The organism is Comamonas faecalis, from assembly GCF_039538025.1.
Taxonomy (GTDB): domain Bacteria; phylum Pseudomonadota; class Gammaproteobacteria; order Burkholderiales; family Burkholderiaceae_C; genus Comamonas_C; species Comamonas_C faecalis.
In genome coordinates, this window is record NZ_BAABBP010000011.1 from 1 (window position 1) to 56,750 (window position 56,750).

General features: G+C 69.0%; 44 protein-coding genes, 8 tRNA genes and 1 riboswitch (1 of these 53 running past the window's edge). Of the genes, 35 read left to right on the plus strand and 17 right to left on the minus strand.

Going from position 1 to position 56,750, the window contains the following annotated elements; genetic code table 11:
- The 8 genes from ABD767_RS07790 to queC form a co-directional block, all read left to right on the plus strand.
- The coding region (locus ABD767_RS07790) for a dihydrolipoamide acetyltransferase family protein (protein ID WP_344869113.1) at nt 1-828 on the plus strand (828 nt) is incomplete at its 5' end.
- Nucleotides 828-2,231: a dihydrolipoyl dehydrogenase gene (gene lpdA / locus ABD767_RS07795; protein ID WP_103044661.1), complete on the plus strand. Its 1,404-nt coding sequence runs from the start codon at nt 828-830 to the stop codon at nt 2,229-2,231. The genes ABD767_RS07790 and lpdA, both read left to right, overlap by 1 nt.
- A gap of 93 nt (nt 2,232-2,324) precedes the next feature.
- Nucleotides 2,325-3,302 carry a tripartite tricarboxylate transporter substrate-binding protein gene (locus tag ABD767_RS07800; protein WP_103044660.1) on the plus strand — a complete coding sequence of 326 codons (978 nt, stop codon included), beginning with the start codon at nt 2,325-2,327 and terminating at the stop codon, nt 3,300-3,302.
- Nucleotides 3,303-3,365: 63 nt separating this feature from the next.
- Complete coding sequence (locus tag ABD767_RS07805) at nt 3,366-4,538, plus strand: acyl-CoA dehydrogenase family protein (protein WP_103044659.1); 1,173 nt, start codon at nt 3,366-3,368, stop codon at nt 4,536-4,538.
- Between the two features lie 160 nt (nt 4,539-4,698).
- On the plus strand, nt 4,699-6,267 hold the full coding sequence (locus ABD767_RS07810) for an AMP-binding protein (RefSeq protein WP_103044658.1): 1,569 nt from the start codon (nt 4,699-4,701) through the stop codon (nt 6,265-6,267).
- A 2-nt stretch (nt 6,268-6,269) separates the two neighbouring features.
- Entirely contained in the window at nt 6,270-7,256 is a 987-nt protein-coding gene (locus ABD767_RS07815; RefSeq protein ID WP_103044657.1) for a tripartite tricarboxylate transporter substrate-binding protein, read from the plus strand.
- A 272-nt stretch (nt 7,257-7,528) separates the two neighbouring features.
- A complete protein-coding gene (locus tag ABD767_RS07820) occupies nt 7,529-8,194 on the plus strand; it encodes a 7-cyano-7-deazaguanine/7-aminomethyl-7-deazaguanine transporter (RefSeq protein ID WP_103044656.1) in 666 nt (221 codons plus the stop codon).
- Nucleotides 8,191-8,898 (plus strand): 7-cyano-7-deazaguanine synthase QueC, encoded by a 708-nt coding sequence (gene queC / locus ABD767_RS07825; RefSeq protein WP_103044655.1) that lies wholly within the window; start codon nt 8,191-8,193, stop codon nt 8,896-8,898. The genes ABD767_RS07820 and queC overlap by 4 nt, the downstream gene beginning before the upstream one ends.
- A gap of 63 nt (nt 8,899-8,961) precedes the next feature.
- Here queC and argG read toward each other — a convergent pair whose 3' ends face one another.
- From argG to ABD767_RS07840, 3 genes are all read right to left on the minus strand, one after another.
- Nucleotides 8,962-10,305 (minus strand): argininosuccinate synthase, encoded by a 1,344-nt coding sequence (gene argG / locus ABD767_RS07830; RefSeq protein ID WP_103044654.1) that lies wholly within the window; start codon nt 10,303-10,305, stop codon nt 8,962-8,964.
- Nucleotides 10,306-10,655: 350 nt separating this feature from the next.
- A complete protein-coding gene (locus tag ABD767_RS07835; protein ID WP_103046389.1) occupies nt 10,656-11,339 on the minus strand; it encodes a glycine zipper 2TM domain-containing protein in 684 nt (227 codons plus the stop codon).
- A 133-nt stretch (nt 11,340-11,472) separates the two neighbouring features.
- Nucleotides 11,473-11,841: an ArsC family reductase gene (locus ABD767_RS07840; RefSeq protein WP_344869121.1), complete on the minus strand. Its 369-nt coding sequence runs from the start codon at nt 11,839-11,841 to the stop codon at nt 11,473-11,475.
- Between the two features lie 47 nt (nt 11,842-11,888).
- Between ABD767_RS07840 and folC the strand changes: the two genes are divergently transcribed.
- The 12 genes from folC to ABD767_RS07900 all read left to right on the plus strand — a co-directional run bounded on the left by folC (nt 11,889) and on the right by ABD767_RS07900 (nt 19,807).
- Complete coding sequence (folC, locus tag ABD767_RS07845; protein ID WP_146031519.1) at nt 11,889-13,370, plus strand: bifunctional tetrahydrofolate synthase/dihydrofolate synthase; 1,482 nt, start codon at nt 11,889-11,891, stop codon at nt 13,368-13,370.
- A 141-nt stretch (nt 13,371-13,511) separates the two neighbouring features.
- Complete coding sequence (locus ABD767_RS07850) at nt 13,512-14,345, plus strand: SPOR domain-containing protein (protein ID WP_103046391.1); 834 nt, start codon at nt 13,512-13,514, stop codon at nt 14,343-14,345.
- Between the two features lie 19 nt (nt 14,346-14,364).
- Nucleotides 14,365-14,868, plus strand: a complete 504-nt coding sequence (locus ABD767_RS07855) for a CvpA family protein (RefSeq protein WP_103046392.1) — start codon at nt 14,365-14,367, stop codon at nt 14,866-14,868.
- Between the two features lie 72 nt (nt 14,869-14,940).
- Nucleotides 14,941-16,452 (plus strand): amidophosphoribosyltransferase, encoded by a 1,512-nt coding sequence (gene purF / locus ABD767_RS07860; RefSeq protein WP_103046393.1) that lies wholly within the window; start codon nt 14,941-14,943, stop codon nt 16,450-16,452.
- A 63-nt stretch (nt 16,453-16,515) separates the two neighbouring features.
- Nucleotides 16,516-17,727 carry an O-succinylhomoserine sulfhydrylase gene (locus ABD767_RS07865; protein ID WP_103046394.1) on the plus strand — a complete coding sequence of 404 codons (1,212 nt, stop codon included), beginning with the start codon at nt 16,516-16,518 and terminating at the stop codon, nt 17,725-17,727.
- Nucleotides 17,728-17,738: 11 nt separating this feature from the next.
- The gene (gene gltX, locus ABD767_RS07870; protein ID WP_103046395.1) at nt 17,739-19,139 is read left to right on the plus strand and encodes a glutamate--tRNA ligase; all 1,401 of its coding nucleotides are present in this window, start codon (nt 17,739-17,741) and stop codon (nt 19,137-19,139) included.
- Between the two features lie 57 nt (nt 19,140-19,196).
- Nucleotides 19,197-19,272: transfer RNA gene (locus tag ABD767_RS07875), tRNA-Ala, on the plus strand.
- An 18-nt stretch (nt 19,273-19,290) separates the two neighbouring features.
- Nucleotides 19,291-19,366 (plus strand) — tRNA-Glu (locus ABD767_RS07880).
- 47 nt (nt 19,367-19,413) lie between these two features.
- Nucleotides 19,414-19,490, plus strand: a tRNA-Asp gene (locus tag ABD767_RS07885).
- A gap of 16 nt (nt 19,491-19,506) precedes the next feature.
- Nucleotides 19,507-19,582: transfer RNA gene (locus ABD767_RS07890), tRNA-Ala, on the plus strand.
- A 25-nt stretch (nt 19,583-19,607) separates the two neighbouring features.
- Nucleotides 19,608-19,683, plus strand: a tRNA-Glu gene (locus tag ABD767_RS07895).
- A gap of 47 nt (nt 19,684-19,730) precedes the next feature.
- A tRNA-Asp gene (locus tag ABD767_RS07900) sits at nt 19,731-19,807 on the plus strand.
- A 125-nt stretch (nt 19,808-19,932) separates the two neighbouring features.
- On the opposite strand, the gene ABD767_RS07905 is transcribed toward ABD767_RS07900, so the two are convergent.
- The 3 genes from ABD767_RS07905 to hemH all read right to left on the minus strand — a co-directional run bounded on the left by ABD767_RS07905 (nt 19,933) and on the right by hemH (nt 24,243).
- On the minus strand, nt 19,933-20,691 hold the full coding sequence (locus ABD767_RS07905) for an SDR family NAD(P)-dependent oxidoreductase (protein WP_103045236.1): 759 nt from the start codon (nt 20,689-20,691) through the stop codon (nt 19,933-19,935).
- A gap of 97 nt (nt 20,692-20,788) precedes the next feature.
- Nucleotides 20,789-23,224 (minus strand): AAA family ATPase, encoded by a 2,436-nt coding sequence (locus tag ABD767_RS07910; protein ID WP_103045237.1) that lies wholly within the window; start codon nt 23,222-23,224, stop codon nt 20,789-20,791.
- A complete protein-coding gene (gene hemH / locus ABD767_RS07915; RefSeq protein ID WP_103045238.1) occupies nt 23,221-24,243 on the minus strand; it encodes a ferrochelatase in 1,023 nt (340 codons plus the stop codon). Before hemH ends, ABD767_RS07910 begins: the two co-directional genes overlap by 4 nt.
- A gap of 79 nt (nt 24,244-24,322) precedes the next feature.
- Here hemH and ABD767_RS07920 point away from each other — a divergent pair, with 79 nt between their 5' ends.
- Nucleotides 24,323-25,060: an HAD-IA family hydrolase gene (locus ABD767_RS07920; RefSeq protein ID WP_103045239.1), complete on the plus strand. Its 738-nt coding sequence runs from the start codon at nt 24,323-24,325 to the stop codon at nt 25,058-25,060.
- 23 nt (nt 25,061-25,083) lie between these two features.
- On the opposite strand, the gene ABD767_RS07925 is transcribed toward ABD767_RS07920, so the two are convergent.
- Both ABD767_RS07925 and ABD767_RS07930 read right to left on the minus strand, forming a co-directional pair.
- Entirely contained in the window at nt 25,084-25,890 is an 807-nt protein-coding gene (locus ABD767_RS07925; RefSeq protein WP_103045240.1) for an alpha/beta fold hydrolase, read from the minus strand.
- Between the two features lies 1 nt (nt 25,891).
- On the minus strand, nt 25,892-27,193 hold the full coding sequence (locus tag ABD767_RS07930) for an O-acetylhomoserine aminocarboxypropyltransferase (protein WP_103045241.1): 1,302 nt from the start codon (nt 27,191-27,193) through the stop codon (nt 25,892-25,894).
- A gap of 125 nt (nt 27,194-27,318) precedes the next feature.
- On the opposite strand from ABD767_RS07930, the gene ABD767_RS07935 reads away from it, so the two are divergent.
- Both ABD767_RS07935 and aroC read left to right on the plus strand, forming a co-directional pair.
- Nucleotides 27,319-27,780: a CBS domain-containing protein gene (locus tag ABD767_RS07935; protein ID WP_103045242.1), complete on the plus strand. Its 462-nt coding sequence runs from the start codon at nt 27,319-27,321 to the stop codon at nt 27,778-27,780.
- 76 nt (nt 27,781-27,856) lie between these two features.
- The gene (gene aroC / locus ABD767_RS07940; protein WP_103045243.1) at nt 27,857-28,957 is read left to right on the plus strand and encodes a chorismate synthase; all 1,101 of its coding nucleotides are present in this window, start codon (nt 27,857-27,859) and stop codon (nt 28,955-28,957) included.
- Between the two features lie 59 nt (nt 28,958-29,016).
- Here the strand turns inward: aroC and nrdR are convergent, their stop codons facing one another.
- The 3 genes from nrdR to ABD767_RS07955 all read right to left on the minus strand — a co-directional run bounded on the left by nrdR (nt 29,017) and on the right by ABD767_RS07955 (nt 31,816).
- Nucleotides 29,017-29,469, minus strand: a complete 453-nt coding sequence (gene nrdR / locus ABD767_RS07945) for a transcriptional regulator NrdR (RefSeq protein WP_103045244.1) — start codon at nt 29,467-29,469, stop codon at nt 29,017-29,019.
- 13 nt (nt 29,470-29,482) lie between these two features.
- Nucleotides 29,483-30,727, minus strand: a complete 1,245-nt coding sequence (gene glyA / locus ABD767_RS07950) for a serine hydroxymethyltransferase (RefSeq protein WP_103045245.1) — start codon at nt 30,725-30,727, stop codon at nt 29,483-29,485.
- Nucleotides 30,728-30,760: 33 nt separating this feature from the next.
- Nucleotides 30,761-30,908: riboswitch (ZMP/ZTP riboswitch) on the minus strand.
- A 68-nt stretch (nt 30,909-30,976) separates the two neighbouring features.
- The gene (locus ABD767_RS07955) at nt 30,977-31,816 is read right to left on the minus strand and encodes a transglycosylase SLT domain-containing protein (RefSeq protein WP_103045246.1); all 840 of its coding nucleotides are present in this window, start codon (nt 31,814-31,816) and stop codon (nt 30,977-30,979) included.
- A 704-nt stretch (nt 31,817-32,520) separates the two neighbouring features.
- Between ABD767_RS07955 and ABD767_RS07960 the strand changes: the two genes are divergently transcribed.
- Nucleotides 32,521-36,300 carry a DUF748 domain-containing protein gene (locus ABD767_RS07960; RefSeq protein WP_486303635.1) on the plus strand — a complete coding sequence of 1,260 codons (3,780 nt, stop codon included), beginning with the start codon at nt 32,521-32,523 and terminating at the stop codon, nt 36,298-36,300.
- 189 nt (nt 36,301-36,489) lie between these two features.
- Entirely contained in the window at nt 36,490-39,138 is a 2,649-nt protein-coding gene (locus ABD767_RS07965; RefSeq protein ID WP_103045252.1) for a DUF349 domain-containing protein, read from the plus strand.
- Nucleotides 39,139-39,287: 149 nt separating this feature from the next.
- Here ABD767_RS07965 and ABD767_RS07970 read toward each other — a convergent pair.
- Both ABD767_RS07970 and ABD767_RS07975 read right to left on the minus strand, forming a co-directional pair.
- Nucleotides 39,288-39,372 (minus strand) — tRNA-Leu (locus tag ABD767_RS07970).
- Between the two features lie 154 nt (nt 39,373-39,526).
- A tRNA-Leu gene (locus ABD767_RS07975) sits at nt 39,527-39,611 on the minus strand.
- A 19-nt stretch (nt 39,612-39,630) separates the two neighbouring features.
- On the opposite strand from ABD767_RS07975, the gene rnr reads away from it, so the two are divergent.
- The 5 genes from rnr to ABD767_RS08000 are packed head-to-tail and all read left to right on the plus strand — an operon-like array spanning nt 39,631 to nt 45,104.
- Nucleotides 39,631-41,883, plus strand: a complete 2,253-nt coding sequence (gene rnr, locus ABD767_RS07980) for a ribonuclease R (RefSeq protein ID WP_103045248.1) — start codon at nt 39,631-39,633, stop codon at nt 41,881-41,883.
- A complete protein-coding gene (locus tag ABD767_RS07985; RefSeq protein WP_103045249.1) occupies nt 41,880-42,626 on the plus strand; it encodes an SDR family NAD(P)-dependent oxidoreductase in 747 nt (248 codons plus the stop codon). Before rnr ends, ABD767_RS07985 begins: the two co-directional genes overlap by 4 nt.
- A gap of 3 nt (nt 42,627-42,629) precedes the next feature.
- On the plus strand, nt 42,630-43,415 hold the full coding sequence (locus tag ABD767_RS07990; protein ID WP_425549906.1) for a c-type cytochrome: 786 nt from the start codon (nt 42,630-42,632) through the stop codon (nt 43,413-43,415).
- Complete coding sequence (locus ABD767_RS07995; RefSeq protein WP_103045250.1) at nt 43,412-44,695, plus strand: c-type cytochrome; 1,284 nt, start codon at nt 43,412-43,414, stop codon at nt 44,693-44,695. The genes ABD767_RS07990 and ABD767_RS07995 overlap by 4 nt, the downstream gene beginning before the upstream one ends.
- 16 nt (nt 44,696-44,711) lie before the next feature.
- Complete coding sequence (locus tag ABD767_RS08000) at nt 44,712-45,104, plus strand: thioredoxin domain-containing protein (protein WP_103045254.1); 393 nt, start codon at nt 44,712-44,714, stop codon at nt 45,102-45,104.
- Between the two features lie 26 nt (nt 45,105-45,130).
- Here the strand turns inward: ABD767_RS08000 and ABD767_RS08005 are convergent, their stop codons facing one another.
- Nucleotides 45,131-46,822, minus strand: coding sequence for a thiamine pyrophosphate-dependent enzyme (locus ABD767_RS08005; RefSeq protein WP_103045251.1), 1,692 nt, complete (start codon nt 46,820-46,822; stop codon nt 45,131-45,133).
- Nucleotides 46,823-46,974: 152 nt separating this feature from the next.
- Between ABD767_RS08005 and ylqF the strand changes: the two genes are divergently transcribed.
- Entirely contained in the window at nt 46,975-47,922 is a 948-nt protein-coding gene (gene ylqF / locus ABD767_RS08010; RefSeq protein ID WP_344869139.1) for a ribosome biogenesis GTPase YlqF, read from the plus strand.
- 53 nt (nt 47,923-47,975) lie between these two features.
- Entirely contained in the window at nt 47,976-50,369 is a 2,394-nt protein-coding gene (locus tag ABD767_RS08015; RefSeq protein ID WP_103046312.1) for an HAD-IC family P-type ATPase, read from the plus strand.
- On the opposite strand, the gene ABD767_RS08020 is transcribed toward ABD767_RS08015, so the two are convergent.
- A complete protein-coding gene (locus ABD767_RS08020; RefSeq protein WP_103046313.1) occupies nt 50,364-51,170 on the minus strand; it encodes a pseudouridine synthase in 807 nt (268 codons plus the stop codon). The two genes, ABD767_RS08015 and ABD767_RS08020, sit on opposite strands and share 6 nt — an antisense overlap.
- Nucleotides 51,171-51,237: 67 nt before the next feature.
- Between ABD767_RS08020 and ABD767_RS08025 the strand changes: the two genes are divergently transcribed.
- Nucleotides 51,238-52,167 (plus strand): DHHA1 domain-containing protein, encoded by a 930-nt coding sequence (locus ABD767_RS08025; protein WP_103046314.1) that lies wholly within the window; start codon nt 51,238-51,240, stop codon nt 52,165-52,167.
- A gap of 49 nt (nt 52,168-52,216) precedes the next feature.
- A complete protein-coding gene (locus tag ABD767_RS08030; protein ID WP_103046315.1) occupies nt 52,217-53,212 on the plus strand; it encodes a diaminopimelate dehydrogenase in 996 nt (331 codons plus the stop codon).
- A gap of 124 nt (nt 53,213-53,336) precedes the next feature.
- Here the strand turns inward: ABD767_RS08030 and ABD767_RS08035 are convergent, their stop codons facing one another.
- Complete coding sequence (locus tag ABD767_RS08035) at nt 53,337-53,771, minus strand: thermonuclease family protein (RefSeq protein WP_103046316.1); 435 nt, start codon at nt 53,769-53,771, stop codon at nt 53,337-53,339.
- 5 nt (nt 53,772-53,776) lie between these two features.
- The gene (gene mdeB, locus ABD767_RS08040; RefSeq protein ID WP_103046317.1) at nt 53,777-56,407 is read right to left on the minus strand and encodes an alpha-ketoglutarate dehydrogenase; all 2,631 of its coding nucleotides are present in this window, start codon (nt 56,405-56,407) and stop codon (nt 53,777-53,779) included.
- A gap of 237 nt (nt 56,408-56,644) precedes the next feature.
- On the opposite strand from mdeB, the gene ABD767_RS08045 reads away from it, so the two are divergent.
- A protein-coding gene (locus ABD767_RS08045; protein WP_344869146.1) for an extracellular solute-binding protein crosses the window boundary here: on the plus strand, nt 56,645-56,750 show its start. 848 nt of this gene lie beyond the right edge of the window; 106 of the gene's 954 nt are visible here — the first part of the coding sequence; it begins with the start codon at nt 56,645-56,647; its stop codon lies off the right edge, out of view.

The window sequence follows — 56,750 nt, forward strand, 5'->3', positions numbered from 1 at the left end:
CTGGCGGCCGGGCAGGGCGTGGACCTGGCCGCGGTCGCGGGTTCCGGCCCGCGCGGCCGCATCCGCGCCAGGGACGTGCTCGCCAAGGCGCAGGCCGGGCCGGGGCCCGCGCCGGCTGCGGTGGCGCCGGCGAGTGCCGCGCAGGGCACGCTGCGCGCGCCGACCCCGCTGGAACAGACCGTGGCGCAGCGCCTGACGGCGGCCAAGCAGCAGGTGCCGCACTTCTACCTGTCGGTGGAGGCCGAGATGAGCGCCGTGCTGGCCTTGCGCGCCCAGATCAATGCCGCGCAGTCGCACCGCAGGCTGACCCTGAACCACTTCGTGCTGGCAGCCGTGGGCCAGGCGCTGCAGGCCATGCCGGAAGTCAACCGCGTGTGGACGGACGAGGGCATCCTGAGCCTGGCGCATTCCGACGTGGGCATGGCCGTGGACACCGGCAAGGGCCTGCTGGTGCCCGTGCTGCGCGACGTTGGCCGGCAGTCGCTGGGCGGCATTGCGCAGCAGGCGGGCGAGCTGATCGCCCGCGCCCAGGCCGGCCGCCTGAGCGCCGCCGAGATGCAGGGCGGGGCGATCACCGTCTCCAACGCCGGCATGCACGACGTGACCTACATGGCCTCCATCATCAACCCGGGCCAGTCGATGATCCTGGGCGTCGGCAGCATCCGCGAGGTGTTCCGCCCCGGCGCGAACGGCCAGCCCGAGATCCGCCGCGAGATGGGCATGGTGCTGTCCGCCGACCACCGCGTGCTCGATGGCGTCACCGGTCTGAGGTTCCTCAAGCAGGTGGTGCAGGCCCTGTCGCAACCCATGGGACTGCTGGTGACGTGATGGCTGCGCAGACACAGGACTTCGACGTTGTCGTCATCGGCGGCGGCCCCGGCGGCTACGTGGCCGCGCTGCGTGCCGCGCAATTGGGCCTGCGCACCGCGCTGGTGGAGCGCGAGAGCCTGGGCGGCATCTGCCTGAACTGGGGCTGCATTCCCACCAAGGCGCTGCTGCATGCCGCCGACACCCTGCGCCGGATCCGCCACGCCGGGGCCCTGGGCATCACCGTGTCCGCGCCCGAGGTGGACTTCGGCAAGCTGGTGGCGCGCTCGCGCCAGGTCTCGCAGCGGCTCAACCGTGGCGTGGCCCACCTGCTCGGGAAAGCCGGCGTCGGCGTGTTCATGGGCACGGCCAGCATCCCGGCCGCGGGGCAGGTGCGGGTCGCCGGCGCCCAGGGCCGGCCGCAGCTGCTGCGGGCGGCCCGCACCATCGTCGCCACCGGCGCGCGGGCGCGCGAGCTGCCCATGCTGCCGTTCGACGGCGACCGCGTGTGGAGCTACCGCGACGCGCTGTCCGCGCGGTCGCTGCCCCGCTCGCTGGCGGTGGTGGGGGCCGGGGCCATCGGCATGGAGTTCGCCAGCTTCTATGCCGCGCTGGGCACCGAGGTGACCGTGGTCGAGGCCGCGCCGCGCGTGCTGCCGGCCAGCGACGAGGAGGTGAGCGCCTTTGTGCAGCAGGCCATGGCCAGGGACGGTGTGCGCTTCCTGGTCGGCGCCCGTTTGCAGCAGGGGCAGGTGCGGGCGGACGGCGTGCACCTGACGGTGGAGCAGGGCGGGGCGGCGCAGCAGCTGCAGGCCGAGCGCGTGCTGGTGGCGGTGGGCCTGGCCGGCAATGTCGATGGCCTGGGGCTGGAGCGGACACGCGTCGCCGTGGAGCAAGGCCTGATCCGGGTTGCAGACTGGGGCGCGACGGCCGAGCCCGGCATCCATGCCATCGGCGACGTCACCGGCGCCCCCATGCTGGCGCACAAGGCGAGCCATGAGGCCATCGCCTGCGTGGAGCACATCGCCGGCCTGCGCCAGGGGGCGCAGCACCGCGCACCCATCCCGGCCTGCGTGTACGGCCATCCGCAAAGCGCCGGCGTGGGCCTGACCGAGGCGCAGGCGCGCCAGCGCGGCGGGGAGGTGCGCGTGGGCAGGTTCCCGCTGGAGGGCAACGGCAAGGCCATCGCCATCGACGAGGCCGCCGGCTTCGTCAAGACCGTGTTCGATGCCGCCACCGGAGAACTGCTGGGCGCCCACCTGGTGGGCCCGGAGGCGACCGAGCTGGTGCACGGCTACACGCTGGCGGCGACGCTGGAAACCACGGAAGCCGAACTGATGGAGACCGTGTTCCCGCATCCCACCTTGAGCGAGGCCATGCACGAAGCCGTGCTGGCGGCTTACGGAAGGGCCTTGCACATCTGAGTCTGAGCAGGGACGGAGTTTTTTTCAGGGAAAGCGCACGACTAGAGGTGCCATCGCACCCGGTGCCGCATCACATCGAAGCAGGAGACAAGCATGAGCACTTTTTTCAGCAAGAGCATGGGCGTGGTGGCCGCCGCCGTCGCGCTGTGGGCCGCACCGGCGCACGCCCAGGATATTCCCGCGTCCAAGCAGATGCGCATCATCGTGCCGTACTCGGCCGGCGGCACGTCCGACATCCTGGGGCGCAAGCTGGCCCAGCAGCTCGGTGAACGCCTGGGGCGCCAGGTGATCGTGGACAACAAGGCCGGCGCCGGCGGCGCCATCGGCACCGAGGCCACGGTGCGCGCGGATGCCGACGGCAGTACCCTGTTGCTGCACAGCGGCGCCATCGCCACCGAACCGGCCATCAAGGCCAGGCTGCCCTACGACGTCACGCGCGACCTGGCGGCCGTGACCACCGTGGTGCGCGGCCCGTTCGCGCTGCTGGTGAGCAACGACCTGCCCGTGAAGAACGTGGGCGAGCTGGTGGCCTATGCCAAGGCCAACCCCGGCAAGGTGAACTTCGGGACGCCGGGCATGGGGACGTCGGTCCATTTCGCCTCCGAGTACTTCAAGGCGGCCGCCAAGGCGCCGCTCACCCATGTGCCCTACAAGGGCGCGAGCGCCGCGCTGACGGCCCTGATGGGCAACGAGGTGCAGATGGTCATCGACCCGCTGTCCACCGCCAGGAAGTATGCCGAGGCCGGAAAGATGAAGGCCCTGGCCCTGACCACGGCCCGGCGCTCCGACCTGTGGCCCGGCATGCCGACCGTGGCCGAGGCGGGGGTGCCGGGCTTCGACGCCGCCGTCTGGTACGGCCTGTACGTGCCGGCCAAGACCCCGGCCGCCACGGTGGAGCGCCTGAACAAAGAGGTGGTCGCTATCCTGGAATCGCCCGAGATGCGCAAGTGGCTGAGCAGCGAGGGGCTGGAGCCCGTCGGCGACACCCCCGCCCAGTCCCAGCAGTTCCTGGTGCAGGACATCGCGCACTGGAAGGCGCTGGCCAAGAGCGCCGGCATCCAGCCCGAGTAAATCCCGCCCGGCGCGATCGCCGCGCCAGCGCCCGGGCACCTACCGAAGAGAGAGACAAGCACCATGGACTTCCGACTCAACGATGAACAGCGCATGATGATCGAGACCGCCCGCCAGATCGGCGAGCGCTTCGGCTTGGAATACTGGCGCAGGCACGACGCCGACAAGGCCTTCCCCAAGACGTACTGGAAGGCCGTGTGCGAGGCCGGCCTGGCCGGCGTCGCCCTGCCCGAGGAGCATGGCGGCAGCGGCCTGGGCATGATGGAGATGACGCTGATCGTCGAAGCCCTGTCGGCCACCGGCGGCGGCTCCACCGTGGGCCAGTTGTTCATGATCAACCCGATCTTCGGCGGCGTGTCGATCTCGCGCTTCGGCAACGAGAAAATGAAGCGGGAGCTGCTGCCCAGGATCATCAGCGGCGAGATGAACTTCTGCATGGCGCTGACCGAGCCCGACGCCGGCACCAACACGCTGGAGATCAAGACCTTCGCCAGCGCCGACGGGGACGGCTGGCGCCTGAACGGCCGCAAGATCTGGATCACCGGCGTGGAGTCGGCCGACAAGATGCTCGTGATTGCCCGCACCAAGAAGCTGCAGGACGCCGAGTCCCGCACCGACGGCCTGAGCATGTTCATGATCGACGTGCGGCGCGCAGGCCTGACCCACACCCCCATCGACAAGCTGGGCACCTGCACGCTGGATTCGAGCAGCGTGTTCTTCGACGACGTGCGCGTGGAGCCCGACGAGCTCATCGGCACCTTGCACAAGGGCTGGCGCGAACTGCTCGACGTGCTCAACACCGAGCGCATGGTGACCACGGCGGGCCTGGTCGGAACGGGCGAACTGGCCATCAAGCTGGCCGTGGACTATGCCAACGACCGCAAGGTGTTCGGCGAGCGCCCCATCAGCGCCTACCAGGGCCTGCAGTTTCCGCTGGCGCAGTGCCATGTGGAGGTGCAGTCCGCGCGCCTGCTGAACTACAAGGCCGCGACCAACTTCGACATGGGCCTGCCCTACAGCAACGAGGCGAACGCGGCCAAGCTGATCGCCGCCCAGGCCGTGGCCCGCGCCACCGAGCGCGCCATGCAGACCATGGGCGGCATGGGCTATGCCAAGGAGTTCCATGTGGAGCGCCTGTGGCGCGACTGCCGCCTGTTCCGCTTCGCGCCGGTTTCCGAAGAGATGCTGCTGAACTACGTGGCCAACCACGAGCTGAAGATGCCCAGGGGCTACTGAAATGAAACACCCCCTGAGCCGCTTCGCGTCTTCCCCCTGGAAGGGGGACGCCGCCCGTGCGGCGGGGCGGCCCTTGCACGGCGGCCCTGGCTTGGGGTGCGCCAGTTTCATGCGATGCGGGTAGCGCGCAACGCTATGGATAACTGAGAAGGAAATTCCCATGGTTTCAGTGACTTCCAGCGTCGCCTGGTGGGCGCGCACGCAGCCCGAACGCCTGGCCCTCGTGTATGGGGGGCAGCGCCTGACGTACGCGCACCTGCAGCAGCGGGTGGCGCATGCCGCCGCGATGCTGCAGGCGCAAGGCGTGGCGGCTGGCGACGTGGTCGCCTTGCTGATGAAGAACAGCGCCGCGTTCCTGGAACTGTCGCTGGCCGTCGCCCATGTGGGGGCCGTGCTGCTGCCTGTGAACTACCGGCTGGGGGCGGAGGAGGTCGGCTACATCGCCGGCCATGCGGGCGTGAAGCTGCTGTTCGTGGACGAAGAGCTGCAGGCGAGCGTGCCGGCCGGCCTGGCCGCGGTGCCGGTGGACGCCGCCGCGCAGGGCGACAGCCGCCTGCTGTACCCGCAGGCCGTGCCGCAGGCGAGCGCGCCCCACGCCGCGACCCCCGGCACGCTGTACCGCCTGATGTACACCAGCGGCACGACCGACCGCCCCAAGGGGGTGATGCATACCTACGGCAACATGGCCTGGAAGTGCCTGGACCACATCACGGCGCTCGGCATCGGCCGCGACGACAGGCTGCTGGTGGTCGGGCCGCTGTACCACGTGGGCGCCTACGACCTGCCGGGCGTGGCCCTGTGGCTGGCCGGCGGCGCGCTGGTGCTGGAGCGCGATTTCGATGCCGAGCGGGCGTTGGCCCTGATCGAGCGCGAGCAGGTCACGGGGGCCTGGATGGCTCCGGTCATGCTCAACCGCTGCCTGTCCAGCCCGGCGCGCTCGGCACATGCGCTCGACAGCCTGAAGTGGGTCATCGGCGGCGGTGAGCGCACGCCGGAGGAGCGCATCCGCGAGTTCTCCGGCGTTTTCCGCCGGGCCCGCTACATCGACGCCTACGGCCTGACCGAATCGTGCTCGGGCGACACCCTGATGGAGGCCGGGCGCGAGCTCGAAAAGATCGGCTCCACCGGGCGCGCCCTGGCCCATGTCCAGCTGGCCATCATGGACGATGCCGGGCAGCAGCTGCCGCCGGGCAGCGAAGGCGAGATCTGCCTGCGCGGCCCCAAGGTGACGCGTGGCTATTGGCGCGACGAGGCCAAGACCCGGGCGAGCTTTTTTGGCGACTGGTTCCGTACCGGCGACGTCGGGTACCTGGACGCGGAAGGCTTTCTGTATCTCACCGACCGCAAGAAGGACATGATCATCAGCGGCGGCGAGAACATCGCCTCGTCCGAGGTCGAGCGCGTGCTGCACCAGCTGCCGCAGGTGGCCGAGGCCGCTGTGATCGGCGTGCCCGACGCGCGCTGGGGCGAGCGTGTCGCGGCCGTGGTGGTGCTCCGCCCCGGCACAGGCCTGACGCTGGACGAACTGCGCGCGCACTGCGCCGGCCGGCTGGGCGGATTCAAAACGCCTAAGCAGCTGGAGCTGCGCGAGGCGTTGCCGCGCAACCCGTCGGGCAAGGTGCTCAAGCGCGTGCTGCGCGACGAGCTGGCGCGCCAGCCGGGTGCCACGGCCAGTTCTGCGCCCGCAGGCCTGGCGGGCGGAATTTCCAATGAAGACGTGAGGAGATAACCATGGGTCATCGTGCGTTGCGCGGCCGTCGCGCTGGCATTTCTCTTTTCGCGGGCGCGGCCATGGCAGCGCTGCTGTGCGGCGCCGCGTGGGCCGGCGAGTGGCCGGCCAAGCCGGTCAAGGTGCTGGTGCCGTATGCGGCCGGTGGCCCCGTGGATACCGTCACGCGCATGCTGATGGAGATCACCGCCAAGTCGCTGGGCCAGGCGGTTGTCGTCGAGAACAAGCCTGGCGCCAATACCACGGTGTCCACCGCCGCGCTGGCGCGTTCCGCGCCCGACGGCTACACCTTCGGCGTGGTGCCGGCCGCGTACACCACCAACCAGGTGCTGGCCAAGAACCTGCCCTACAAGGCCACCGACCTGGCGGCCGTGAGCCATATGGTGAACATTCCCCTGTTCCTGTTCGCCAGCCCTGCCACGCCGGCGAACAGCGTGGCGGAGTTCGTGGCCTGGGCACGCGGCAAGCAGCCCAGCTACGCCTCCACCGGGCCCGGGTCCACGGGCCATTTGCTGGGGGCCATGTTTTCCCTGTCCGCCGACCTCAAGGCCGTGCATGTCGGCTATACCGGCAGCGCCAAGGCCATGCCCGACCTGATGGCCGGCTTGGTGGACTACTTCTTCGATCCCGCCAGCGGCGGCATGCCTCACGTCAAGGCTGGCAAGCTCAAGGTGCTGGCCGTCAGCCTGCCCCGGCGCTGCGACTGCGCCCCGGACGTGCCGACCATGGCCGAATCCGGCTTCCCGGACATCGTGCAGAGCTCCTGGATCGGCCTGATGGCGCCGGCGGGGACGCCCAGGGAGGTGGTGGAGCGCATGTCCGCCGAGGTCGCCAAGGCGGTGCGCAGCCCGGAGCTGCATGCGCGCCTGCAGGGCATGGGCTTTGGCCCCGTGGGCAGCACGCCCGCGCAATTCCAGGCGCTCATCGAAAGCGACATCTCGGTGTACGGCGCGATTTCGCGCAAGGCCCACATCACGCTCGAAAATTGAGCCTGCGCGGGCGCCGTCCAGAGGCGCATGGCAAACGCGCCTACAATCGCGCCCCGGCAATACCGCCAACATGGGTTCCCTCGCCCCCATCGAGGAACCTCTGCAACACCTGTAGCGCCGCACGCATCTGCGGACTCGGGCGGTCTGCTTCGTTGCAAGTCCTCGCGGTGGCTCCGGCCACCGCTGCGGCCTGCGCCTCGCATCCCATCCCGATCCGCAGCGCGTGCTTTCCGCTCCAGGCATTGCAGAGGTTCCATTCAAAAAGGACTGCCATGACATCGCTTCAGGCACCGCCGTCGCGCGTGCCCCTTTACCTCTCCCTGCTGGTGGCGCTTCACATCGCCATCGTCATCGCCAGCAACTACCTGGTGCAGCTGCCCATCACCCTGCTGGGCTTTCACAGCACCTGGGGGGCGTTCAGCTTCCCGTTCATCTTCCTGGCCACCGACCTCACGGTGCGGCTGATCGGCAAGGCGCCGGCGCGCCGCGTCATCACCCGCGCCATGCTGCCGGCGCTGCTGGCGTCGTATGTGGTGGGCGTGCTGTTCCATGAGGGGCGCTTCAACGGCTGGGATGCCCTGGGCGAATTCAACACCTTCGTGTTCCGCATCGCCTTCGCCAGCTTCGCGGCCTACGTGCTCGGGCAGCTGCTGGACATCCAGGTGTTCGACCGCATCCGCCAGCAAAGCCGCGCGTGGTGGCTGGCGCCCGCGGCGGCCTCGGTGTTCGGGCAGGCGCTGGACACGGCGGCGTTCTTCTCCATCGCCTTCTGGCGCAGCCCCAACGCCTTCATGGCCGCGCACTGGGTGGAGATCGCCTGGGTGGACTACGTCATCAAGCTGGCCGTGAGCCTGCTGCTGTTCGTTCCCGCCTACGGCGTGGCGCTGGCGGCCATCGTGCGCGCCATGCGCACGCCGCCCGCGCCTGCGGCCGCATGAGCCGGCGCGCCCTGGTGCTGCTGTCCGGCGGCCAGGATTCGGCCACCTGCCTGGCCTGGGCGCTGGCGCGCTATCCGTACGTGGAGACGCTCGGCTTCGACTACGGCCAGCGCCACCGCGTGGAGCTGGACTGCCGCGCGCGGCTGCGCGAGGGGATGCGGGCCATGCCGTGGCCGGGACAGCTCGGCGACGACCATCTGCTGAACGTCGACGTGCTGGCGCAGCTGGGCGGCAGCGCCATGACCGAGGACGTGGCCATCGCCCTGCAGGCCGACGGCCTGCCCAACACTTTCGTGCCGGGGCGCAACCTGCTGTTCTTCACGCTGGCCGCGGCGCTGGCCTACCGGCGCGGGCTGGACGTGCTGGTGGGCGGCATGTCGCAGACCGACTACTCGGGCTATCCCGACTGCCGCGACAACACGCTCAAGGCCCTGCAGGTGGCGCTGAGCCTGGGGATCGACCGGCCGCTGACGCTGGAGACGCCGCTCATGTGGCTCGACAAGGCCGCCACCTGGGCGCTGGCCCACGAACTGGGCGGCAGCGCATTGGTCGAGCTGGTCCGGCGCGATTCCCACACCTGCTACCTGGGCCAGCGCGAGCGCCTGCACCCCTGGGGCTACGGCTGCGGCGCATGCCCGGCGTGCGAATTGCGCGCCAGGGGATGGGCGCAGTGGACGGAAAAAAACCGCCCTGCTTGCGCATAGGGCGGTTATATTTTTGATAGCTGCCAACGCTTGACTGGCAAGCGCTGGAGGCCGATTTGATGCTTACTTCTTGGCGCTGCCGTCTTCGAGCTGCGCCAGCGCCGCATTGCCGCCCAGCGACAGCAGGCCGGCACGCGCGTACACGCCCAGCTTGTCGCGCGTGTCCGACAGATCCAGGTTGCGCATGGTCAGCTGGCCGATGCGATCAAGTGGCGAGAACGGCGCGTCCTCCACCTTCTCCATCGACAGGCGCTCGGGCGCATAGGTCAGGTTGGGGCTTTCGGTGTTGAGCAGCGAGTAGTCGTTGCCGCGGCGCAGCTCCAGCGTCACGGTGCCGGTCACGGCGCGCGCCACCCAGCGCTGGGCGCTCTCGCGCAGCATGATGGCCTGCGGGTCGAACCAGCGGCCCTGGTACAGCAGGCGCCCGAGCTTCAGGCCGTTGATGCGGTACTGCTCGATCGTGTCCTCGTTGTGGATGCCGGTCACCAGGCGCTCGTAGGCAATGTGCAGCAGCGCCATGCCCGGTGCCTCGTAGATGCCGCGGCTCTTGGCTTCGATGATGCGGTTCTCGATCTGGTCGCTCATGCCCAGGCCGTGGCGGCCGCCGATGCGGTTGGCTTCGAGGAACAGCGCCACCGGATCGTCGAAATGCTGGCCGTTGAGCGCCACCGGCTGGCCTTCCTCGAAGGTCACCGAGACTTCCTCGGCCTTGACCTGCACCTCGGGCTTCCAGAACGCCACGCCCATGATGGGGTTGACGATGTGCATGCCGCTGCTCAGGTATTCCAGATCCTTGGCCTCGTGCGTCGCGCCCAGCATGTTGCTGTCGGTGCTGTAGGCCTTCTCGGCGCTCATCTTGTAGCCAAAGCCTTCGCGGGTCATGAAGGCCGACATCTCGGCGCGCCCGCCCAGCTCGTCGATGAACAACTGGTCCAGCCAGGGCTTGTAGATCTTGAGCTGCGGGTTGGTGAGCAGGCCGTAGCGGTAGAAGCGCTCGATGTCGTTGCCCTTGAAGGTCGAGCCGTCGCCCCAGATGTGCACGTCGTCCTCCTTCATCGCCGCCACCAGCATGGTGCCGGTCACGGCGCGGCCCAGTGGCGTGGTGTTGAAGTAGGCGATGCCGCCGGTGCTGACGTGGAACGCCCCGGCCTGGATGGCGGCGATGCCCTCGTGCGCCAGCTGGGTGCGGCAATCGACCAGGCGGGCTTTTTCGGCGCCGTATTCCATGGCCTTGCGCGGGATGGCGTCGTAGTCGTCCTCGTCGGGCTGGCCCAGGTTGGCCGTGTAGGCGTAGGGGAGAGCGCCCTTGTTCTTCATCCAGCGCAGCGCGGCGCTGGTGTCGAGGCCGCCGGAGAAGGCGATGCCCACTTTCTGGCCGACGGGAAGGGTTTGGAGAATGGTTGCCATGGCTGATCCGGAAAGCGAAGGAATGGGGCGGTTTGCCCAGGTGCGCGGCACGCTGCGGGCAAACCGCCGATTCTAGTGGCCTGCCCGCCGGCCTTGCGCGGACGGTGAGAGCAGCGCAGCTGCCCGGTGCTCGCCGCAGTCTGCCCGGATGCAGCGGGGCGGCAGGCAGCGGACGCTCGGCTAGTACGGCAACCTGGGAGTAGAGGAACACAATGAAAGCGATGGATTCGCGCCCAGGGCAAGGCGCAAACCGCAGCGATAGCCGTAGCTATCGCGAGGATTTGCAACGCCGCCATGGGTGCGAAGACGCGCTTTCATGTTTCGATATTTCCGGGTTGCTGTACTAGGCTTCAATAACCCCAGCGGGAATGGCGCGGCGGCTGGTAGGGGCGGCCGTGGGCGTCGCGGTACTCGATCACCGCGCCCACGGCCGGCTGGACGTAGACGGGCGGCGCATAGCCCTGCGGCGCATAGCCCTGCGGTTCGTAGCCAGCCTGGGGCGCGGTTCCGTAGTAGCCACTGTCGTAGCCGGTGGGCGGCGACTGCGGCGCCGTGTTGGCCAGCGGCTGCACCGACAGGGCAACCCACTGGCCGGGGTCTTGCGCCATGCGCGTGGTGTAGCGCCGGCCGGCGTATTCGTAGGTCACGTCGTAGCCCAGCGGCTGGGTCTCCAAGGTGGTTTGCGTGGTGCAGCGCTGCACGTTTTGATAACCCGGCTGGCCGCCTTCGACGTTGTTGCCCAGCATGGCGCCGCCAATGACGCCCACGGCTGTCGCCAGTGCTCGCCCACCGCCGCCGCCAATGGCGTTGCCCGCGGCCCCGCCGGCAATCGCGCCCAGCACCGCGCCGGCGCCGGTGGTCGGGCGTGCGCTGCTGTACAGCGTCTCGTCGTTGCAGACCTGGCGCGGCACCGCCACCTGCTGCGACACCGGCGTTACCGACAGCACGCGGCCCATCTCTGGGCCTTGGGTTTGCGCCTGGGCGGCCAGCGCGGCAGTGGCCAGCGCGGTCGCGGTGATGAAGCTTGTGCGCATGGTGAATACTCCTTGACACGGGTTGGAATCAGCCCGGCGCCAAAAGTTTAGGCAGTGCGCGTTTTACGGGCGTTGCACCGGGCGTAAAGCTGTGCAAAGAGCGGGCGGCGCGCTTCGGGTGGTGTTGACCCGGTCAGCTGTCCTGGCCGATGCGCTGCGCCCAGTCCTGCGCGTCGAAGCCGACGGTCACCGCGTCTCCCCAGTCCACCACCGGGCGCTTGATGACCGAGGGCTGGGCGCGCATCACTGCGGCGGCGCTGGCGCCGTCGTGCACGCCGGCCTGCGTGGCTGCGTCCAGGCGCCGCCAGGTGGTACCGCGGCGGTTGAGCAGCGGCTCCCAGCCGACGCTGTCCAGCCAGTGCGCCAGCGCCTCTTCGGGCAGGCCGAGCTTCTTGAAATCGTGGAAGGTGTAGGACACGCCGTACTGCGCCAGCCAGGCGCGGGTCTTTTTGACGGTGTCGCAGTTGGTGATTCCGTAAACGGTGGGGGTGGGGGCATTCATGGGCGCGATCATCGCCCATGCGCTGCTGCGCGACAATCGCGCCCGTCATGCAAACCCCTGCCCCCCATCTTCCCCATACTCTGCAGCAGTGGCTGGACTACTGCGAGCAGCTTCATCCCAAGACCATAGCGATGGGTCTGGAGCGCGTGGCCGAGGTCGCGCGCCGCCTCGACCTGCGCTTCGACTGCCCGGTCATCACGGTAGCCGGCACCAACGGCAAGGGTTCGACCTGCGCGATGATCGAGGCGGTGGCACAGGAGTCGGGCTACCGCACCGGCGTGTATTCGTCGCCGCACATCGTGCATTTCGAGGAGCGCTGCCGCATTCGCGGCGAGCCGGTGGCGGCCGATGCGCTGCTGGAGCATTTCGCCGCGGTCGAGCAGGCGCGCACCGCGGGCGGCGGCGCGGTTGAGCTCACTTATTTCGAGTTCACCACGCTGGCCATCCTGCGCCTGATGAGCCGCGCCGGCCTGGATCTGGCGGTGCTGGAGGTGGGCCTGGGCGGGAGGCTGGACGCGACCAACGTGATCGATGCCGACTGCGCGGTGATCACCAGCGTGGACGTGGACCACGTGGAGTTTCTCGGTAGCGACCGCGAGGCGATTGGCCGCGAGAAGGCCGGCATCATGCGCCCTGGCCGGCCGGTCGTGGTCAGCGACCCGGTGCCGCCCGACAGCGTGATGGCGCATGCGCATGAAATCGGCGCCGAGCTGTGGCGCTTTGGCAGCGACTTCAATTATTCCGGCGACCAGCAGCAATGGGCCTGGGCCGGGCGCGGGCGGCGCTACGCAGGCCTGGCCTACCCGTCGCTGCGCGGCGCCAACCAACTGATCAACGCCTCGGGCGCGCTGGCGGCGTTGAATGCGCTGCGCGACCGCGTGCCTATCACCGCGCAAGCGGTGCGCGTGGGGCTGTCGCATGTGGAGCTGCCCGGGCGCTTCCAGGTGATTGCGGGCCAGCCCACGCTGATCCTGGACGTGGCGCACAACCCGCACGCGGTCTCGGCGCTGGCGGCCAACCTGGATGCGATGGGCAGCTACTTCCAGGCCACGCACGCGGTCGTCGGCGCGATGGCAGACAAGGACTTGCCGCAGATGCTGGCGCGCATCGCGCCGCAGATCGACTGCTGGTATTTCGCCGACCTGCCGACGCCGCGCGCCGCGTCGGCGCAGGATCTCAAGCAGGTGCTGCATGCGCTGCAGACCGGGCAGCACGGCAAGGATCTGCTGGACGCGGCCCTGCCGCGCCGGCGGGTACAGAAAACCACCGCCCAGCCGGGGCAGGGCAGCGCCCACCTGGTGGTGAGCCGCACGCGCGGCGGCGTGGCGGCCAGCCATGGGGCGGCGCCCGAGGACGTCGAGGAGGAAGTGCCCGTCAGCCTGCACGCCAGCCCCGAGGAGGCGCTGACCGCCGCGCTCGAAGCGGCCAGGCCGGCTGATAGAATCGTGGTTTTTGGTTCGTTCTATACGGTTGGCGGCGTGTTGGAAAATGGTCTGCCGCGCCTGAAGGCCAAGCATCTTGCCGTGTAGAACATCGTCGGATCCGGGCGTTGCTGGCAACCATACCTCCTGAGGCGCAGGCCTTGACCGCCCCCCGCCAGGGCGGTGCGGCGTCCGGCGCCATGGCAGCCACGCCCCCCACCCCTCCCAGACGCTGAGCCCCGGATCCCCATGGCATTCTTTCCCTTGCGTTGGAACAAAAAGGACGCGCCCGAGGGCGGCGGCAAGCCCGCGCGCCGCGGCCGCGGCGCCGCGGCCCAGGCAGAGACCATCGAGGAGATGCGCCGCCGCGCCCGCCACCGCCTGGTGGGCGCCGTGGTGCTGGTGCTCGCTGGCGTCATCGGCTTTCCGCTGCTGTTCGACTCCCAGCCCCGGCCGGTGGAGGTTGACGTTCAGCTGGACATTCCAGACCGAAACAAGGTTGAGCCCTTGCCACAGGCGGCGGCACCCGCCCAGGTTCACGAGGCGCCGGCCACGGGCCTGGATGCGGGCGAGGAACTGGTGGACGCAGCCCATCCCGCGCCTGCGGTGACGGCGGCGCCGCCCGAGGCGCCGGATCACGCCGAGCAGGCCGCGGCGACCACCAAGACCCGGGTGCCGGCCGAGGCGCCTCTCCAGGCGCCGGTGGCCAAGGCGCATGAGGCGGCAGCAGACGCCGCGCCGCAGCCCAAGGCCGCCGCCAAGCCGGCGCCAACCGACGCCGAGCGCGCCCGCGCGCTGCTCGAAGGCCGCGCGCCGACGGCCGTGGCCAAGGCGGCGCCTGCGGCCAGCGCCGGCCAGCGCTTCATCGTGCAGGTGGGGGCTTTTGCCGATGCCGACAAGGCGCGCGAGGTGCGCCTGCGCCTGGAGCGCGCCGGAGTCAAGACCTATGCCCAGGTGGTGGACACCAGCGCCGGCAAGCGCACCCGCGTGCGCCTGGGGCCGTTCGACAGTCGCGCCGAGGCGGAAAAAGCGGCCGAGCGCGTCAAGGGCATGGGACTGGCGGGGTCGGTGCTGACCCTGTGAACAAACGACGGTGTGGAATATGGCGGCGCTGGACTGGATCTTGATCGTCGTGCTGGCCGCCTCCATGCTGCTGGGCGCCTGGCGCGGGCTGGTCTATGAGCTGCTGTCGCTGGCCGGCTGGGTGCTGGCCTTCGTGGCCGCGCAGTGGTGGGGCGCCGGCGTGGGCGACTGGCTGGCGCTGGGCCAGGGGCCGTGGCGGCTGGCCGCAGGCTATGTGCTGGTGTTCGTCGCGGTGGTGTTTGCCTGCGGCCTGCTCGCCTGGCTGGTCAAGAAGCTGATCGATGCGGTAGGCATGCGCCCGGCCGACCGCGCATTGGGCGCATTGTTTGGCACGGCGCGCGGCGTGCTGGTGCTGCTGGTGCTGGCGCTGGTGGTGGGCTGGAGCCCGCTGCGCGACGCGCCATGGTGGCGCGAGTCGGCCGGGGCGGCCTTGCTGCAGGCGTCGCTGGCGCAGCTGGCGCCGCTGCTGCCCGGCGGTGTGCAGGAGCTGCCTGTCGCATTGCCGCGGGGCACGCAGGGGTAATGGATGGTGGGCGGCGCAGCGGCGCATCCCTGGCAAATCGGCATCAAAGCCTGTTGAGAGAGAAAGCAATTTATGTGTGGAGTCGTCGGCACGGTCGGTCAGACACCGGTCAACCAACTGATTTACGACGCGCTGCTGCTGTTGCAGCACCGCGGCCAGGATGCGGCGGGCATCGTCACCCAGGATGGGCGCAAGTTCTTCATGCACAAGGCCAAGGGCATGGTGCGCGACGTGTTTCGCACGCGCAACATGCGCGCGCTGCCGGGCAGCATTGGCCTGGGGCAGGTGCGCTACCCGACGGCGGGAAGCGTCTCCAGCGAGGAGGAGGCCCAGCCCTTCTACGTCAACGCGCCGTTCGGCATCGTCATGGTGCACAACGGCAACCTGACCAATGTGCGCCAGCTGCGCCGCGAGCTGTTTGATACCGACCACCGCCACACCAACACCGAGAGCGACTCCGAGGTGCTGCTCAACGTGCTGGCGCACGAGATTGCGCGCGCCAGCAGCGGCGCGCCGCTGCAGGACGAGGACGTGTTCCAGGCGGTGCGCGAGGTGCACCGGCGCGTCAAGGGCTCGTATGCGGTGGTGGCGTTGATCTCCGGTTTTGGCCTGCTGGCGTTTCGCGATCCGTTCGGCATTCGTCCGCTGTGCATGGGGCGCGCCGACGACGGTGCCTTCATGGTGGCCAGCGAGTCGGTGGCGCTGGAGGGCACGATGTTCCACCTGGAGCGCGACGTCGCGCCGGGCGAGGCGGTCATCGTGCGTACCGACGGCAGCCTGCGCGCTGCGCAGTGCGCCGAGCACGGCACGCTGCATCCGTGCATGTTCGAGTACGTCTACCTGGCGCGCCCGGACTCGGTGATGGACGGCATCTCCGTCTACCAGGCGCGGCTGAACATGGGCGAGACGCTGGCCAAGCGCGTGGTCTCCACGGTGCCGCCCAACCAGATCGACGCCATCATTCCCGTGCCCGAGTCGAGCCGCCCCAGCGCCATGCAGCTGGCCCAGCGCCTGGGCATTCCCTACCGCGAGGGCTTCGTCAAGAACCGCTACGTGGGCCGCACCTTCATCATGCCGGGCCAGGCCACGCGCAAGAAGTCGGTGCGCCAGAAGCTCAACGCGATTGCCAGCGAATTCAAGGGCCGGCGCGTGCTGCTGGTCGACGACTCCATCGTGCGCGGCACCACCTCCAAGGAGATCGTGCAGATGGCGCGCGATGCCGGCGCCGCCAAGGTCTACCTGGCGTCGGCCGCGCCGCCGGTGCGCCACCCCAACGTCTACGGCATCGACATGCCCACGCGCGAGGAGCTGGTGGCGCATGGGCGCACGGTCGAGGAGATCCGCCAGTGGATCGGTGTCGATGCGCTGATTTACCAGGACCTGGAGGCGATGAAGCAGACCGTGGGAGCCATCAACGCGCAGATCGACGGCTTCGAGGCATCGTGCTTCGACGGCAAGTACGTCACCGGCGACATCTCCGACGAGTCGGTCGCGGCGCTCAACACCGGGCGCGACCGCGGCGATGGCGAGGAGGGCGATGAGGACACCTCGCGCCTGTCGCTGCCCAATGCGCAAGAGGGCTGAACCTGCGTCGCATGCCAAGTCGTCAGGCCGTTTGATTTGACTGTTTGAAACCAAGGAACCATCGTGAGTGAATCCACCTTGCCCGCCGGGCTGCACCCCGACACGCTGGCCGTGCGCCAGGCGGTCGAGCGCAGCCAATGGGGTGAGCACAGCGAGGCGCTGTACCTGACCAGCAGCTTTGTGCAGGACGACTGCGCCAGCGCCGCGCGCCGTTTTGCAATGGAAGAGCCCGGCTACACCTATACGCGCACCGCCAACCCGACGGTCAACAGCTTCGAGCAGCGGCTGGCGGCGATGGAGGGCACCGAATGCGCGGTGGCCACGTCCACCGGCATGGCGGCCATTCTGCTGGTGGCGCTCACGGCGCTCAAGGCTGGCGACCACGTGATCGCGTCGCAGTCGATGTTCGGCTCGACCATGAAGCTGCTGGGCACCGAGATGGCGCGCTTTGGCGTCGAGACCACTTTTGTGTCGCAGACCGACGCGGCCGCCTGGCAGGCTGCGGTGCGCCCGAACACGCGCATGCTGTTTGCCGAGACGCCGACCAACCCGCTGACCGACCTGTGCGACATCCAGGCGCTGGCTGACATTGCGCACAACCAGGGCGCGCTGCTGGCGGTGGACAACAGCTTTGCCTCGCCCGTGCTGCAGCGCCCCGCCGAGTTTGGCGCCGACCTGATCGTGCACTCGGGCACCAAGCTGCTGGACGGCCAGGGCCGCGTGATGGCCGGCGCGGTCTGCGGCACGGTGGCGCTGGTCGACAAGGTCATGGGCACTTTCCTGCGCAGCGGCGGGCTCAACCTCTCGCCGTTCAATGCCTGGGTGGTGCTCAAGGGGCTGGAGACGCTGGCGCTGCGCGTCAAGGCCGAAAGCGCGGCGGCGCTGGCGCTGGCCGGCTGGCTGGAGGGGCACCCCAAGGTGGCACGCGTCCATTACCCGGGGCTGGCGAGCCACCCGCAGCACGAACTGGCCATGCGCCAGCAAAGCGGCATGGGCGGCACGGTGCTGGCATTCGACGTCGCGGGCGCCACGCCCGAGCAGCTGCGCGCCAACGCCTTTCATGTGGTCGACAGCACGCGGCTGTGCTCCATCACCGCCAACCTGGGCGACGTCAAGACCACCATCACCCACCCGGCCAGCACCTCGCACGGGCGGCTGTCCGAGGAGCAGCGCCAGGCGGCCGGCATCGGCCAGGGACTGATCCGCGTCAGCGTCGGCCTGGAGCACCTGCAGGACGTCAAGAACGACCTGCTGCGCGGCCTGGACAGCCTTTGAGCCCCATCGACATGAACCAGAAAATACGCACCCGTTTCGCTCCGTCGCCCACCGGCTTCATCCACCTGGGCAACATCCGCTCGGCGCTCTATCCCTGGGCCTTTGCCCGCGCCCAGGGCGGCGACTTCATCCTGCGCATCGAGGACACGGATCTCGAACGCTCCACGCAGGCGTCGGTCGACGTGATCCTGGAGGGCATGGACTGGCTGCAGCTGGACATCGACGAAGGCCCGTTCTACCAAATGCAGCGCATGGATCGCTACCGCGCTGTGCTGGAGCAGCTCAAGGATGGCGGCCATGTCTACCCCTGCTACATGAGCGTGGCAGAGCTCGACGCGCTGCGCGAGCGCCAGATGGCCAACAAGGAAAAACCGCGCTACGACGGCACCTGGCGCCCCGAGCCGGGCAAGGTGCTGCCGCCTGTGCCCGAAGGCGTGCAGCCCGTGCTGCGCTTCAAGACGCCCAAGGACGGCGTCGTCGCATGGGACGACAAATGCAAGGGCCGCATCGAGTTCCAGAACAGCGAGCTGGACGACTTGGTGATCGCCCGCCCCGACGGCACGCCCACCTACAACTTCTGCGTCTGCGTGGACGACATGGACATGCGCATCACCCACGTGATCCGCGGCGACGATCATGTCAACAACACGCCGCGCCAGATCCACATCTTCGAGGCGCTGGGCGCGCAGGTGCCGGTGTTTGCCCACCTGCCCACGGTGCTCAACGAGCAGGGCGAGAAGATGAGCAAGCGAAACGGCGCCAAGGCCGTGACCCAGTACCGCGACGAAGGCTATCTGCCCGACGCCATGGTCAACTACCTGGCGCGCCTGGGCTGGAGCCATGGTGACGACGAGATCTTCTCGCGCGCGCAGTTCCTCGAATGGTTCAACCTCGATCACCTGGGCAGGAGCGCCGGCCAGTTCGACGAGGCCAAGCTGCGCTGGGTCAACGCCCAGCACCTCAAGGCGCTGGACGACGCCGAGCTGGCGCGCCAGGTTGCTCCGTTCGCCCTGAAGGCGGGCGTTGCCGCCGCTCAGCTCGACGATCGCCTGCCGCGCATCTGCGCGCTGTTCAAGGATCGCTGCGACACGCTGGCCGACCTGGCCGCCTGGGTGCGTGTTTTCTACGTCGACGCGATCGAGCGCAATGCCGAGGATTACTCAAAGCATGTGACCGATGCGGCCCAGCCTTTGGTTGACGCCTTTGCCGCGGCGCTGCAAAACGTGGACTGGAACAGGGAGGCGATTGCTGCAGCGATCAAGGACGTTCTGAAGGCGCAAGGCGCCAAGATGCCGCAGCTGGCCATGCCGGTGCGCGTGCTGACCGTGGGCACGGCGCATACGCCGTCGGTCGATGCGGTACTGGAATTGCTGGGCCGCGAAAAAATTCTTGCACGTTTGAAAAACCGCTGAAAAGCTGTCTATAATTCAAGGCTCAGCAGATGATGGCCGAAAGGCTTGAATCATAGTGGGGGTATAGCTCAGCTGGGAGAGCGCTTGCATGGCATGCAAGAGGTCATCGGTTCGATCCCGTTTACCTCCACCACACTGAAGTCCAGGTTTTGACCCTATCGTCTAGAGGCCTAGGACACCACCCTTTCACGGTGGGTACCGGGGTTCGAATCCCCGTAGGGTCGCCAAGTTTTATTGCACTTGGGCTTGCAAGAGCCGTGAGCAATACCAACGCGGAGTGGTAGTTCAGTTGGTTAGAATACCGGCCTGTCACGCCGGGGGTCGCGGGTTCGAGTCCCGTCCACTCCGCCATTGGATTCGAGGTTTTGGGGGTATAGCTCAGCTGGGAGAGCGCTTGCATGGCATGCAAGAGGTCATCGGTTCGATCCCGTTTACCTCCACCAAAACACATGTTTTCGTCCAGGTTTTGACCCTATCGTCTAGAGGCCTAGGACACCACCCTTTCACGGTGGGTACCGGGGTTCGAATCCCCGTAGGGTCGCCAAGTTTTATTGCACTTGGGCTCGCAAGAGCCGTGAGCAATACCAACGCGGAGTGGTAGTTCAGTTGGTTAGAATACCGGCCTGTCACGCCGGGGGTCGCGGGTTCGAGCCCCGTCCACTCCGCCAATATTTTCAAGAGGCCAGATCACGTGATCTGGCCTCTTTTTTATTTGAATTGCCGTGTGCGCACCACGCAAAAACGCCTGCCAGCGAAGCGCGGGCAGGCGGCGGATCGGGTCGCGGGTGCGTTCTTACCTTGGCGCCAGGCGGATCGCGCCATCCAGGCGGATTACCTCGCCGTTGAGCATGTCGTTCTCGAAGATGTGGCGCACCAGCTTGGCGTAGTCCTGCGGCGTTCCCAGGCGGCTGGGGAAGGGCACGCCCGCGGCCAGCGCGTCCTGCACCTCTTGCGGCATGCCGAACAGCATGGGCGTGCCGAAGATGCCGGGCGCGATCGTCATGTTGCGGATGCCGCTCCTGGCCAGGTCGCGTGCGATCGGCAGCGTCATGCCGACGATGCCGCCCTTGGATGCGGAATACGCGGCCTGGCCGATCTGGCCGTCGTAGGCCGCGACGCTCGCGGTCGAGATCAGCACGCCGCGCTCGCCGGTGGCCTCGGGTTCGTTCTTGCCCATCGCCTCGGCGGCCAGGCGAATCATGTTGAAAGAGCCGACCAGGTTCACCGTGATGGTCTTGCTGAAGGTGGCCAGCGCGTGGGGGCCGTTCTTGCCAACGGTCTTCTCGGCCGGGGCGATGCCGGCGCAGTTGACCAGGCCCATCAGCTTGCCCAGCGACACCGCCTTGGCGACGACGGCCTGGCCGTCGGTCTCGCTGGCGACGTCGCACTTGACGAACACGCCGCCGATTTCCCTGGCGACCGCCTCGCCCTTGTCGACCTGCATGTCGGCAATCACCACCGTGGCGCCGGCTGCGGCCAGCATGCGCGCCGTGCCCTCGCCCAGGCCGGATGCGCCGCCGGTGACGATGAATACCTTGCCCTGAATGTCCATGAAGAGTCTCCTTGTAGGTAGGACGTTGACGTAAACGTCAATTATCGATGAGAAAGAACCGGAGCGAGGAGGGCGGGAACGTTGCTGCCTGTCGCATTCAGCGCAGCGGCCTGCGCCGCCCCAGCGCCATGGCCTGGCAGGCGCGGCGGTAGGCGAGCAGCGTGCGCTCGGCGCGCGCCAGCACGCTGTCGGGCGCGGCCGGCGTGTCGCCCAGCCCGGCCTCGCAGCCGGTCAGCAGGGCAATGCCTTCGCCGACATGGTGTGCGCAGTGGATGTGGAACTGGCCGTCGCGCACTGCCTGCACGACCGCGCGGCTGAGCATCAGGTGGCGCTGGTTGCGCGCCGGGATCAGCACACCCTGCGTGCCGGTGAAGCCGGTCTGCCGGCAGACGCGAAACCATCCTTCGATTTTCTCGTTCAGCCCGCCGACGGGCAGCACCTCGCCGTGCTGGTTGAGCGCGCCGGTCACCGCAATGTCCTGGCGCAGCGGCAGGCCCGACAGCGAGGACAGCAGCGCGTACAGTTCGGCACACGACGCCGAGTCGCCCTCGATGCCGCTGTACTCCTGCTCGAAGACGATGGACGCGCCCAGCGCCAGCGGCGCCAGGTGGCCGAACAGCGCGGCCAGGTAGCTGTGCAGGATGAGCACGCCCTTGTCGTGGATGGGGCCGGACATCTCGACCTCGCGCTCGATGTTCATCAGCCCCTGTTGGCCGGCATAGGTGCGCGCGGTGATGCGTATCGGGAAGCCGAAGCGGTAGTCGCCCAGGTCGATCTGCGTGAGCGCGTTGAGCTGGCCGACCTGGCTGCCCTGCAGAGAGATCAGCAGCTCGCCGTCGGCAATCGCCTGGTGCATTTCCTCCTCGGGCGCGTTGTGGCGCATGCGCCGCGCCAGCAGTGCGGTGTCCACGTCGGCCGCGTCGGTCAACGCCGCGCCGCGCTGGCGCGCCTGCTGCGCGCTCTCGAGCATCAGCGCCTCCATGTGGGCGAACAGCGCGCTCTGGCGCTGCTGGTCGTCGGCCTCGCGGTGCGAGAACTCCAGCAGCCGCGCCATGGCTGCGGCCGTGCAGTGCGGCAGGCCGCGCTGCGCGCAGCTGTGGGCGATGAAGATGGCGCTGCTGTGGTAGGCGTCGTCGGTGGCGGCAAAGCGCTCGGCAAAGTCGACCTTGACGCGAAAGCGCCGCGCCAGGTCGCTGTCGCCGGCATGCAGCAGGTAGTACTCGGCGGACGAGCCGACGAGCACGATCTTGACCTGCACCTGCACGCCCTCGGGCTGCAGCGCGACGGCCGCGCCCGTGCCGTGGGCCGACGCGTCCTCAATGGTCACCAGCGAGCAGCGCAGAAAGCGGCGCATGCGCTCCCACAGCGGCTCGTCGCCCAGCAGATCGCGCAGGTACAGCAGCAGATAGCCGCCATGCGCCTGCAGCAGGCTGCCGGCGCGGATGCACGAAAAATCTGCGTAAGGCGCGTCGCTGCCCCCGTGGTGTTCGATGCTGCCGAACAGGCTGCGCAGCTGCGGGTTGTCCTCGACGACGACGGGCGCGCCCTGCAGCGCGGCGTTGTCCACGACCAGGTTGACCTGGCACTGGTCGAGCAGGTTCTGCAGGTCGGCGCGGCGGTCTTCCTCGGCAGATTCGTCGGCGCCCGACGCCTCGGCGGACAGGAACAGATCGAGGTTGTCGAGCACCTCGCGCTGCACCTGGTCGAGCCAGTGGTTGAGCTTGACCGTATCCTTGATCTGCTTGCGCAGCGCCTGGCGCGTGTCGTCCAGCGCGTGATCCACCAGCGGCTTGATGCTTTGGCGCTGCAGCGTCTGCAATGCCTCGTCGCGCGTGCGTTCCAGCGGGCGCACCTGTTCGAGAAAGCGCACGATCTCGGCGCGCAGTTCCTGCTCGGCCAACTCGATGGCCATGCGCTCGCCGTGGCTGAGCTGCTGCGCCGCCGCCTCGTCAATCGGCTGGCCGTCCTCGCCCAGCAGCGTGAAGACCATCTGGCCGCTGTCGCGCGTCAGGCGAAAGCGGCGCGCGCGCGCAAAGTCGTTGAGCTGCGAGAACGCGCGCGCCTCGGCGCTCTGGTAGGTTTTCTCGATGTGCTCGGCCTCGGACTTGACGTCGGCGGCCGTGAGGCGTTTGGGGATTTCCGCCTCCAGCGCCTTGGCCCATTGCTGCATGCCCTGGCGCAGCGTGCGCCCCTGGCCCGCGGGCAGGCGCAGCGCACGCGGGCGCTCGGGCGCGTCGAAGTCGTGCAGATAGCACAGGTCGGGCGGCACCGCTCGCGTGGCGGCTGCCTCGTGCATGGCGCGCCGCATCAGCGAGGCGCGGCCGCTGCCCACCTCGCCGAGCACGAACAGGTTGTAGTCGGGCTGGTCCATCACCAGGCCGAAGCGCGCCGCGTCGAAGGCGCGTTGCTGGCCTATCCACGGCAGGCTCTCGCGCACCAGCTCGCCGGTGTGCGCAAAGTCCAGCTGCGCCGGGTCGATGGTGCGGCGCAGTTGTCCGGCCGTCAGTTGCGGGCAGGGGGATGGGGTGTTCATGCAGTCGATTCTGGCGCGTGCGCCATACCCCAGCCCGCCAGGTGGCCGTCGGCGATGCGGGCCAGCGCGGCGATCCAGGCCGGACTGTCGTTCAGGCAGGGGATGTAGCGGAAGTCCTGGCCGCCGGCTTGCACGAAGGCCTGGCGCACCTCCATGTCGATCTCTTCGAGCGTCTCCAGGCAGTCGCTGGCAAAGCCCGGGCAGATCACGTCCACGCTGGTCAGGCCCTCGCGCCCCAGTGCTTCGAGGGAGGGCTGGGTGTAGGGCTGCAGCCAGCGGGCGCGGCCAAAGCGCGACTGGAAGGTCAGCATCCAGCGCTCGGGCGGCAACTGCAGCGCCTGGGCGAGCAGCTGCGCCGTGGTGCGGCACTGCTCGGCGTAGGGGTCGCCGCGCTGCACGTTGCGCTCGGGAATGCCGTGAAAGCTCATCACCAGCCGCTGCGCCGGCCCGCCACGCGCCTGCCAGTGCGCACGCACGCTGGCGGCCAGTGCGGCAATGTAGGCGGGGTGGTCGTGGTAGTCGTTGACCAGGCGCAGCTCCGGGAAGTGGCGCGCGCCGCGCAGCCAGCCGAATACCGCGTCGAACATGCTGGCCGTCGTCGTTGCCGAGTACTGCGGGTACAGCGGCAGCACCAGCGCGCGGCGCACGCCGGCGTTCTGCAGCGTCTGCAGCTGCGCGCCAACGGCCGGCTGGCCGTAGCGCATCGCGGGCAGCACGCGTGTGGGCCGGCCGGCCGACGCCAGCGCGTCCTGCAGCGCCGCTGCCTGGCGCTGCGTATAGACAGCCAGCGGAGAGCCGTCGGGCGTCCAGATGCTGGCGTACTTGGCGGCCGACTGGCGCGGGCGCGTGCGCAGGATGACGCCGTGCAGCAGCGGCAGCCACAGCAGGCGCGGCAGGTCGACGACGCGCGCGTCGCCCAGGAATTGCGCCAGGTAGCGGCGCAGCGCGGGCGCGGTGGCAGCGTCCGGTGTGCCCAGGTTGCACAAAAGAACGGCGCTGTGGGTGGGGTCGTGGGGCATGGGGCGATTGTGGCAAAGGCAGGCAGCGGCATGGGCTTCGCGCGCGGTCTTTTCGCGACGACTGCTACATTGGCGCCCCATGGACGCAGCAGTCAACAATCTTCGGGGTGCCGCGCAAGGCCTGGATCTGTCGCGTGTGCAGGCCATCAGCCTGGACCTGGACGACACGCTGTGGCCGGTATGGCCCACGATAGAGCGCGCAGAGCAGGCACTGGCCGGCTGGCTTGCGCAGCACGCCCCGGCGACGGCGCGGCTGGTGGGCGATGCGCAGGCGCTGCGAGCCATTCGTGTGCGCATGCAGACGCTGCGCCCCGATCTGAAGCTGGATTTGAGCGCGCTGCGGCGCGAGTCGATTCGCATGGCACTCACCCAGGCGGGCGACGACCCGGCGCTGGCCGAGCCGGCGTTCGAGCATTTCTTCGACCACCGCCAGCGTGTCGACCTGTTCGACGGCGTGCACGAGACGCTGCAGTTCTTGTCGCAGCGCTACACGGTGGTGGCGCTGAGCAACGGCAATGCAGACGTGCAGCGCGTCGGCATCGGCCAGTATTTCAGTGCGAGCCTGAGCGCACCGAGTCTGGGCGTGGCCAAGCCCGATGCGCGGATGTTCGAGATGGCCGCCGATGCCGCGGGCGTGGCGCCGCAGGCGCTTTTGCACGTGGGCGACGACGCGGCACTGGACGTGCGCGGCGCGCGCCGCGCCGGGCTGCAGGCGGTCTGGTTCAATCCGCTGCGCGAGGGCTGGCCTTACCCCGCCGAGCCCGGGCCGCAGGCCGAGGTGACGAGCCTGGCTGCCTTGCGCCGGCTGTGGGGCTGATGGGCTGATGCTCCGCCCACCGCCTAGACCAGAAAATCGCGCAGCGCCTGCAGCGTCGCGTCGGGCGCCTCGCTCATCTGGTTGTGGCCCACGTCCAGTTGCGTAATCCGCACTTTTTTGCCGGCCTGGCGCGCAGCTCCGATCAGTCCCTGCGCGGCGCGCGGCGGCGTCATCACGTCCTTGCTGCCCAGCACGAACAGCACCGGGCAGGTGATGGCGGCAATGGCCGCCTCGCCGTTGGCATATTGGTCGCAGGCGACGAAGCCGCGGTGAAATACGTTGACCTGTGCATTGCTGCGCAGCACGCGTCGGCCCAGCGCCATGCCGGCGCCATAGACCCAGACGCCGGTGCCGCCCGGTGGCGCCAGCGTGCTGCGCGAGAAGGTGTTGACCATCTTCAGCGCCTGCTCGGGCTGATTCAGCGCCGCGTCGATCAGCGCGGGCGAGACCTTCATCGGAAACGCGGTGCCGACCAGCGCCAGGTGGGTGGAGCGCTCGCCCAGTTGGGCAGCGGCCTCCAGCGCGATCAGCGATCCCCAGCTGTGGCCCACCAGCGCGGCGCGCGGCGCACCGACCGCGTCCAGCAGCGCGGCGACGAAGTCGGCCGCCTGCTCGACGCTGGCCGGTGCATCGCCCGCGCTTCTGCCGTGGCCCGGCAGGTCGACGGCCAGCACGTTCCAGCCGTGGTGGGCCAGCCAGCGGCTCTGCCACAGCCATACGCTGTGGTCGTTGAGTACGCCGTGAACCATCACGGCCGTGGGACGGGCGGGGTCGAAGGCCTTACCGCCGGTGTAGCAGTAGGTGCGTGCACCCAGGACGTTGCAATACATGTCAGGCACCTGCCTTTTCTGCGGCCTTCAGGGCGCGCTTGAGGTCGTCGATCAGGTCGTTGGCGTCTTCCAGTCCGATGGACAGGCGGATCGTTCCCTGGGTGATGCCGCCCGCCAGCAGCGCCTCGTCGCTCATGCGAAAGTGGGTGGTGCTGGCCGGATGGATGACCAGCGAGCGGCAGTCGCCGACGTTGGCCAGGTGGCTGAACAGCTGCAGCGTCTCGACGAACTTCTTGCCCTGGGCGCGGCTGCCCTTGAGGTCGAAGCTGAACACCGAGCCCGCGCCGCGCGGCAGCAGCTTTTGCGCCAGTGCATGGCTGGAGTGGTCGGGCAGCATGGGATGGCCCACGCGCGCGACGAAGGGATGGGCGGCGAGGAACTGCACCACGCGCTCGGTGTTGTGCACGTGCTGGGCCATGCGCAGCGGCAGCGTCTCCATGCCTTGCAGGATCAGCCAGGCGCTGTGCGGGCTCAAGCAGGCACCGAAGTCGCGCAGGCCCTCGCGGCGCGCGCGCAGCAAGAAGGCGCCGACGGCGCTTTCCTCGGCAAACACCATGTCGTGAAAGCCGTCGTAGGGCGCGGTGAGTTCGGGAAAGCGCCCCGAGGCCTCCCAATCGAAGCTGCCGCCGTCGACCAGCACGCCGCCCATCACGGTGCCGTGGCCCGAGAGGAATTTGGTCGCTGCGTGGTAGACCATGTCGGCGCCATGCGCCAGTGGCTTGATCAGCCAGGGCGTGGTCAGCGTGGAGTCGACCAGCAGCGGCACGCCCGCGTCGTGGGCGATTTGCGCAATCGTCGGAATGTCCAGCACTTCCAGGCCCGGGTTGCCTACCGTCTCGCCCAGCAGCAGCCGGGTGTTGGGGCGGATGGCCGTGCGCCAGCCGTCGATGTTGCCGGGCTTAACGAACGTGGTCTCGATGCCGAAGCGGCGCAGCGTGTAGTTGAGCAGGTTTTGCGAGCCGCCGTACAGTGCGGTGCTTGCGACGATGTGGCTGCCCGCGCCCATCAGCGTGACGATGGCCAGGTGCAGCGCCGCCATGCCACTGGCCGTGGCGATGGCGCCGGCGCCGTCTTCAAGCGCCGCCACGCGCTGCTCGAACACCGCGTTGGTCGGGTTGGACAGGCGCGAATACACGTGGCCCGGGCGCTCCATGTTGAACAGGGCGGCGGCGTGGTCGCTGGATTCGAAGACGAAGGACGTCGTCAAATGGATGGGCGTGGCGCGCGCGCCGGTGGCAGGGTCGGGCCGGGCACCGGCGTGGACGGCCAGCGTGTCGAAGCCGGGATCGGAGTAACCGGGCATGGGGGAGTCTCCAGGGTTGTCAAAGGCCGGGCGATTGTGGGCTATATTTTCCGGTGGGCCGGCGTCTGCTGGCATCGCCCAAGTGACTGCGGCTGCATTTCCCGCCCCCAATCCCGAGAGAGACCATGAAAGTCAGCGACATCCTGCGCCTCAAAGGCAACACCCTGTACACGATTGCGCCCGACGAGCCGCTGGCGCGCGCCGTCGAGACCATGGCCGACAAGGACATCGGCTCGCTCGTCGTGATGGAGTTTGGCGACCTGGTCGGCATGCTGACGTTTCGCGAGATCAACCAGGTGCTGGCGCGCGACGGCGGCAGCATCGGCACGCGCCTGGTGCGCAGCGCGATGGACGACGCGCCCATCACCTGCACGCTGCAGACCGACATGGACGAGGTGCGCCGCATGATGCTGGGCTGCCACGCGCGCTACATGCCGGTGATGGACCAGCGCATGCTGATGGGCGTGGTGAGTTTTTACGACGTGGCCAAGGCGGTCGTCGACAGCCAGAACTTCGAGAACAAGCTGCTCAAGGCCTATATCCGCGACTGGCCCGAGGACGACCATGCCGCGCCCGAGGCATCCTGACGTCAGGCGCGGCTTGCGTGCCGCATGCCGCATCTGGTTGCGGCCCATCTCCTTATTGAATTGAAAGACCCTGCGCATGAGCGGCTCCACCCTCGGCACCCTGTTTCGAGTGACCAACTTTGGTGAATCGCATGGCCCGGCGATCGGCTGCGTGATCGACGGCTGCCCGCCGGGCATGGCTTTGAATGAGGCGGACATCCAGCGCGAACTCGATCGCCGTCGCCCCGGCACCAGCCGCCACGTGACGCAGAGGAACGAGCCCGATGCGGTGGAAATCCTCTCGGGCGTGTACGAAGGCCGCACGACGGGCACGCCGATTGCGCTTTTGATCCGCAACCAGGACCAGCGCAGCAAAGACTACGGCGACATTCTGCGCACCTTCCGTCCCGGCCATGCGGACTACGCTTACTGGCACAAATACGGCCTGCGCGACCCGCGCGGGGGAGGGCGCTCGTCAGCACGCCTGACCGCACCGACGGTGGCCGCGGGCGCGGTGGCGCGCAAATGGCTGAAGGAGTGTTTCGGCGTGCAGCTGCGCGCCTGCATGACGCAGCTGGGGACGGTGGAGATTCCGTTCGAGAGCTGGGAGCATGTGCCGAACAACCCGTTTTTTGCCCCCATCGCCGACGTGCGGCACCTGGAAGACTATATGGACGCGCTGCGCAAGGCGCACGACAGTTGCGGCGCGCGCCTGCGCGTGCAGGCCAGCGGCGTGCCCGTGGGCCTGGGCGAGCCCTTGTACGACCGGCTGGACGCTGACATCGCGCACGCGATGATGGGGCTGAACGCGGTCAAGGGCGTGGAGATCGGCGCCGGCTTCGCCAGCGTCGCGCAGCGCGGCAGCGAGCATGGCGACGCGTTGACGCCGGCGGGCTTTGCCAGCAACCATGCCGGCGGTGTGCTGGGCGGCATCAGCACCGGGCAGGACATCGAGGTGAGCCTGGCGATCAAGCCCACCAGTTCCATCCTGACGCCGCGCCCGTCGATCGACATCGACGGCCAGCCGGTCGAGGTGGTGACCAAGGGCCGCCACGATCCTTGCGTCGGCATCCGAGCTGCGCCGATTGCCGAGGCGCTGCTGGCGCTGGTGGTGATGGACCATGCGCTGCGCCACCGCGCCCAGTGCGCCGACGTGGCGCATGCGGTGCCGCCGATTGCGGGTGCGCGCCAAGTGTGAATGAAGTGGGTGGGCAAGGCGGCGCTGCCGGGCGCCTGCCTGCCGAGAGGCGGCGATTACTACTCGTCGAACTCTTCGTCGACCAGCGCCTTGAACTCGTCGATGCGCTCGAAGTTGCGATAGACGCTAGCAAAGCGCACATAGGCCACCTTGTCGAGCTGGTAGAGCGCGCGCATCGCCATCTCGCCGATGTGGCTTGCCGGCACCTCGCGCTGGCCCAATTGCAGCAGTTGTTCCTCGATGCGGGCGATCGCGTCTTCGAGTTGCTCGGCCGTCACCGGGCGCTTGCGCACCGCGGTGCGCAGTGCGCGCTGGATTTTGCTCCGGTCGTATTCGACGCGCCGACCATCCTTTTTGACGACAGCCGGAAAGGCCAGCTCGGCGCGCTCATAGGTCGTGAAGCGCTTGTCACAGGCGCTGCAGCGGCGCCTGCGGCGGATGAAGCGACCGTCCTCGGATTCACGCGTCTCGGCCACTTGGGTGTCCGGATGGCCGCAGAACGGGCACTTCATCGCTGGCGCTTCTTCAGCGGTAGACCGGGAAGCGGCTGGTCAGCGCCTGCACCTTGGCGCGCACCGCGGCAAGGTTGGCCTCGTCGTGCGGGTTGTCCAGCACGTCGGCCATCAGGTTGGCGGTGATGCGCGTTTCCTCTTCCTTGAAGCCGCGCGTGGTGATCGCCGGCGTGCCCACGCGCACGCCGCTGGTCACCATGGGCTTTTGCGGGTCGTTGGGGATCGCGTTCTTGTTGATGGTGATGTGGGCCTTGCCCAGCGCCGCCTCGGCTTCCTTGCCGGTGATGCCCTTGGCGCGCAGGTCGACCAGCATCACGTGGCTCTCGGTGCGGCCGCTGACGATGCGCAGGCCCCGCTCGATCAATGTCTCGGCGAACACCTTGGCGTTCTTGGCCACTTGCTGCTGGTATTGCTTGAAGGCGGGCGCACTTGCCTCCTTGAAGGCGACGGCCTTGGCGGCGATGACGTGCTCCAGCGGGCCGCCTTGCAGGCCGGGGAAGATGGCGCTGTTGATCGCCTTCTCGTGCTCCGCCTTCATCAGGATGATGCCGCCGCGTGGGCCACGCAGGCTCTTGTGCGTCGTCGACGTGACCACGTCGGCAAATGGCACCGGATTGGGGTACTCGCCCGCGACCACCAGGCCGGCGTAGTGGGCGATGTCCACCCAGAAGATGGCACCGATGTCCTTGGCCACGCGCGCCATGCGCTCGAAGTCGATGGCGAGGGCGTAGGCCGAGGCGCCGCCGATGATCAGCTTGGGCTTGTGTTCGCGCGCCTTGGCTTCGAAGGCGTTGTAGTCGATCTCTTCCTTCTCGTTGAGGCCATAGGAGACGACGTTGAACCACTTGCCCGACATGTTCAGCGCCATGCCGTGCGTCAGGTGGCCGCCCTCGGCCAGGCTCATGCCCAGGATGGTGTCGCCGGGCTTCAAGAAGGCCATCAGCACCGCCTGGTTGGCCTGCGAGCCGGAGTTGGGCTGCACGTTGGCCGCCTCAGCGCCAAAGAGCTGCTTGATGCGGTCGATCGCCAACTGCTCGATCACGTCCACGTTCTCGCAGCCGCCGTAATAGCGTTTGCCGGGATAGCCCTCGGCGTATTTGTTGGTCAGCTGCGAGCCCTGCGCGGCCATGACGGCGGGCGAGGCGTAGTTCTCGCTGGCGATCAGTTCAATGTGCTCTTCCTGGCGCAGGTTCTCGGCCTGGATGGCAGCCCACACCTCGGGATCGGTTTGTTCGACAAGAATATTGCGTTGGTACATGGCAGTCAGATGAACATGTGCCCCTTGACAGTCAAGGGCTGCCCAGGCGAACGACGGAGCGCGCCCGGAGGATTCTGCGGGTGCGGTACGCTTCCCAGTGGTTGGCAGCCTTGCTGCTGGATTTCCACGTCAGCACAGCGCCTGGGAGACGCCGCGCCTATCGCCAGTCGCGTACCGCGCGAGTGTAGCTGATTGATAGATGCCGGGACGACTGCCGGTACAGCACGTCGCTACGGGCAGGTGCGTGCTTCAGAACTGCCCCAGCATGGCCACTTTTTCGCCCAGGCTGCCGGCGGCCGGTTGTGCCGGTGTGGTGCGTGCCTTGGTGGACAGCATGCCGGCCGGCGGCGTCGCGTGGGCAGGGATGAAGCGCGAGGGGTTGGCGATCACCTGGCGCAGCCGCTCATGCTCGGCCAGTACCTTGTTGGCGTAGCCGCCATCGTCAGGCAGATTGGCTGCGCCGACGTAGTAGCGCAGCCCGCCTTCGATCGAGCCGGCGTTGGCGATGCAGTCTTGCAACACCTTGGCACCAACGCGCAGATTGGCCACGGGGTCGAATGCGGCAAAGCGGCCGCCGAAATCCTTGTACTTGTCGTTGTGTACCTTGGTCATGACCTGCATCAGGCCTTGGGCGCCGACGGGACTTTGGGCGAAGGGGTTGAAGCGCGACTCGATTGCCATCACCGCCAGGATCAGCGTGGGATCCAGGCGCGTGCGCTGGCCGATGTCGTAGGCCTCGGACACCAGCACGGCCAGCGGTTCTGCGGCGACGCGGTATTTCTTGCTCAGCCAATAGGTCACTGCTGCCTGTTCGCGGGGCAGGTCTCTGGGATTGGTGGCTGTGGCGCGCTCGCTGGCGTCCGGGTCGAAGGCAAAGCCGACGACCGCGGTCTGGCGCGCCTGCAGCCAGCCCATCAGCTGCTCCTCGCCGGTCTGGCGCAGATCCGGGCGTACGGTCAGGGTGACACAAACAAAAAACACGCCCAGGCCCAGCAGGGCGAAGCCGCTGTGGGTTACTTCCATGAAACCGCTGACCACGTCGGCCGCAAAAGTGCGCAGACCAGCAAAAAGCGATGCTGTCTTGTGCATCAAATTTCCTTGTGTTGGGCAGGTTTGCTGCATTCGCGTACATCGGGTGCGCTAAGTGCAAACCTGCAAGCATCGACCGACAGGCCGTATGCGAGAGCCATCAGGGACGAGGTGTGCCAGGTTGGGGGTGTGGCAGACACAAATCCAAAAAACCGGGATGGCGGCGGATCAGAGGCAAAAAGGCTTTAGTGCCTTGAGTGGATGATCCTAGAATTCTAGGAGGCGTAATATATCAAGTCAATACTATTAATCGTTTGAATAATATCTTTTTATTATAATGAGGTAGGCGTTCAGTCTACGAATCAGCTGCCCTGAAATCTTGTTGAAGTCGCCAATGAAGCGCGGTTCAGCCATAGAAAGAACTTGCTGGCGAGTCGTCACACATCTTGCTATCGTGAATGCGCCTGAGTGATTCAGGCATCTGCCCAGAAGGCACAGGTCATCCGAAGCACCGCATGTCGCGGATTCATGCATCGATGGCGGCGCTTTCGAGGCCACCCCTGAAGGCAATAACTTGCCTTCTGCGCGATGGACAGCAAGCTCCATGCGGCGCAATCGATGGCAAAAGGCCGTTGTGCCTGCCGTCAAGCCCGGTACGCAGCGCTCGCTGCGTACCGGGCTTTCCTTTTTCAGTTGTTCACAGGTTGTGGTAGCGGATTTCTGGTGCAATGGCGCTTGTGTGTCTTGATGCCTGAAAGATTGCCGTGTCCCCCTTAAGTGCCGTTGTTCGAAACCAACCCTGGGTGCGGCGGCTCCTGTGGGCCTTGACCGCGCTGTTGTTGCTGTGGGGCGTGGCTTGGCTGGCAGTGCCGCCGCTGGTGCGCTCGCAACTGCAGCGCCACGCCAGCGAAGCGCTGGGGCGGCAGGTGACGGTGGACAAGGTCGAGTTCTCTCCCTGGTCGCTGGAGTTGACCCTGCATGGGCTGCGCATTGCTACTCAGGATGGCGCAGGCACGCAGCTGGAGATCGCGCGCATCTATGCTGACGCGGAGCTGCAGTCGCTGTGGCGCCTGGGGCCGGTCGTCGACGCAATCGCGGTCGATCGGCCGGTGTTGCACCTCGCACAGACGGCGCCCGGGGTGCTCGATATTGACGACGTGTTGCAGCGTCTGGCGGCATCGCCCGCGCCCGAGCCGCCCTCCAAACCCCTGCGCTTTGCGCTGTACAACTTGCAGTTGCAAGGCGGGCTGGTTGATTTTGACGACCAGGTCGTGGGCAGCAAGCAGGTGCTGAACGATCTGCAGCTACGCCTGCCCTTCATCAGCAACCTGAAGGCGGATCGCGAGGTCAAGGTCACGCCGCATCTGGCGTTCCAGCTCAACGGCAGCCCGTTCGAGACCACGGCGCAAAGCACGCCGTTCACGGACGACCGCAAGACATCGGTGCATTTGCAGATTCGCCAATTCAACCTGGCCGATCTTGCTGGCTACATCCCGGCTTCCGCGCCCGCGCGCCTGAAGGCGGCGCTGCTTGACGCCGACCTCGACCTGGACTTCATCCAGGAAGACGACCCGGTGGTGCGCCTGACCGGTCGCGTGGGCTTGGAGGGCGTAAAGACCACCGACGTGCAAGGCCGACCGCAGCTGGAGATCGACCGCCTTGGGCTGGAGCTGGCCGACGTGCAGCCGCTGCGCCGCCGGGTGGATCTGGCCGCGCTGGAGCTGTCGGGCGTGCGCGGCCAGCTGCAGCGCGCGGGTGATGGAAGCCTGTCGCTGCCGACGGGGCAGGGCAGCGGCGCGGCGGATTCGCCCGGGCCGGCGGCCCAGGCGGATTTGCCGGATGCGAAGGCCGACCCAGCCGCCGATGCCTCGGCGGACTGGCAGCTGCACCTGCGCGACCTGCGCTTGCGCGACGGCGGCCTCACTTGGATCGACGCCAGCCTGCCCGGCGGGTCGGCGCAATGGCAGCTCTCGCAATGGCAGCTCGATGCCTCGGATTTGCGCTGGCCGCTGCAGGCACAGCCCACGCAGCTGCGCACCAGTGCTGCAATAGCCGGGGGCGGCGTCGATGCGGATCGCGCGGCGCAATTGGCGCTGCAGGGCCAGGTGGGTGCCAGCCAGTCGCAGGCGGCGCTGTCGCTGCAGAACCTGCGCATTGAGATGGCGGCACCCTACCTGGCGCAGTGGCTGGAGCCTCGGGCCACGGGCGTGGTCGATGCCGATGTCGGCGTTGCGTTCGATCGCGGCGCGCTGGCGGTGCAGGTGGCGCGCCTGTCGGTGTCCGACATGCAGCTGGATTGCCCTGGCGGGGGCGCTTGCGCGGGCAGGGCCGCTGCAACGGGCAAGCCGACCAAAGCCGGCAAAAGCACGCCTGATCGCCCCGTGCAATGGCAGCAGTTGCTGGTCGAGGGCGCGCGCATCCTGCCGCTGGCGCGCAGCGCCCAGGTGCAGCGCGTGACGCTGGCGCGGCCGCAGCTGCAGATCGCGCGTTCCGCCGCGGGCCGCTGGATGGCCGAGGACTGGGTCAAGCCGCAGCCCAAGGCAGCGCCGCAGCCATCAGCGGCAGGCAAGCGGGCTGATGCGGCACCGCCATGGAGGGTGCAGGTGCAGTCGGTGCAGCTGCGGCAGGGAGCGGCGCAATTGCGCGATGCCAGCATGGGCCAGCCGGTGCAACTGCAGCTGGCCGCAATCGACCTGCAGGCCCAGGGCGTGGACTGGAACGGCAGCGCACTGGCGCCGGTCAAGCTGCAACTCAAGACCCAGGTGGAGGCCGGTCGGCGGCTCAAGCCGGGGCAGTTGCAGGTCGACGGCCAGCTGTCCATGGCGCCACAGCTGGATGCGCGTATGCGCATTGCCGCTACGCGCCTGCCGCTGCAGCTGCTGCAGCCCTATGTGGCCGAGGCGGTGAATGTGGACGTGCGGCGCGCCGACGCCAGCCTGCACGCAACGCTGCACTACGCGCAGCAGCGCGATGCGGCGCGCGTGGCGCTGCAGGGCGACGCGGCGCTCGATGCGGTGCAGGTGCAGGTGGCAGATGACGCCGCGGGCGACGCGCCGCAGTCGGCGGGCCAGGCCCGCGTGGGTGCGCGCGGCGAGGATTTGCTGCGTTGGAAGACGTTGGCCCTGCAGGGCGTGGATCTGAAGCTGCAGCCGGGCAGGCCCCTGTCGCTGGACGTGCGCCAGACGACGCTCAGCGACTTCTTTGCCCGCATCATCGTGCACGAGGACGGGCGCATCAATCTGCAGGACATCCCCAAGGCGCAGGAGGGCGCAGAGGGCGGCGCGGCAGCTGCGCAGCCTGCGGCTGCGGACGCCGGGCCCGCGCCCATGCTGCGTTTCGGCCCCGTGGCGCTCAATCGCGGAGAGGTGCATTTTTCCGACCACTTCATCCGTCCCAACTACTCGGCCAACCTGAGCGAGCTGCAGGGCCAGCTCAGTGCGTTCTCGTCGCAGCCCGCGCAGGACGGCAGCGTGCAGATGGCGCAGCTGCAACTGCAGGGGTTGGCGCAGGGTAGCGCGTCGCTGCGCATCGAAGGCCAGCTCAACCCCTTGACGACGCCGCTGGCGCTGGACATTCAGGGGCATATGCGCGACCTGGATTTGCCGCCGCTATCGCCCTACAGCATCAAATATGCGGGCCACGGCATAGAGCGTGGCAAGCTCAGCATGGATGTGGCCTACAAGATTGAGCCCGACGGGCAGTTGACCGCGAGCAACAAGCTGGTGCTCAACCAGCTCAGCTTCGGCGACCCGGTCGAAGGCGCGCCGGCCAGCCTGCCCGTGCGGCTGGCCACCGCCTTGCTGGCCGACCGCAACGGCGTGATCGACGTGGATCTGCCGATCAGCGGATCGCTCAACGACCCCGAGTTCCGCCTGGGTGCGGTCATCCTCAAGGTCATTGGCAACCTGATCATGAAGGCCGTGACCGCGCCGTTCTCCCTGCTGACTGGCCTGCTGGGCAGCAGCGGCGACGAGCAGGGCGTGATTCATTTCACACCCGGCAGCGCGCAACTGGATGCTGCCGCGCACCAGCAGCTGGACAAGGTGGCGCAGGCACTCGTCGAGCGCCCTGCCGTCAAGGCCACGATCACCGGATGGTCAGACTCGCAAGCCGAGGCCGACGGCTACCGTCAGGCAAGGCTGCAGTCCATGCTGCTGGCGTACAAGCGCCGCCAGGCGCAGCGCGCCGGGCAGGATCCCGATGCGGTCACCACAGTCACCGCCGAGGAATACCCCGAGTTGCTGCACCAGGTCTACAAGCGCACCGACGGCATCGGCAAGCAGCGCAACCTGATCGGCATGATCAAGGACGTTCCCGAAGAGCAGATGCAGGCGTTGCTGCTGCAAAGCATCGCAGTGTCCGAGGACGCGATGCGCCAGCTCGCGCTGGAGCGCGCCGAGGCGGTGCGCGACTACCTGGCCGCGCAGAAGGTGCCGGCGCAGCAGCTGTTCATCGGCGCGGCCAAATCCCATGACGCACAGGCGGACAAGGCACAGGGCGAGGGCTGGAAGCCCCAGGCCGATCTGGCGCTGTCGGCTCGCTGAGCGGGCCGCACCGGCGCCGTTTCGGGTGCGTGCGATGGCCCGCGCAAGCGCGCCGTTATCGGCGGCCATGCAATTCCGAGCCAAAATAGAAGGTTCCAGCCGCACGCTGGCCCCTGCATGGCGCACATCGGCGCCGCGACCGTGCGCAGTTTTCTCTCCATCATGTTTTCTTTTCTGTCACGCAACACCATGTCCGAAGCACCCGAAGCGACGCCTGCCCAGGCGGCACAGACCAAGACAGCCGAGCCGCATCCGCTCGATGCCCTGACCGGTGGTGCCTTCTCGGCAGCCACTTCGGGCGAGCGCGCTGCGCGCATCCGTGAATGGCTGACCAGCGACCCCGCGGCCGACAAGCTGCAGGAAGTGTTCAAGGAGCTGAGCGCCCGCGACAAGGGCGCGGCGCGCGCGGTGCGCGAGCGCCTGGACGAAATCCGCCGCGCGCATGCACAAGAGGCCATTGCCGCCGACTGGGCCGCCAAGGCGCAGGCGCTGCTGGCGCAGCCCAAGATCAACATTGCCGACGCGCTGGCCTGGCAGCGCGACGCGGCGAAGGCCGGCGCGCCGCTGTCGCGCGAGCCGCTGTCGCAGCTCAAGGGCGAGCTGGCCGACCGGGTCAAGGCCATCGAGGATTTGCAGCACCGCGTGCAGGTGCAGCGCGAGGCCGCCGTTTTGCTGGCCCAGCGCATCGAAGTGCTGTCGACCAAGCCCTTCGGCGACGCCCAGGCAGCGCTTGAGGCGCTGCAGGCCGACGTCGCCCACTGGCACGAGCAGGCCGGTGAATTGACCGCCGACGGCGCGTGGGGCAGCGTCGAAGTGCGCTTTGCCACGCAGTTGGAGTCGTCGCAAAAGCAGCTGCAACTGGTTTGGGAGGCGTTTTCGGCCGCACTGGCGCAAACCGCCGCGGCGTTTGCCGATCCCGCCGCCACGCTGCCGACGGTGCCCGTCTGGGCCGACGAGCTGCGCGCGGCGCGCGGCCAGCCCACCGAGGCGCAGCAGCAGGCGGCCAAGGCGGAGCCTGCGCCCAAGGTCGACCCACAGCTGCGCGAGAAGGCGCGCCAGGTCGTCGGCAAGGCGCTGGAGCGCCTGCAGAAAGAGACCACCCAGGGCCACGGCAAGGCCAGCAGCCAGGCGGCCGCGGCGCTGCGCACCGCGTTGAAATTCCACGGCCGCTTCATCGACGGCGCGTTCGAGCACGAGGTGCAGGCCGCGCTGGTGGCTGCCGGCGAGCTGGAGGGCTGGCAGCGCTGGAGCGCTGACCAGATCCGCGAAGAGCTGGTCGGGCGTGCCAAGGCATTGCTGCAGCGCCCGGCCGGGCAGGAGCTGGGCGGGCGCAAGATGCAGGAAACCCTGCGTGAGCTGCGCGAGCAGTGGAAGCAGGCCGACCAGGGCGCGCCCGCCAACCACGGGCTGTGGAAGCAGTTTGACGAGGCCTGCAACGAGGCGCACAAGGTGGTCGAGGCCTGGCTTGAGAAAGTGCGCAGCGAGGCGGTCGAGCACCGTGCCCAGCGCCAGGCGCTGATCGACGAGGTGAATGCCTGGGCGCAGGCCCAGGCGGCGTCGACCGACTGGAAGGCGCAGCAGCGCAGCCTGCGCCAGTTTGGCGACCGCTGGCGCAATGGCGGCCATGTCAGCGAGAAAGTTTTTGCCGAGCTGCAGCCGCTGTGGAAGCAGGCGCTGGACGCCGCGTCCGCCCCCTTGCTGGCGGCGCAAAAAGACAGTCTGCAGCGGCGCCACGCAATGATCGACGAGGCACAGGCGCTGTCCGAAGGCGCGCTGCGCATCGACGCGGTCAAGGCCTTGCAGCAGCGCTGGCAGGCCGAGGCGCAGGCGGTGGCGCTGGATCGCCGCCAGGAGCAAAAGCTCTGGGATGCGTTTCGCAAGCCCATCGACGAGGCCTTCAACCGCAAGAGCGCCGAGCGCGAGCGCTCGCAGGCAGCCATGGGCGCGCACGACCGCGCGGTGCTGCAGGCATCCAAGGCGCTCGACGCGGCCAACGCCAGCGGCGACGCGCAGCAAATCCGTCAGGCCATGGCCGCGCTGGAGCAAGTCATGCGTGAGCCGGCAGCGGCCGACGACCTGACTGCGGATGCCGGCAAGGCACCGGCTGGCGCGCCGCAGGCGGGTGCGACCGATGCCGATGCACCCGTTTCGGATCAGGCTCAGGGAGCCGAGCCAGCGGCCAGGCCGGCCGCGCCCGCGCGCCCGGTCGTGGCGGTGCGTGGTGATGACCGCCCGGGTGCAAACCAGTCGGCTGCGAGCCAGCCCGCGGGGCGCGCCGGGAGGTCGGGGCAGCGCGGCGATTCCCGCGATGGGCGCCGTGACCGCAAAGAGGGTGGACGCTGGGGTGAGCGCGACGACCGTGCGCCGCGCGCGCCCAGGGGCCCGCGCCTGGGCGATGCGGCGTTTCGCGCGCAGCGCGACGCGCTCGACCAGGCCCAGGGTGCCCTGCGCAAGCTGGCGGCCCAGGCGCATGGCGAGGCGCTCACGCAGCTGCTTGCTGCCTGGCAGCAGCGCAACGCCGACCTGCTGCCCAGCGCCCAGGAGCTGGGTCCGCGGGTGACGGGCGCGACACGCAACCAATGGGGTCAGGCGCTATCCGGCGCTGCTGCGGGCGTCGCCGGCGAGGCACTGCTGCGCCTGGAGATGGCGGCCGAGGCGCCGACGCCGGCCGAGCACCTGGCGGCGCGCCGGGCGCTGCAGCTGCAGCTGCTGACGCGGCGCAACGACCCGTCGCCGCGCGAGACCTGGAGCCAGGACGCTGCGCGCGTGCTGGCCAGCGCCAGCGATGAGGACAGCGCGCGGCGCCTGCGCAACGCGCTCAAGACGCTGCTGCGCTGATGGCGTGCAGTGCGCCGGCGGCTGCCCGTTGTACGGCGGGCTGCAGCCGGCGCTGTTGCCTGCAGTGCAGTGCCCGGCATCGCGACCTGTGGCACGGGTTTCATGCCAATAAAAAAGCCGCTGTGCACTGCACAGCGGCTTGATCATTTTGGTGCCCAGGAGAGGACTCGAACCTCCACGGAGTTACCCGCTAGTACCTGAAACTAGTGCGTCTACCAATTCCGCCACCTGGGCATTTCAGGAATTTTCAAATTATATGTGGACTTTTAGGCTGCTTCGGAAAGATCGATGTTTTTTCTTTCGTCGCTGCCGTGCGTTCCTTCATCGAAAAGGCCGCTGGCATTTCAGCGGCCTTTTGTTCAAAACCCTTGTGGGTTCTCGTTAAACTTGGTGCCCAGGAGAGGACTCGAACCTCCACGGAGTTACCCGCTAGTACCTGAAACTAGTGCGTCTACCAATTCCGCCACCTGGGCATTTCAGGAAAGAATCAGATTGTATAGCAAAAAAAAATACGTTCAGGCCACTGCCGCGCAAATTTCCAATGAGGAGATCGAGGGCAGTGTCCAGGGACACCGCGACGGCCATGGCTTCGTGATCCGCGACGACGCCGGCCCCGACATCTACCTGGCACCCAACGAAATGCGCGCCGTCCTGCACAAGGACAGGGTGCGCGTGCGCATCGTGCGCCATGACCGGCGTGGGCGCCCCGAAGGGCGGGTGCTGGAGATCGTCGAGCGCCCGCCGCAGCCCATCATCGGGCGGCTGCTGCAGGAAGGCGGCGTCTGGCTGGTGGCGCCCGAAGACCGGCGCTATGGGCAGGACGTGCTCATCGCACCCGGCGCGACGCTGGATGCGGCGCAGGGCCAGGTCGTCGTCGTGCAGCTGACCGAGCCGCCGGCGCTGTTCGGCCAGCCGGTGGGGCGCGTCACCGAGGTGCTCGGCGACGTGGACGATCCGGGTATGGAGATCGAGATCGCGGTGCGCAAATACGGCGTGCCGCATGTGTTCAGCGACGAATGCCTGGCGCAGGCGCGTGCGCTGCCCGAGAAGGTGCGCGCCGCCGACAAGCGCCGCCGCGTCGACCTGAGCGACATCGCGTTCGTGACGATCGACGGTGAGGACGCGCGCGACTTCGACGACGCCGTGTACTGCGAGCCGATGGGCCGGGGCAAGAGTGCAGGCTGGCGCCTGCTGGTGGCGATCGCCGACGTGAGCCACTACGTGACCACGGGCAGCGCCATCGACGTTGATGCCTACGACCGCGCGACCAGCGTGTATTTTCCGCGCCGCGTCATTCCGATGCTGCCCGAGAAGCTCTCCAACGGCCTGTGCTCGCTCAACCCCCACGTCGAGCGTCTGAGCATGGTCTGCGACATGGTGGTCGACGCACAGGGCCAGGTGCAGGCCTACCAGTTCTACCCCGCCACCATCGTCAGCCATGCGCGCCTGACCTATACCGAGGTCAGTGCCATATTGAGCAACACGCGCGGGCCCGAGGCGAACAAATACCGCGAGCGCGTCGATGACCTGCTGAACCTGCACGGCGTATACCGTGCGCTGCTGGCGGCGCGCCATGTGCGCGGTGCGGTCGATTTCGAGACCACCGAGACCCAGATCGTCTGCGACGACAACGGTCGCATCGAGAAAATCCTGCCGCGCGAGCGCACCCAGGCACACCGCCTGATCGAGGAGGCCATGCTGGCGGCCAACGTCTGCAGCGCCAACTTCATCGCGCAGGCGCACCGCTGCGGCCTGTACCGCGTGCACGACCGGCCGACGGTGGAGAAGGTCGAGCTGTTGCGCGGCTACCTCAAGGCCATGGGGGTGAACGCACCGCTCAGCGACATGCCGACCACCGAGGAGTTCCAGGCGATTGCCGAGGCGACCCAGGAGCGGCCCGATGCGCCGCAGATCCACTCCATGCTGCTGCGTTCGATGCAGCAGGCGATCTACACGCCGGTCAACACCGGCCACTTCGGCCTGGCCTACGCCGCGTATGCACACTTCACCAGCCCGATTCGGCGCTACCCCGACCTGCTGGTGCACCGGGTGATCAAGTCGATTCTGGACGGCAAGAAATACAGCCTGCCCACCCTGCCGACGCCGGGCGAGGCGCACGAGCGCATGGCCAAGCGCATGGCCTCGCGCCAGGTGCCGCAGGAGGGAGGGCGCGCTTGCGGCAGCGCGCGCGAGCAGCAGGCCTGGGAGGCCAGCGGGCTGCACTGCAGCGCCAACGAGCGCCGCGCCGACGAGGCCAGCCGCGACGTCGAGGCCTGGCTCAAGTGCCAGTACATGCGCGAGCACCTGGGCGAGGAGTACGACGGCGTGGTCACCGCGGCGACCAGCTTCGGCATCTTCGTCACGCTGGACGCGCTGTACGTCGAGGGCCTGGTGCACATCACCGAGCTGGGGGGCGAGTACTTCCGCTTCGACGAGACACGCCAGGAGTTGCGCGGCGAGCGCACCGGCATCCGCTATGCCGTTGGCACGCGGCTGCGCGTGCAGGTCAGCCGCGTCGACCTGGACGCGCGCAAGATCGACTTTCGCCTGGTGCGCGACGACATGGCCGTGGCTCCCGGCCGCGGCGGGCACGATGCGCCGCCCAAGTCCACGGCGGGGGGCGAGCGCGGCCAGGCGAAGAAGGCGGGCTCCCCCAAAGGACAGGCCCGCGCAAACGGGGATGGCCAGGCCAAGGCCAATGGCGGCAAGCACCGCGGCGACCACCATCGAAAGGGCAGGGCATGAGCAGGATTGCGATCATCACCGGCGCCGGCAGCGGCATCGGCAAGGCCGCGGCACTGGCGCTGCTGGCCGACGGCTGGAGCGTCGCCCTGGCCGGGCGCAGGCTGGCGCTGCTCGAAGACGTGGCGCAGCAAAGCGGCGCGATCGATCGCACGCTGTGCGTGGCCACCGACGTGGCCGACCCGCAGGCCGTGCGTGTGCTGTTCGACAGGACGGTGGCGCGCTTTGGCCGCGTCGACCTGGTGTTCAACAACGCCGGCACCGGCGCGCCGGCAGTCCCGCTGGAGGACTTGTACATCGAGGACTGGCAGAACGTGGTCGACGTCAACCTGAGCGGCATGTTCTACGGCATCCAGAACGCGTTTCGCGTGATGAAGGCGCAAAGCCCGCGTGGCGGGCGCATCATCAACAACGGCTCGATCTCGGCACATGCGCCGCGCCCCAACTCGATCGCCTACACGGCTACCAAGCATGCGGTGACGGGCATGACCAAGACCGCCGCGCTCGACGGGCGCAAGTACGACATCGCGGTCGGCCAGATCGACGTGGGCAATGCCGACACCGAGCTGGGCCACCGGCTGACCCAGGGCGTGATGCAGGCGCATGGCGTGGTTGCACCCGAGCCTCTGATGGACGTGGACATCGTCGGCCAGTCGGTGCTGGCCATGGCCAACTTGCCGCTTGAGGCCAATGTGCTGTTCCACACCGTGATGGCGACCAAGATGCCTTTCGTCGGGCGCGGCTGACCGATGCCGGGGCGTGCCTTGCTTTGGCAACGCTGGCGCGCCTCGGCGCTGCTGGCCGCCTTGGCGCTGGCGCTGCCTGCGTTTGCGCAGACGGCAGCGCATGAACCTGAATCTTTGCCCGCAGCGCAGGCACGGCAGGAGATAGACCCCGACTCGATGGCTGCGCGCACGCTGGCCTGCACCGCCTGCCATGGCCGCGAGGGCCGGGCGACGCCCCAGGGCTATTACCCGCGCATCGCCGGCAAGCCGGACGGCTATCTCTACCACCAGCTGCGCAACTTCCGCGAAGGGCGGCGCAGCTACCCGCAAATGACTCATTTGCTGCAGTTCATGAGCGACGACTATCTGCACGAGATCGCGCAGTACTTCGCGGCGCTCGACCTGCCGCACGCGCCGCCTGCTCCCGCGCCCGCCAGCGCCGCGCAGCGCGCACGCGGCCAGCTGCTGGTGCAGCAGGGCGACGCGGCGCGCGATATTCCCGCCTGCGTGCAGTGCCATGGCGATCAGCTCACCGGCGTGCAGCCCTTCATCCCCGGCCTGCTGGGCCTGTCGCGCGACTACCTCAACGCCCAACTGGGCGCCTGGCAGACCGGCCAACGCCAGGCGCTGGCGCCCGACTGCATGGAGCGCATCGCGCAGCGGCTGAGCGGTGCTGACGTCGCCGCGATCACCGCGTGGCTGACCGCCCAGCCCGTGCCTGACCACGGCCGGCCGGCCGCGCGGCTGGCCGCACCCATGCCGCTGCGCTGCGGCGCGGTGCCAGAGGCACTCGCTGGAGGGCAGCCATGACGGCGCGCCGGCGCCTGCTGTGGATGCTGGCCTGCGCCGCGCTGGCCGTGCTGGTGGCTGGCGCGGCGGCCGTGCGCTGGCTCAACCACCTGGACGAGGCGCCGCTGCCCGCGCAGGGCACGGCGCCGTCGACCGATCCGGCGGTGGTCGAGCGCGGCGCCTATCTGGCGCGCGTGGGCAATTGCATTGCCTGCCACAGTGCGCCCGGCGGCGCGCCGCTGGCCGGCGCTCTGGCGGTGCAGACCCCGTTTGGCGCCATCTACAGCAGCAACCTGACACCGGACGCCGACACCGGGCTGGGCCTGTGGACGGCCGAGGAGTTCTGGCGCGCGCTGCACAACGGCCGTTCGCGCGACGGCCGGCTGTTGTATCCGGCGTTTCCGTACACCAGCTTCACCCAGCTCACGCGCGAGGACTCGGACGCGCTGTTCGCTTTTTTGCGCAGTGTGCCGGCGGTGCGCCAGGCGCCGCCCGCGCATGAGTTGGCCTTTCCGGCCAACAGCCAGGGCGCGCTGGCGCTGTGGCGTGCGCTGTACTTTCGCCCCGGCAGCCCGCCGCACGACGAGGCGCAGCCGCCGCAGTGGAACCGCGGCGCCTACCTGGTGCGCGCCGTGGCGCATTGCGCGGCCTGCCACACGCCGCGCAACGCGCTGGGCGGGCTGCGCGGCAGCGCCGACCTGACCGGCGCCTGGCTGCCGGGCGGGCGCTGGTACGCGCCGTCGCTGGTCGATCCGGCCGAGGCGTCGCTCGCCGCCTGGCCGCCCGAGGAGGCTGCGGCGCTGCTCGCCAGCGGCGTATCGCGCCATGGCAGCGTCTCGGGCCCGATGGCCGAGGTGGTCTTCACCGGGCTGCAGTACCTGGATGCGGGCGACCTGGACGCCATGGTCGGTTATCTGCGCGCGCTCGAACAGCGCCCGGCCAGGAAAGCCCCCGTGCATGCCGCGCCGCCGGCCGTGCTGGAGCGCGGGCGCGAGGTCTACGCGCAGCACTGCGCCCAGTGCCATGGCCGCCAGGGAGAGGGGCGCGGCGGCTTCGTCGCACTGGCGGGCAGGCGCGCGGTCACGCTGGAGCACGCCGACAACCTGGTGCAGATGCTGGTGCATGGAGGCTATTCGCCCGCCACCCGCGGCAATCCCCGCCCCCATGGCATGCCGCCGTTCGCGCAGCAGCTGTCGGACGCGGACATGGCGGCCGTCCTGTCCTATATTCGCAGCGCCTGGGGCAACCAGGCGTCCGCCGTGAACGCCATGGATATCCACCGCGCCCGCGAGCGGCGCTGATGCAATGCAAGAGACGATGACCGATAGGAGTGGCAATGTGCAGGAAGGCGCGCCGGGTGTGCCCGCACCCGCCCGGTGGTGGGTGGCCTGCCTGTGCGCGCAGTGGTGCAACACCTGCCGGGAATACCGCCCGGGCTTCTACGCGCTTGCCCGGCAGTGGCCGCAGGCGCGCTTCGTCTGGGTCGACGTGGAGGACGAGGAGGAACTGGTGGGCGACCTGGACGTCGAGACCTTTCCCACGCTGCTCGTCGGAGACGCAGGCGGGCTGCGCTTTTTCAGCCCGATGCAGCCACAGCCGGCCCAGCTCGACCGCCTGCTGCGCGGGCTGCAGGACGGCGCTGTGCTGCCGGCGGTGGATGACGGCCAGGCGCTGGCACTGCTGCGCAGGCTGCAGGCGCTCCACCCCTGAAATCGCGCGAGGTCGTCAACACGCTTTTATTTGACCGCCAATGCCGCGTTGCGGATGCCGTCGATCGTCCCGGTGGGCGTGATGGCCTGCGGGTCGATCAGGCAGTGAACGATGGCCGGCAGGCCGCTGGCGCGCGCGCGGGCCAGCGCGGGGACGAATTCCTCGGTGCGCTCCACGCGCTCGCCGTGGCCGCCAAAGGCCTGGGCATAGGCCTTGAAGTCGGGGTTCTTCAGCTGCGTCGCGCTGACGCGGCCCGGGTAGTCGCGCTCCTGGTGCATGCGGATCGTGCCGTACATGCCGTTGTCCAGCAGCACGACGATGATGGGCAGGCCGTACTGCACGGCGGTGGCGAATTCCTGGCCGTGCATCAGAAAGTCGCCGTCGCCGGCGAACACCACCACCTCGCGCTCGGGCCACAGCCGCTTGGCGCCCACGCCCGCCGGCAGGCCGTAGCCCATCGAGCCGCTGGTGGGCGCCAGCTGCGTGCCGTACTGGCGAAAGTGCCAGAAGCGGTGCACCCAGGTGGCGAAATTGCCCGCGCCGTTGCACAGGATGGCGTCCGGCGCCAGCGTAGCGCGCAGCTGCTGCATCACGGCGCCCATCTGCAGCGCGCCGGGAATGCGCACCGGCGCCGGGTCGCTCCAGGCCAGGTAGTCGGCGTGGGCAGCGGCGGTCTCGCCGGCCCAGGGCAGGGCGGTGGCTGGCGCCAGCGCGGCCAGCGCCGCGGCCATGGCCTGCGGCGTGGCGTGGATGGCCTGCGCCGGGTGGTACAGGCGGCCAAGCTCGTCGGCGTCGGCAAGCACGTGCACCAGCGGCCGTCCCGGGTTGGGGATGCCCAGCAGCGTGTAGCTTTGCGAGGGCACCTCCGACAGCCGCCCGCCCACCACCAGCAGCAGGTCGCTTGCGCGAATGCGCGCCAGCAGCTTGGGATTCACGCCCAGGCCCAGGTCGCCGCAGTAGCTGGCGTGTTCGTGGTCGAACAGCATCTGACGGCGAAACGAGCACGCCACCGGAAGCTGCCAGGCGCCGGCAAAGTGCTCTATATCGTCCACCGCCTGCTGCGACCAGCGGCTGCCGCCCAGGATGACCAGCGGGCGCTGCGCGGCCTGCAGCCGCTGGCGCAGCTGTGCCAGGTCGGCGGCGCCGGGGTGGGTCTCGGGCGTATGGCAGGGCAGAGCGTCGCCCACCTGCGCCAGGTCGGTCAGCATGTCCTCGGGCAGCGCGACGACGACCGGGCCGGGGCGGCCCGAGCAGGCGACCTGAAAGGCGCGCGAGACCAGCTCCGGAATGCGCGCTGCGTCGTCGATCTGCACCACCCACTTGGCCATCGTGCCGAAGACGGCGCCGTAGTCGATCTCCTGGAAGGCCTCGCGCGCGAGCGCCTCGCGCGCCACCTGGCCGACGAAGACGATCAGCGGCGTCGAGTCCTGGTGCGCGATGTGGATGCCGGCCGACGCGTTGGTCACGCCCGGCCCGCGCGTGACGAAGCAGATGCCGGGGCGGCCCGTCAGCTTGCCCTGCGCCTCGGCCATCATGGCCGCGCCGCCCTCCTGGCGGCACACGGTCACCGCAATGTTGGCGTCGTGCAGTGCGTCGAGCACCGCCAGATAGCTCTCGCCTGGAACGCAAAACAGCTGCTGCACGCCGTGCGCCAGCAGCTGGTCGACCAGGATGCGGCCACCGGTGCGCGGCGCGGCGGTGCTCGATGGGGTGTTCATGGTGGCTTGTCTCCTTGTGGATGGGCGCGCGCAATGCGCCGGGCGCCGGGGTCTGGACGGTGAATTTTGAGTGTTCAGGCATTATGCTTGCCGGCCCCGTTGCGGGCGCGGTGCGCCAGCGCCGCAACGCCGCGTGAAGAAAGAAGCCTCCCATGTCCATCCAGTGGTTCCCCGGTCACATGCACCTGACGCGCAAGGCGATTGCCGAGCGCATCAAGGACATCGACGTCGTCATCGAGTTGCTCGACGCGCGCCTGCCGGGCTCCAGCAGCAATCCGCTGCTGGCCGGGCTCACGGGGCACAAGCCCACGCTCAAGGTGCTCAACAAGCAGGATCTGGCCGACCCGGCGCGCACGCCGGCCTGGCTGGCCTGGTATGCCGCGCAGGCCGACACCGGCGCGATTGCGCTGGACGCCAGCGACGGCGCGCCCGCGCGGCGGCTGATCGAGGGCTGCCGCCAGCTGGCGCCGCTGCGCAAGGGGCTGTCGCGGCCGATGCGCGTGCTGATCTGCGGCATTCCCAACGTCGGCAAGTCCACGCTGATCAACACCCTGAGCCGCAAGAGCCAGGCCAAGACCGGCGACGAGGCAGGCGTGACCAAGCAGGAGCAGCGCATCGTGCTGGCCGACGACTTCTACCTGTGGGACACGCCCGGCATGCTGTGGCCCAAGATCATCGTGCCCGAGAGCGGCGAGCGCCTGGCCGCCAGCGGCGCCGTGGGGCGCAATGCCTATGACGAGGAGCTGGTGGCGCTGCAGCTGCTGGCCTATCTGCAGCAGCACTACGGCGCGCAGCTGCTGGAGCGCTACAAGCTCGACCTGTCTCTTGAAGCGCTGCAGGCGCTGCCCGACGACGAGCTGCTTGAGCACATTGCCCGCAAGCGCGGCGCGGTGATGAGCGGCGGACGGCTGAACCTGCAAAAGGCCTCGGAGCTGGTGCTGACCGACTTTCGCGGCGGCGCCATCGGCCGCATCACGCTGGAGACGCCCGAGGAGTTTGCCGTCTGGCTGGCTGCCGGCCAGGCACAGGAGGCCGAGCGCCGCGCGCGTCGCCAGGAGCGGGAGCGCGCCCGGCCAGGAAGGGGCGGGCGCGGCCGCTGATCCGGGCGGTACGCCACCAGCACGCGCCGGTGCAATCGCCGTATGCTGGCGCCATGGGCAGCAACGAACAACAAACCACGCCCCAGGCGCCGCAGCCCGGCGAGGGGCTGAGCAGCGCGCAGGCCGCCGCCGCGCTGCAGCAGTGGGGGGCCAACGCGGTCGAGGTGGTGCGCGAGAGCCTGGCGCGGCGCGCGCTCTCCAAGCTGTGGGCGCCGATTCCGTGGATGCTCGAAGCCGCGGCGCTGCTGCAGCTGTGGCTGGGCAAGCCGCTGGAGGCGGCGCTGATTGCCGCGCTCATCGTCTTCAACGTGGTCATTGCGCTGATCCAGGAGGGCCGCGCGCAGGCGGCGCTGGGCGCTCTGCAGACGCATTTGCAGCTCAAGGTGCAGGTGCTGCGCGACGGCGCATGGCGCCGGCTGCCGGCGCGCGAGCTGGTGCCGGGCGACCTGGTCGCGCTGGGCATGGGCGGCGTGGTGCCGGCCGACGTGCAGCTGGTGTCGGGCAGCGCGCTGCTGGATCTGTCGACGCTGACCGGCGAGTCGGCGCCCGCCGCGGTGCAGGCCGGCGACAGCGCCTGGGCCGGCACGCTGGTGCAGCGCGGCCAGGCGCAGGCGCGCGTCGTGGCCACCGGCGCGCGCACCAGGTTTGCCCGCACGGCCGAGCTGGTGCGCACCGCCCATGTGGTGGGCACGCAGCAGGTGGCGGTGCTGCGCGTGGTGCGCAACCTGGCGCTGTTCAACGGGCTGGTGATAGCCGCCGTCATCGCGCATGCCTGGTGGCAGGGCATGCAGCTGGCGCTGGTCGAGCCGGTGGTGCTTACCGCGCTGCTGGCGTCGATCCCGATCTCGCTGCCGGCCACCTTCACGATGGCTGCGGCCATTGCCGCGCACGCGCTGGCGCGCCGCGGCGTGCTGGCCACGCGGCTGTCTGCGCTGGACGAGGCGGGCAGCATCGACGTGCTGTGCTCGGACAAGACCGGCACGCTCACGCGCAACACGCTGCAGGTGCAGCAGGTGCTGGCGTTTGGCGGCAGTGACGAAGCGCAGGTGCTGGCGCTGGCCGCGCAGGCCAGCTCCGAGGCGGGCGCCGACCCGGTGGACGCGGCGGTGCGCAGCGCGTCCGCCCAGGCGGCGCAGAAGGCCCAGGCGGGGCGGGGCAGCGGCGCGCCGGCGCTGCGCCGCCTGGCGTTCGAGCCGTTCGACCCGGCGGCCAAGCGCGCGCAGGCGCGCATGGAAGACGGCCAGGGTCGCGCGTTCACCGTGGTCAAGGGCGCGTTCGAGGTGATCGCGGACGCCGTGGGCGCCAGCGCCGCGCAGCACGCTGCGGCCGAACAGCTGCAGCGCCAGGGCAGCCGTGTGCTGGGCGTGGGCGTGCAGGAAGAGGGCGGCGCGCGGCTGATCGGACTGATTGCGCTGAGCGATCCGCCGCGGGACGACGCGGGCGCGCTGATCGACCGGCTGCATGCGCAGGGCGTGCGCGTGATGATGGTGACCGGCGACGCACCGACGACGGCCGCCGTCGTGGCGCGCGCCGTCGGCATTCGCGGCGGCATGTGCGAGCGCGTGCCAGATGGCACAGGTGGCTCGGACGGCGCGCGCTGGCGCATGGACGACGGCTGCGCCGTGCTGGCCGGCGTGCTGCCGCAGGACAAGTTCCACCTGGTGCAGCAGCTGCAGCGCGCCGGCCACACCGTCGGCATGTGCGGCGACGGCACCAACGACGCGCCAGCGCTGCGCCAGGCGCACATGGGCATCGCCGTGGCGCAGGCCACCGACGTGGCGCGCGCCGCCGCCGGCCTGGTGCTGACGCAGCCGGGGCTGGGCGGCATTCTGGATGCGATCGGCGAGGGGCGCGAGACCTTCCAGCGGGTGCAGACCTACACGCTCAACTCCATCATCAAGAAGGTGGCGACGGTGCTGTTCATTGCCGCCGGCTTTGTGTTGACGGGCCACGCGGTGCTCACGCCGCTGCTGATGATCGTGCTGCTGGTGGCGGGCGACTTTCTGTCGATGGCCATCACCACCGACCGAGTGCGCGCCTCGCCCCGGCCCAACGTCTGGCGCATTGGTGCGCTGACCTGGGCGGCGGTGATCCTGGGCCTGGTGCAGCTGGCGTTTGCGCTGGGCGTGCTGCTGGTCGGCCAGCGCGTGCTGCACCTGGCGCCCGATGCGCTGGTGACGCTGTCGTTCGCCACGCTGGTGTTTGCCGGGCAGGCGACGATGTACGTGATCCGCACGCGCCACCACCTGTGGGACAGTGCGCCCAGCGTGGCGATGCTCGCGGCCACGCTGGTCGACCTGGTGATTGCCACCATGGTTGCGATGACCGGCTGGATTGCGGCGCCGCTGTCGTGGCAGGTGCTGCTCGCGCTGCTGGGCGCATCGGTGGCGCTGGCGCTGGTGCTGGACGCGGCGCGTCGCTGGGTGTTTGCGCGGCTGAAGTTATAGGTGGCTGGGCAGTCCCTGCCAGCGCGGGTGGGCCAGCAGATGGCGCCAGGCCTGCAGATCGGCGTCGTCGCCGTCAGGGCGAGCGGGCTTGGGCGCCAGATTCAGCCCGCTGCCGATGTCCAGCGTCTCGCCCGTCACCGGGTGCGCCAGCTGCACGCGCCAGGCGTGCAGCCACAGGCGGTGCAGGCCCAGCTGCTGCGCCCACCAGCGGTTCAGCGGCCCCTTGCCGTGCGTCGCGTCGCCAAGGATGGGGTGGGCAATGTGCTTGAGGTGGCGGCGGATCTGGTGGCGCCGCCCGGTCAGCGGCTGGGCCAGCACCAGGCTGGCGCGCGTGGTGGCAAAGCGCGGGTCGCAGGCGACCGGCAGCTCCAGCTGCGCCAGGCAATTCAGCCGTGTGATCGCACTTTGCTCCGGAGCATCCGGCGGCGCATCGTCGGGGCGCAGCGGGTGGTCGACCAGCGCCTGCGCCGGCGCCCAGCCGCGCACCAGCGCCAGGTAATGCTTGCGCACCTGCTGGGCGGCAAAGGCGTCGGCCAGTGCCCGTGCGCAGGCGGGGCTGAGCGCCATCAGCAGCACGCCGCAAGTGCCCTTGTCCAGGCGGTGCACCGGGTAGACGTGGCGGCCCAGCTGGTCGCGCAGCCGCTGCAGCACGATGCGCGTCTCGCCCGCGTCCAGCCCGGTGCGGTGCACCAGCCAGCCGGCGGGTTTGTACAGCGCCACCAGGTGTTCGTCTCGCCACAGCAGGCGCAGCGGTGCGTGGACAGGAATGGTGGAGGTGGAGGGCGAGGGGCTGGCGTGCATCGCCGCCGATCATAAAAAAATATCGCTCAAGGGTATTGCGCTGCCGGCACAATGCACGCCGATCACCATGACTGAGCTGACCACTTTCCCGCCCCCGCCCGCGTGGGCCGCGCCCCGGCGCGATGACGCCAACCCCCTGATCCTCTACCACGACCGCTGCGCCGACGGTTTTGCCGCGGCGCTGGCCGGCTGGCTGTTCTATGGCGGCCAGGTGCAGTGCGTCGGCCTGTCGCACGGCCAGGTGCGCACGCTGGGCGACCTGCCGCCGCTGGCGGGCCGCTGCGTCTACGTGCTGGACTTTGCCTTCGGCCCCGAGCTGCTGGCGCAGATCGACGCGCAGGCGCAGCGCCTGGTGCTGCTGGACCACCACAAGAGCGCGGCCGAGCAGCTGGCGGGCTTTGTCTGCGAGAACGGCGTGGTGCACTTCGACATGGCCAAGAGCGGCGCGCGCCTGGCGTGGGACTGGTTCCAGCCCGGCCAGCCGCTGCCCGACCTGGTGCGCTTCGTCGAGGATCGCGACCTGTGGACCTGGCGCGAAGACGGCACGGCTGCCTTTACCGCGGCGCTGGATCTGGAGCCCAAGGACTTCGAGCGTTGGCAGCAGATTGCCGCGTTCACGCCGGCGCAGACGCAGGCCTTCATCGCCCGTGGCCAGGCCATGGACGACCAGTTCCGCCATTTGGCGGCCGACATTGCCCGCGGCGCAATGCCGCTGGTATTCAATGGCGAACAAGGGCTGATGGTCAACGCACCCGGCGCCTTCCATAGCCTGGTGGGCGAGATGCTGTCGGCGCGCAGCGGCACCTATGCGCTGATGTGGGCCGTCAGCGAAGGCGGTGTGGTCAAGGTGGGCCTGCGCTCGCAGCGCGGCTACGACTGCTCGCCGCTGGCCGTCAGCATGGGCGGCGGCGGCCATGCCCAGGCCTGCGGCTTTCGCCTGCCGCAGCCGCTGCTGGCGCAGCTGCTGGGCGGGGTGCTGCAGGCGCCCGGGCACTGAGATCGCAAACACGCCCTGAAGAATTCATCTGCAAGAAAGGAAGAGATACATGCAAACGCAAGCGACGACCATTCGCATCGGCATCGTCGGCCACGGCAACCTGGGCCGCGGCGTCGAGGCGGCCATCGCCAAGAATCCTGACATGGTGCTGGCCGGCATCTACACGCGCCGCGACCCGGCGCAGCTCAAGCCGCTGACCGCCGGCGCGCCGGTGTACCGCCTGCAGGACCTGGCCGGGCACAAGGATCGGATCGACGTGCTGGTGCTGTGCGGCGGCTCCAAGGACGACCTGCCGGTGCAAAGCCCGCAGCTGGCGCGTGATTTCTGCCTGGTCGACAGCTTCGACACGCACGCGCGCATTCCCGAGCATTTCGCCGCCGTCGACGCCGCGGCGCAGGCGGGGAAGACGACGGCGCTGATCTCGGCCGGCTGGGATCCGGGCATGTTCTCGATCAACCGCGTGATGGGCGAGGCGCTGCTGCCCGACGGCGCGACCTACACCTTCTGGGGCAAGGGGCTGAGCCAGGGCCACTCCGACGCGATCCGCCACGTGGCGGGCGTGGCCGGCGGCGTGCAGTACACGATTCCGGTGGACGAGGCCGTAGAGCAGGTGCGCTCGGGCACGCGCCCGCAGCTTTCCACGCGGCAGAAGCACCGCCGCGAGTGCTATGTGGTGCTCAAGGACGGCGCCGACGCAGAAGGCGTGCGCCGCGCCATCGTGACCATGCCGCACTACTTCGACGAGTACGACACCACGGTGCACTTCATCAGTGCCGACGAGCTGGCGCGCGACCACGCGGCCATGCCGCACGGCGGCTTCGTGATCCGCAGCGGCAACAGCAGCGCGGCGAACAAGCACGTCGTCGAGTACCGCCTGCAGCTGGACAGCAACCCGGAGTTCACCTCCAGCGTGCTGGTGGCCTACGCACGCGCGGTGCACCGCCTGCACCAGGCGGGCCAGATGGGATGCAAGACGGTGTTCGACGTGGCGCCGGGCCTGCTGTCGCCCAAGAGCGCCGAGCAGCTGCGCGCCGAGCTGCTGTAAAAGGGCATTGATTGGAACAAAGGCCAGGGATGGCAGCATCCCTGGCCTTTGTTTTTGTGGGAGCGGCGCCCTCGCCGCGATGGAGTGCCGGCGAGACGCCGGCGCTCCCGGTGGCCAAGCCGGCCTACTGCCGCCCGCCGTGGCGCTTGCGGTAGCTCCAGGGCGCCAGCGGCCGCTTTTGCGCCCACAGCCCGGTGCGCTCGGTGCGCGCCTGCTGCTCCAGCGCCTTGAGCTGCGGGTATTGCTGCGCCAGCGGCGGCCACACCCAGGCCAGGCCTGCGCGCAGCTGGGCGCTGGCTGCGTCCTCGCCGCGGCAGCGCACGTTGGCAAGCAGGCGGCCGTATTTGTCGCGGCCCAGCTGGTGCACCCGCGCCTGCTGGCGCAGGCACAGGCGGCGCAGGTGCTCGCGCGCTTCGCGCCCGTGGGCCTGGCGCAGCTCGGGCGCGTCGATGGTGGCCAGGCGCACGCGCACCGGCGGCTCGCCGGGGCAGCGCAGCGACAGGCTGTCGCCGTCGCCCACGGCCATCACCAGGCAGAAGAAAACCGTGGCAAGAGCCATGCGGTTCAGCGGTCCAGCGCGGCGCGCGCGGTCTGGGCGATGTGCTCGGCGTCGACCTGGAAGAAGCTGCGCAGCGCGGCGCGCGTATCGCTGCGCCCAAACCCGTCGGTGCCCAGCGTGCGGTAGCTGCGCCCGGCGGGCACATAGGCGCGCACGCTCTCGGGCACGGTGCGCACATAGTCGGTCGCGGCAATGACCGGCCCTTGCGTGGCAGCCAGCACCTGGGCCAGCCAGGGCGTGGCGCCGCTGGCCTCGCAGGCCTGGCCGTCGCGCGCCAGCTCGCTCCAGCTGGTCACGCTCACCACCGACGCGGCAATGCCCCGGGCGGCCAGCTGCTCGGCGGCCTTGAGCACCTCGGTGAGGATGGCGCCCGAGCCCAGCAGCGTGACTGCCGGCGCGCCGACTGCGCCGCCGGCGGCCGGCGCATGCACATAGGCGCCGCGCAGCACGCCCGCGTGGGCCTCTTCGGGCAGGTCGGGCTGGGCATAGTTCTCGTTCATCAGCGTGATGTAGTAGAAGACGTCTTTTTGCTCGACGAGCATCTCGCGCATGCCGGCGTCGATGATCACCGCCATCTCGCCGGCAAAGGCCGGATCCCAGGCCTTGCAGTTGGGGATGGTGGACGCCACCAGGTGGCTGGTGCCGTCCTGGTGCTGCAGGCCCTCGCCGCCCAGTGTGGTGCGGCCCGACGTGGCGCCCAGCAGAAAGCCGCGGGCGCGCTGGTCGGCCGCGGCCCAGATGGCGTCGCCCACGCGCTGAAAACCGAACATCGAGTAGTAAATGTAGAACGGCAGCATGGCCAGGCCGTGCACGCTGTAGCTGGTCGCGGCCGCCGTCCAGCTGGCCAGTGCGCCGGCCTCGCTGATGCCTTCCTCCAGGATCTGGCCGTCGCGCGCCTCGCGGTACGAGAGGATGGAGCCGATGTCCTCGGGCGCGTAGCGCTGGCCTACGCTGCTGTAGATGCCGACCTGCTTGAACAGGTTGGCCATGCCGAAGGTGCGCGCCTCGTCGGCGACGATGGGCACGACCCGCGGGCCCAGCTGCGCATCCTTGAGCAGATTGCCCAGCATGCGCACAAAGGCCATGGTGGTGCTCATCTCCTTGCCCCCTGCTGCAAGCGCGAACTGCGCGTAGCTGGCCAGCGGCGGAACGGGCAGCGGCTCGCAGGCGGATTCGCGGCGCGGCAGGTAGCCGCCCAGCGCCTGGCGGCGCGCCTGCAGGTACTGCATCTCGGCGCTGTCGGGTGCGGGCTTGAGGAATTCCAGCCCCGTCGCCTGTGCGTCGGTGAGCGGCAGGTTGAAACGGTTGCGAAACTCGATCAGCGCGTTGTCGTCGAGCTTCTTCTGGCTGTGCGTGGTCATCCTGCCCTCGCCGGCCGCTCCCATGCCGTAGCCCTTCTTGGTGTGCGCCAGGATGACCGTGGGCTGGCCCCGGTGCGCGGCCGCCTGCGCGTAGGCGGCATGGATCTTGACCAGGTCGTGGCCGCCGCGCTTCAAGCGGTCGATCTGCTCGTCCGTCATGCCCTGGGCCAGCGCCGCCAGCTCGGGGCTCTGGTTGAAGAAGTGGTCGCGGTTGTAGCGCCCGTCCTTGGCGGCAAAGGTCTGCATCTGGCCGTCCACCGTCTCGCCCAGCGTGCGCACCAGCGCGCCCGTGAGGTCGCGCGCGAACAGCCCGTCCCAGTCGCTGCCCCACAGCAGCTTGATCACGTTCCAGCCGCTGCCGGTGAACAGGCGCTCGAGCTCGTCGACGATGCGCCCGTTGCCGCGCACCGGGCCGTCGAGCCGCTGCAGGTTGCAGTTGACCACCCAGACCAGGTTGTCCAGGCCCTCGCGCGCGGCCAGCGTCAGCGCGCTGGTGCTCTCGGGCTCGTCCATCTCGCCGTCGCCGAACACGCCCCACACGCGCCGCATCGCGGTGTGTCCTTCTGTGCCTTTGCGCCCGTCGCAGTCGAGCAGGCCGCGGTCGGTCAGAAAGTGCATGAAGCGCGCGTGGTAGATGCTGCTGATCGGGCCTATGCCCATCGAACCGGTGGGGAACTGCCAGAAGTCGGGCATCGACCAGGGGTGGGGGTAGCTGCACAGGCCGCGCGCGCCCTCGGCCGGGGCGGTGATCTCCTGGCGGAAATGCAGCAGGTCGGACTCGGTCAGAAAGCCTTCGAGAAACGCGCGCGCATACACGCCCGGCGCGCTGTGGGGCTGGAAGAACACCAGGTCGCCGCGGTGCTGGCCCGGCGCCAGCCCTTCGCGGGCGTGGAAGAAATGGTTGAAGCCGACCTCGAACAGGTCGGCCGCGCTGGCGTAGCTGGCGATATGCCCGCCCAGCTCGCCGTAGGCCTTGTTGGCGCGCACCACCATGGCCAGGGCGTTCCAGCGCATCAAGGACGCCAGGCGCTCCTCGATGGCCAGGTCGCCGCCGAACGCGGGCTGGGCCTGGGCGCTGACGGTGTTGATGGCCGGGGTGTTCAGGTCGGGCTGCCAGCCCAGCTGGCCATTGCGCGCCAGGCGCGCGAGCTCATTCAGGATGAAGCGCGCTCGCTCGGGCCCTTGCGTGGCAACGAGCGCGGTGAAGGCTTCGCGCCATTCGGCGCTCTCCTGGGGGTCGGGATCGGGGGAGGGCAGGGGGCTCGGTATCGTCATGGCGCGACTGTATGCCGGTTTGGCGGTGCTGTCGCCCTTTGCGCGCCCCATCCCGATCTGCACTACCACCGACTCGCGAGGGTTATGCAGGACATCCTTAATGAGAATTGCTAGCGTTTATACTCCGCCCCAGTCAATTGACAACACTCTGGAGCTTTTATGCACGACTTTGGGCGCCGTTCTTTCGTACGACGTGGCTTGGCCTTGGGCGCGGCGGCGGCCGCAGGGCCGGCCCTGATGGGACAGGTGCAGGCGGCGAGCAAGCCCACGCTCGTGTTGTACAACGGCCAGCACAAGGCGACCACGTTCAAGCTGCTGGAGGCGTTTGCGGCGGCCACGGGCA

What these genes read in the sequence shown, in the direction of transcription:
- lpdA (WP_103044661.1), top strand. Translation starts at nt 828, where the DNA reads ATGGCTGCGCAGACACAGGACTTCGACGTTGTCGTCATCGGCGGCGGC.
- ABD767_RS07800 (WP_103044660.1), top strand. Translation starts at nt 2,325, where the DNA reads ATGAGCACTTTTTTCAGCAAGAGCATGGGCGTGGTGGCCGCCGCCGTC.
- ABD767_RS07805 (WP_103044659.1), top strand. Translation starts at nt 3,366, where the DNA reads ATGGACTTCCGACTCAACGATGAACAGCGCATGATGATCGAGACCGCC.
- ABD767_RS07810 (WP_103044658.1), top strand. Translation starts at nt 4,699, where the DNA reads ATGGTTTCAGTGACTTCCAGCGTCGCCTGGTGGGCGCGCACGCAGCCC.
- ABD767_RS07815 (WP_103044657.1), top strand. Translation starts at nt 6,270, where the DNA reads ATGGGTCATCGTGCGTTGCGCGGCCGTCGCGCTGGCATTTCTCTTTTC.
- ABD767_RS07820 (WP_103044656.1), top strand. Translation starts at nt 7,529, where the DNA reads ATGACATCGCTTCAGGCACCGCCGTCGCGCGTGCCCCTTTACCTCTCC.
- queC (WP_103044655.1), top strand. Translation starts at nt 8,191, where the DNA reads ATGAGCCGGCGCGCCCTGGTGCTGCTGTCCGGCGGCCAGGATTCGGCC.
- argG (WP_103044654.1), bottom strand. Translation starts at nt 10,305, where the DNA reads ATGGCAACCATTCTCCAAACCCTTCCCGTCGGCCAGAAAGTGGGCATC.
- ABD767_RS07835 (WP_103046389.1), bottom strand. Translation starts at nt 11,339, where the DNA reads ATGCGCACAAGCTTCATCACCGCGACCGCGCTGGCCACTGCCGCGCTG.
- ABD767_RS07840 (WP_344869121.1), bottom strand. Translation starts at nt 11,841, where the DNA reads ATGAATGCCCCCACCCCCACCGTTTACGGAATCACCAACTGCGACACC.
- folC (WP_146031519.1), top strand. Translation starts at nt 11,889, where the DNA reads ATGCAAACCCCTGCCCCCCATCTTCCCCATACTCTGCAGCAGTGGCTG.
- ABD767_RS07850 (WP_103046391.1), top strand. Translation starts at nt 13,512, where the DNA reads ATGGCATTCTTTCCCTTGCGTTGGAACAAAAAGGACGCGCCCGAGGGC.
- ABD767_RS07855 (WP_103046392.1), top strand. Translation starts at nt 14,365, where the DNA reads ATGGCGGCGCTGGACTGGATCTTGATCGTCGTGCTGGCCGCCTCCATG.
- purF (WP_103046393.1), top strand. Translation starts at nt 14,941, where the DNA reads ATGTGTGGAGTCGTCGGCACGGTCGGTCAGACACCGGTCAACCAACTG.
- gltX (WP_103046395.1), top strand. Translation starts at nt 17,739, where the DNA reads ATGAACCAGAAAATACGCACCCGTTTCGCTCCGTCGCCCACCGGCTTC.
- ABD767_RS07905 (WP_103045236.1), bottom strand. Translation starts at nt 20,691, where the DNA reads ATGGACATTCAGGGCAAGGTATTCATCGTCACCGGCGGCGCATCCGGC.
- ABD767_RS07910 (WP_103045237.1), bottom strand. Translation starts at nt 23,224, where the DNA reads ATGAACACCCCATCCCCCTGCCCGCAACTGACGGCCGGACAACTGCGC.
- hemH (WP_103045238.1), bottom strand. Translation starts at nt 24,243, where the DNA reads ATGCCCCACGACCCCACCCACAGCGCCGTTCTTTTGTGCAACCTGGGC.
- ABD767_RS07920 (WP_103045239.1), top strand. Translation starts at nt 24,323, where the DNA reads ATGGACGCAGCAGTCAACAATCTTCGGGGTGCCGCGCAAGGCCTGGAT.
- ABD767_RS07925 (WP_103045240.1), bottom strand. Translation starts at nt 25,890, where the DNA reads ATGTATTGCAACGTCCTGGGTGCACGCACCTACTGCTACACCGGCGGT.
- ABD767_RS07930 (WP_103045241.1), bottom strand. Translation starts at nt 27,193, where the DNA reads ATGCCCGGTTACTCCGATCCCGGCTTCGACACGCTGGCCGTCCACGCC.
- ABD767_RS07935 (WP_103045242.1), top strand. Translation starts at nt 27,319, where the DNA reads ATGAAAGTCAGCGACATCCTGCGCCTCAAAGGCAACACCCTGTACACG.
- aroC (WP_103045243.1), top strand. Translation starts at nt 27,857, where the DNA reads ATGAGCGGCTCCACCCTCGGCACCCTGTTTCGAGTGACCAACTTTGGT.
- nrdR (WP_103045244.1), bottom strand. Translation starts at nt 29,469, where the DNA reads ATGAAGTGCCCGTTCTGCGGCCATCCGGACACCCAAGTGGCCGAGACG.
- glyA (WP_103045245.1), bottom strand. Translation starts at nt 30,727, where the DNA reads ATGTACCAACGCAATATTCTTGTCGAACAAACCGATCCCGAGGTGTGG.
- ABD767_RS07955 (WP_103045246.1), bottom strand. Translation starts at nt 31,816, where the DNA reads ATGCACAAGACAGCATCGCTTTTTGCTGGTCTGCGCACTTTTGCGGCC.
- ABD767_RS07965 (WP_103045252.1), top strand. Translation starts at nt 36,490, where the DNA reads ATGTCCGAAGCACCCGAAGCGACGCCTGCCCAGGCGGCACAGACCAAG.
- ABD767_RS07985 (WP_103045249.1), top strand. Translation starts at nt 41,880, where the DNA reads ATGAGCAGGATTGCGATCATCACCGGCGCCGGCAGCGGCATCGGCAAG.
- ABD767_RS07990 (WP_425549906.1), top strand. Translation starts at nt 42,630, where the DNA reads ATGCCGGGGCGTGCCTTGCTTTGGCAACGCTGGCGCGCCTCGGCGCTG.
- ABD767_RS07995 (WP_103045250.1), top strand. Translation starts at nt 43,412, where the DNA reads ATGACGGCGCGCCGGCGCCTGCTGTGGATGCTGGCCTGCGCCGCGCTG.
- ABD767_RS08000 (WP_103045254.1), top strand. Translation starts at nt 44,712, where the DNA reads ATGACCGATAGGAGTGGCAATGTGCAGGAAGGCGCGCCGGGTGTGCCC.
- ABD767_RS08005 (WP_103045251.1), bottom strand. Translation starts at nt 46,822, where the DNA reads ATGAACACCCCATCGAGCACCGCCGCGCCGCGCACCGGTGGCCGCATC.
- ylqF (WP_344869139.1), top strand. Translation starts at nt 46,975, where the DNA reads ATGTCCATCCAGTGGTTCCCCGGTCACATGCACCTGACGCGCAAGGCG.
- ABD767_RS08015 (WP_103046312.1), top strand. Translation starts at nt 47,976, where the DNA reads ATGGGCAGCAACGAACAACAAACCACGCCCCAGGCGCCGCAGCCCGGC.
- ABD767_RS08020 (WP_103046313.1), bottom strand. Translation starts at nt 51,170, where the DNA reads ATGCACGCCAGCCCCTCGCCCTCCACCTCCACCATTCCTGTCCACGCA.
- ABD767_RS08025 (WP_103046314.1), top strand. Translation starts at nt 51,238, where the DNA reads ATGACTGAGCTGACCACTTTCCCGCCCCCGCCCGCGTGGGCCGCGCCC.
- ABD767_RS08030 (WP_103046315.1), top strand. Translation starts at nt 52,217, where the DNA reads ATGCAAACGCAAGCGACGACCATTCGCATCGGCATCGTCGGCCACGGC.
- ABD767_RS08035 (WP_103046316.1), bottom strand. Translation starts at nt 53,771, where the DNA reads ATGGCTCTTGCCACGGTTTTCTTCTGCCTGGTGATGGCCGTGGGCGAC.
- mdeB (WP_103046317.1), bottom strand. Translation starts at nt 56,407, where the DNA reads ATGACGATACCGAGCCCCCTGCCCTCCCCCGATCCCGACCCCCAGGAG.